The organism is Pectobacterium peruviense (assembly GCF_002847345.1).
In the GTDB taxonomy this organism is placed as follows: Bacteria; Pseudomonadota; Gammaproteobacteria; order Enterobacterales; family Enterobacteriaceae; genus Pectobacterium; species Pectobacterium peruviense.
Genome location: NZ_LXFV01000001.1, coordinates 461372 through 519042, shown reverse-complemented (window position 1 = coordinate 519042; position 57671 = coordinate 461372). Strand labels below are relative to the sequence as shown.

The 57671-nt window shown below is 55.0% G+C and carries 40 protein-coding genes (2 of these 40 running past the window's edge); 25 read left to right on the top strand and 15 right to left on the bottom strand.

Annotated elements, in window-relative coordinates; genetic code table 11:
- The 11 genes in view from sctU to sctW are tightly spaced (at most 13 nt apart) and all read right to left on the bottom strand, a layout consistent with a single transcriptional unit that may run on beyond the window.
- A protein-coding gene (sctU, locus tag A0G03_RS02325; protein WP_048259957.1) for a type III secretion system export apparatus subunit SctU crosses the window boundary here: on the bottom strand, window positions 1-1053 show its 5' portion. Its footprint begins 27 nt before the window's first position; only the first 1053 of its 1080 coding nucleotides appear in the window; its start codon is at window positions 1051-1053; its stop codon lies off the left edge, out of view.
- Window positions 1054-1066: 13 nt separating this feature from the next.
- Window positions 1067-1867 (bottom strand): type III secretion system export apparatus subunit SctT, encoded by an 801-nt coding sequence (gene sctT / locus A0G03_RS02320; protein ID WP_048259958.1) that lies wholly within the window; start codon window positions 1865-1867, stop codon window positions 1067-1069.
- Between the two features lie 6 nt (window positions 1868-1873).
- The gene (gene sctS / locus A0G03_RS02315) at window positions 1874-2134 is read right to left on the bottom strand and encodes a type III secretion system export apparatus subunit SctS (RefSeq protein WP_009112548.1); all 261 of its coding nucleotides are present in this window, start codon (window positions 2132-2134) and stop codon (window positions 1874-1876) included.
- Between the two features lie 7 nt (window positions 2135-2141).
- The gene (sctR, locus tag A0G03_RS02310) at window positions 2142-2795 is read right to left on the bottom strand and encodes a type III secretion system export apparatus subunit SctR (RefSeq protein ID WP_048259959.1); all 654 of its coding nucleotides are present in this window, start codon (window positions 2793-2795) and stop codon (window positions 2142-2144) included.
- Window positions 2792-3985, bottom strand: coding sequence for a type III secretion system cytoplasmic ring protein SctQ (sctQ, locus tag A0G03_RS02305; protein WP_048259960.1), 1194 nt, complete (start codon window positions 3983-3985; stop codon window positions 2792-2794). Before sctQ ends, sctR begins: the two co-directional genes overlap by 4 nt.
- The gene (locus A0G03_RS02300) at window positions 3982-4503 is read right to left on the bottom strand and encodes a type III secretion system HrpP C-terminal domain-containing protein (RefSeq protein ID WP_048259961.1); all 522 of its coding nucleotides are present in this window, start codon (window positions 4501-4503) and stop codon (window positions 3982-3984) included. The genes sctQ and A0G03_RS02300 overlap by 4 nt, the downstream gene beginning before the upstream one ends.
- On the bottom strand, window positions 4500-4937 hold the full coding sequence (locus tag A0G03_RS02295; protein WP_048259962.1) for a hypothetical protein: 438 nt from the start codon (window positions 4935-4937) through the stop codon (window positions 4500-4502). The genes A0G03_RS02300 and A0G03_RS02295 overlap by 4 nt, the downstream gene beginning before the upstream one ends.
- Window positions 4927-6294, bottom strand: a complete 1368-nt coding sequence (gene sctN / locus A0G03_RS02290) for a type III secretion system ATPase SctN (RefSeq protein ID WP_048259963.1) — start codon at window positions 6292-6294, stop codon at window positions 4927-4929. The genes A0G03_RS02295 and sctN overlap by 11 nt, the downstream gene beginning before the upstream one ends.
- Entirely contained in the window at window positions 6294-7229 is a 936-nt protein-coding gene (locus A0G03_RS02285; protein WP_048259964.1) for an FHA domain-containing protein, read from the bottom strand. The genes sctN and A0G03_RS02285 overlap by 1 nt, the downstream gene beginning before the upstream one ends.
- Window positions 7230-7238: 9 nt before the next feature.
- Window positions 7239-9341 carry a type III secretion system export apparatus subunit SctV gene (gene sctV, locus A0G03_RS02280; protein ID WP_048259965.1) on the bottom strand — a complete coding sequence of 701 codons (2103 nt, stop codon included), beginning with the start codon at window positions 9339-9341 and terminating at the stop codon, window positions 7239-7241.
- Window positions 9338-10528: a type III secretion system gatekeeper subunit SctW gene (gene sctW / locus A0G03_RS02275; RefSeq protein ID WP_048260549.1), complete on the bottom strand. Its 1191-nt coding sequence runs from the start codon at window positions 10526-10528 to the stop codon at window positions 9338-9340. The genes sctV and sctW overlap by 4 nt, the downstream gene beginning before the upstream one ends.
- 327 nt (window positions 10529-10855) lie before the next feature.
- Between sctW and A0G03_RS02270 the strand changes: the two genes are divergently transcribed.
- From A0G03_RS02270 to A0G03_RS02255, 4 genes are all read left to right on the top strand, one after another.
- Window positions 10856-11401 (top strand): RNA polymerase sigma factor, encoded by a 546-nt coding sequence (locus A0G03_RS02270; protein WP_048259966.1) that lies wholly within the window; start codon window positions 10856-10858, stop codon window positions 11399-11401.
- 240 nt (window positions 11402-11641) lie between these two features.
- Entirely contained in the window at window positions 11642-13111 is a 1470-nt protein-coding gene (locus A0G03_RS02265) for a PAS domain-containing sensor histidine kinase (RefSeq protein WP_048259967.1), read from the top strand.
- A 36-nt stretch (window positions 13112-13147) separates the two neighbouring features.
- Complete coding sequence (locus A0G03_RS02260; RefSeq protein WP_048259968.1) at window positions 13148-13789, top strand: response regulator transcription factor; 642 nt, start codon at window positions 13148-13150, stop codon at window positions 13787-13789.
- A gap of 353 nt (window positions 13790-14142) precedes the next feature.
- A complete protein-coding gene (locus A0G03_RS02255) occupies window positions 14143-15237 on the top strand; it encodes a sigma 54-interacting transcriptional regulator (RefSeq protein WP_048259969.1) in 1095 nt (364 codons plus the stop codon).
- A gap of 96 nt (window positions 15238-15333) precedes the next feature.
- Here A0G03_RS02255 and A0G03_RS02250 read toward each other — a convergent pair whose 3' ends face one another.
- Complete coding sequence (locus tag A0G03_RS02250; RefSeq protein ID WP_048260551.1) at window positions 15334-16914, bottom strand: EAL domain-containing protein; 1581 nt, start codon at window positions 16912-16914, stop codon at window positions 15334-15336.
- 378 nt (window positions 16915-17292) lie between these two features.
- Between A0G03_RS02250 and A0G03_RS02245 the strand changes: the two genes are divergently transcribed.
- The 17 genes from A0G03_RS02245 (at window position 17293) to A0G03_RS02165 (ending at window position 31696) form a co-directional block, all read left to right on the top strand.
- Window positions 17293-17499 (top strand): type III secretion system major pilin HrpA, encoded by a 207-nt coding sequence (locus A0G03_RS02245; protein ID WP_048259970.1) that lies wholly within the window; start codon window positions 17293-17295, stop codon window positions 17497-17499.
- 67 nt (window positions 17500-17566) lie between these two features.
- Window positions 17567-17938, top strand: coding sequence for an EscI/YscI/HrpB family type III secretion system inner rod protein (locus A0G03_RS02240; protein WP_048259971.1), 372 nt, complete (start codon window positions 17567-17569; stop codon window positions 17936-17938).
- Between the two features lie 6 nt (window positions 17939-17944).
- Window positions 17945-18712, top strand: coding sequence for a type III secretion system inner membrane ring lipoprotein SctJ (gene sctJ, locus A0G03_RS02235; RefSeq protein WP_048259972.1), 768 nt, complete (start codon window positions 17945-17947; stop codon window positions 18710-18712).
- Window positions 18709-19329 (top strand): hypothetical protein, encoded by a 621-nt coding sequence (locus A0G03_RS02230; RefSeq protein WP_048260553.1) that lies wholly within the window; start codon window positions 18709-18711, stop codon window positions 19327-19329. The genes sctJ and A0G03_RS02230 overlap by 4 nt, the downstream gene beginning before the upstream one ends.
- A 36-nt stretch (window positions 19330-19365) precedes the next feature.
- The gene (gene sctL, locus A0G03_RS02225) at window positions 19366-19965 is read left to right on the top strand and encodes a type III secretion system stator protein SctL (RefSeq protein ID WP_048259973.1); all 600 of its coding nucleotides are present in this window, start codon (window positions 19366-19368) and stop codon (window positions 19963-19965) included.
- A 147-nt stretch (window positions 19966-20112) separates the two neighbouring features.
- Window positions 20113-20337, top strand: coding sequence for a type III secretion protein HrpF (locus tag A0G03_RS02220; protein ID WP_048259974.1), 225 nt, complete (start codon window positions 20113-20115; stop codon window positions 20335-20337).
- The gene (locus A0G03_RS02215; RefSeq protein WP_048259975.1) at window positions 20324-20758 is read left to right on the top strand and encodes a type III secretion system chaperone; all 435 of its coding nucleotides are present in this window, start codon (window positions 20324-20326) and stop codon (window positions 20756-20758) included. The genes A0G03_RS02220 and A0G03_RS02215 overlap by 14 nt, the downstream gene beginning before the upstream one ends.
- Entirely contained in the window at window positions 20751-22820 is a 2070-nt protein-coding gene (gene sctC / locus A0G03_RS02210) for a type III secretion system outer membrane ring subunit SctC (RefSeq protein WP_048259976.1), read from the top strand. Before A0G03_RS02215 ends, sctC begins: the two co-directional genes overlap by 8 nt.
- A gap of 27 nt (window positions 22821-22847) precedes the next feature.
- Window positions 22848-23039 (top strand): HrpT family type III secretion system protein, encoded by a 192-nt coding sequence (hrpT, locus tag A0G03_RS02205; protein WP_048259977.1) that lies wholly within the window; start codon window positions 22848-22850, stop codon window positions 23037-23039.
- Window positions 23032-23379: a hypothetical protein gene (locus A0G03_RS02200; protein WP_048259978.1), complete on the top strand. Its 348-nt coding sequence runs from the start codon at window positions 23032-23034 to the stop codon at window positions 23377-23379. The genes hrpT and A0G03_RS02200 overlap by 8 nt, the downstream gene beginning before the upstream one ends.
- Window positions 23380-23524: 145 nt before the next feature.
- Window positions 23525-24640, top strand: coding sequence for a type III secretion protein HrpN (locus A0G03_RS02195; protein ID WP_048259979.1), 1116 nt, complete (start codon window positions 23525-23527; stop codon window positions 24638-24640).
- 465 nt (window positions 24641-25105) lie between these two features.
- Window positions 25106-27133 carry a type VI secretion system Vgr family protein gene (locus A0G03_RS02190; protein WP_048259980.1) on the top strand — a complete coding sequence of 676 codons (2028 nt, stop codon included), beginning with the start codon at window positions 25106-25108 and terminating at the stop codon, window positions 27131-27133.
- Window positions 27130-27927 (top strand): DUF4123 domain-containing protein, encoded by a 798-nt coding sequence (locus A0G03_RS02185; RefSeq protein WP_048259981.1) that lies wholly within the window; start codon window positions 27130-27132, stop codon window positions 27925-27927. The genes A0G03_RS02190 and A0G03_RS02185 overlap by 4 nt, the downstream gene beginning before the upstream one ends.
- A complete protein-coding gene (locus A0G03_RS02180) occupies window positions 27927-29921 on the top strand; it encodes a T6SS phospholipase effector Tle1-like catalytic domain-containing protein (RefSeq protein WP_048259982.1) in 1995 nt (664 codons plus the stop codon). Before A0G03_RS02185 ends, A0G03_RS02180 begins: the two co-directional genes overlap by 1 nt.
- Window positions 29921-30628, top strand: coding sequence for a DUF2931 family protein (locus A0G03_RS02175; protein WP_048259983.1), 708 nt, complete (start codon window positions 29921-29923; stop codon window positions 30626-30628). The genes A0G03_RS02180 and A0G03_RS02175 overlap by 1 nt, the downstream gene beginning before the upstream one ends.
- A 51-nt stretch (window positions 30629-30679) precedes the next feature.
- Window positions 30680-31381, top strand: a complete 702-nt coding sequence (locus tag A0G03_RS02170) for a DUF2931 family protein (protein WP_241771503.1) — start codon at window positions 30680-30682, stop codon at window positions 31379-31381.
- Between the two features lie 48 nt (window positions 31382-31429).
- Window positions 31430-31696 (top strand): type VI secretion system PAAR protein, encoded by a 267-nt coding sequence (locus A0G03_RS02165; RefSeq protein WP_048259985.1) that lies wholly within the window; start codon window positions 31430-31432, stop codon window positions 31694-31696.
- A gap of 88 nt (window positions 31697-31784) precedes the next feature.
- Here the strand turns inward: A0G03_RS02165 and A0G03_RS02160 are convergent, their stop codons facing one another.
- Together A0G03_RS02160 and A0G03_RS02155 are read right to left on the bottom strand one after the other, a co-directional pair.
- Window positions 31785-32108, bottom strand: coding sequence for a hypothetical protein (locus tag A0G03_RS02160; RefSeq protein ID WP_048259986.1), 324 nt, complete (start codon window positions 32106-32108; stop codon window positions 31785-31787).
- A gap of 1 nt (window position 32109) precedes the next feature.
- Window positions 32110-33588: a pectate lyase gene (locus A0G03_RS02155; protein WP_048259987.1), complete on the bottom strand. Its 1479-nt coding sequence runs from the start codon at window positions 33586-33588 to the stop codon at window positions 32110-32112.
- Between the two features lie 176 nt (window positions 33589-33764).
- Between A0G03_RS02155 and A0G03_RS02150 the strand changes: the two genes are divergently transcribed.
- Window positions 33765-38660 carry an AvrE-family type 3 secretion system effector gene (locus tag A0G03_RS02150; RefSeq protein WP_048259988.1) on the top strand — a complete coding sequence of 1632 codons (4896 nt, stop codon included), beginning with the start codon at window positions 33765-33767 and terminating at the stop codon, window positions 38658-38660.
- Window positions 38661-38680: 20 nt separating this feature from the next.
- Complete coding sequence (locus A0G03_RS02145) at window positions 38681-39103, top strand: type III secretion system chaperone (RefSeq protein ID WP_048259989.1); 423 nt, start codon at window positions 38681-38683, stop codon at window positions 39101-39103.
- A gap of 9 nt (window positions 39104-39112) precedes the next feature.
- Here A0G03_RS02145 and A0G03_RS02140 read toward each other — a convergent pair whose 3' ends face one another.
- On the bottom strand, window positions 39113-39778 hold the full coding sequence (locus tag A0G03_RS02140; RefSeq protein ID WP_048259990.1) for a GntR family transcriptional regulator: 666 nt from the start codon (window positions 39776-39778) through the stop codon (window positions 39113-39115).
- 338 nt (window positions 39779-40116) lie between these two features.
- Here A0G03_RS02140 and A0G03_RS02135 point away from each other — a divergent pair, with 338 nt between their 5' ends.
- Both A0G03_RS02135 and A0G03_RS22035 read left to right on the top strand, forming a co-directional pair.
- Window positions 40117-41790, top strand: coding sequence for a ShlB/FhaC/HecB family hemolysin secretion/activation protein (locus A0G03_RS02135; RefSeq protein WP_048259991.1), 1674 nt, complete (start codon window positions 40117-40119; stop codon window positions 41788-41790).
- A 43-nt stretch (window positions 41791-41833) separates the two neighbouring features.
- A protein-coding gene (locus A0G03_RS22035; RefSeq protein WP_277814061.1) for a hemagglutinin repeat-containing protein crosses the window boundary here: on the top strand, window positions 41834-57671 show its 5' portion. The gene runs 1808 nt beyond the window's last position; 15838 of the gene's 17646 nt are visible here — the first part of the coding sequence; the start codon lies at window positions 41834-41836; the stop codon falls past the right edge of the window.

The window sequence follows — 57671 nt, the reverse complement described above, 5'->3', positions numbered from 1 at the left end:
TTGCTCGTCTTCGAGCTGACGCAAGACGCGATACACCTGCGCTACCGCCTGAAGCGTTTCGCGCGGAATATAATGGCCTTCTGGCGTGGTGCGATACAGCGTGCGGGTCAGCCAGATGAAACGAATCACCGGGATATCCGCTTTTTTCGCCTGTGCGATAAGCTCCTGCGCCGCTTTGTTTTCGCCTTTAAACAAGATGCGCGGCAGCGGGGTTTTGCCGGGGCGATAGTAGAGTCCCACCGCATAGTGCGTCGGGTTGACCAGCAGCATATCGGCCTCTTCCACTTTCGGTTTGGGACGCGGCGCGGCGGATTCATTCGCCAGTTCATGCGCCAGCGATTTGCGGTGGCCTTTCATATGCGGATCGCCTTCGGAATCTTTGTGCTCGTTGCGTAAATCTTCGTGGCTCATCCGCTGCTGCTTGAGAAAAAAATATTTTTGCATGCCGAAATCCAGTGCCGATAGCACCAGCAGCGCCGTCAGCGTGGTACGGGTAATGCGTGTCAGCAGCGCTTTCACGCCTTGCCAGAAGCCGTGCAGATCGCCATAGGCTAATTCAACCAACGCCTCTAACTCCGGCACCACCACTTTATAAAAAACCGTCCCGATCACTACCGCCTTCAGGATATTGGTCAACATTTCCACCAGCTTGCGCATCGAAAACATCTGCTTGAACTGGTTGATCGGGTTCAGTCGATTGAGATCGAGCTTCAGCGCTTCGGGCGCGAACAGCGGACCATACTGGAGCCACCCGCCCGCGATGCGTAACAGTACGGCAATTGCCGCAGACAGCAGGCAGAGCGTACCCGCCAGCACGGCCGCGTCATGAAACACTTCTTTCGCCACCTGTGCAAACGGTGTACCAAGCCGTTGCAGCGGTAGTTGCACCAGCGTTTGCAGTTTCCCCATCGTGCTGTCCGCCAGCGACAATACACACTCCAGCAGACCGATGCAGATCAGCAGCTTGGGCACATCCTGACTTTGTCCCACTTCCCCTTTGCGACGCGCGTCTTCCAGTTTTTTCTCTGTGGGTTCTTCCGTTTTCTCACTCATCGGTTCTGCCTTGTTAGCTATTCGATGCGGTAAAAAGCAGCGGGATCAGGTGCTTGAGATCCAGCAACCCCTGAAGTTTGTAGTCGCCTAAATATTGCAGCACCGGCAGATAGATGATGAAAAATGCCATCCCGACCAGACACTTAGCCGGAATCGACAGGACGAACACTTGAAGCTGTGGGCTATACAGGCTAAGTAACGCAATACTGAACTCCAACAGCAGCAGTAGCGCCACCAGCGGCCCCGCGTACACCACCAGGTGAGTAAAGGTGTCGGCCAGCAGGTTGAGATACACCTCAAACCCTTTTTCGCTTGGTGCCGGTAGCCAGGACAGGACCGGCCAGATTTGGTAGCTGTCCCAAATCAGCTGGGTTAGCCCCTTTAGGCCGATACCGATAATCAGCAGCAGAATCAGAGTCTGTTTCAGTAAATGGCCGAGCGGCGTGGCGTCCGAACCCAGCGCGGGGTTGAGCTGGCCGCCCATCAACGCACCGCGCTGGTTATCGAACAGCGCTCCGACAGATTCAAATAGCCAGAACGGCATCGCCAGAATGAGTGCAATCAGCAATCCCACCATGAGTTCTTTGAACAACAGCGCGGGAAGCATCGGCCAGGAGAGCGGCGTCAACAGAAGCTGCTGCTGCACGATGGGAGCGGGCAGCAGCGTCAGGGAAATCACCACCGCGTTGCGCATCATGCCTTTCAACACGTTGAGTGAAAAAACCGGCACCAGAATAAAGCAGGGATACAGCCGGGCGATGCCGAGCGTAATAGCGATGATAAAGTCGTAAACGTGCTGAATGGTGGCGATCATGCGGATTTATACCCCAGTCTGCGCAATCATGTTGAACGCGGTGATGGCTAATTGCATCAGCTCTACACCAATCCAGCGCCCGCAAAGCGCGAGCGTCAGCCCGACGGATATCAGTTTGACGGCAAAGGGCAGCGTCTGATCCTGCAATTGCATCACCGCCTGTAGCAGTGAAATCAATACGCCAACAATCACCGCCACCAGCAGCGGCGGTGCAGAGAGCAGTACGACCATCACCATGGCCTGACGGAAAAGCGTGATTATTTCCATCGCGACCTCACAGGTAGCTGTAGAACAGGCCGTCCAGCAGCCGCGTCCAGCCGTTGACCAGCACAAACAGCAGCAGCTTTAACGGCAGCGAGAGCGTCATCGGGGCGACCATCTGCATCCCCAGCGCCAACAGCACATTGGAGACAATGAGGTCGATGACGATGAACGGGATATAGATCAGGAAGCCGATTTTGAACCCAGCCTGTAGCTCCGACAGCACGAAAGCCGGAATCACTAGCAGCAAGTTTTGCGTATTCACCTTCTCGGATAGCGAGGCTGGCCACATTTGCAGGCTGTTCTCATGTAGATGGGTGAGGATATCCGGGTCAACATTGCGCGACATAAAGGTTTGCAGCGGCTCGAGCCCGTAGGTCACGCTGGCCTGAAGCGAGGTGATATCGGTCATATCCAGCGGCTTTTCCTGCACGCGTTTGCTGATGTCCTGAAATACGGGAGCCATGACAAATATCGTCGCCGCAAGTGCGATGCCGTACAGCGCCATATTCGGCGGCACCTGCTGTACCCCGATGGCATTGCGGGTAATCAGCAGCACAATCGCAATCTTCAAAAAGCAGGTACAGACAATCATCATCAGCGGAATCAGAGAGAGTGCGCCCAGAAAGAGCGCAAACATCAACGGGTCGAACGCGCCGGACGTCATGGTGCCAGCTCCTGTGTTGGCCGCTTATGCGTTGGTGCGGAAAAGCGCTGGGTAATCTGTAGCCCCAATCGGCCTTCCACATCGACCAGATCGCCGCTCGCCAGCGCAATATCTCCGTGATACAGCCAGGCTTGCCCCGGCACCACATCGCGCAGCGTCAGTACGCTACCGTTGGCAAGGTGTTGCAATTCCGCCAGCGTCATCGTCAGGCTGCCGCAGCGAAGTTGTAAGGTAATCGGTAGCGGTGGTAAATTTTCAGTGACGTTGTCACTCATGAGCGTAAATTCAAGCGCCGATGACTCTGAGTGGGGAGCGGTTAGCATTGTGTCGATAGCTGACGAGGGCATTGAGACAGTCTCCATGTCGGTAACGGTAAAGGTGTAGGGCGCCTGTTCTGCGAGTTGCAGCGTGCCGTGCAGACGTAGCGTGCCAGATGACAGCGTTCCCTCGCCGGACGGTGTAAACCACGGGCGGTTAGGGAGAACAATGTCGCCGGTCTGGAGCTGGTGCAGCGCGGTAAACGGCAACACGACGTCAGCCAGCGTGAGCGGGATAGCGATAGTCATTCCTGCGGGTAGCGCATGGCACTGGTGATGCCAGTCAACGCGGGAAAACAGTGTTAGCCAGACGGCGTCAGCAGCCTGCATCCAACTGCGCACGACCATCCCGTTCCAGTTCACGCTGAACCAAGCGCAGAGTGCGGCACCATTGCTGCATTGTTTGGTGCTGTGTTGTCGGGTGCCGTGCTGCTGTGCTGAATCACGTGCTTCCGAGGTCGCTCCCGTTGGATAAATTTCTCCCACCAGCGACCGCAGCACGGGGTTCAGCGACTGGTTGTAGAGCGTCCAGTACCACGCCTGTGCTGCGCCGTCGTTTTCGGTGAGGGGTAACAGTGGGCAGTCGGACAGCAGGCTGAGCACAGGAAACGGATCGGTCAGTGAGAAATTGCCGATATCGCTACGCCAGTCGCTTGCCTGTGCGGCAGAGGTTTCCTCTATCCGCTCACACTCATGCGCCAGTTGGAGGTGCAGGCGACCAGCACTCCCATCGCGAACAAAAGGCAGCGATAGTCCGGCGGCCAGCGTCGATCTGATGCGGGCGTACTGCGTGCGCATGGTCGGCAGCGTCAACGGCCTGACGTGCGGCGAGTTGAAGTAGGGGGAATTGAAGTCGGGTGAATTCTGGCTCATCGCTCATACTCTCTGGCGTCAAAACGCAGGTTGATCGGGCAATCCAGCGCCGTGGCGATTGAGCGACGGCAGGCTTCACGCCGATCTTTTAACTGGTGGTAACTTTCCCGGCTAAAGCGAAGCGAGATGTCCCAGCCGCGTGGCACCAGATTGGCTAAACGGGCATCGATGTCGCCCAACTGCGGCAGTTGCAGGCTGAAGGAAAACGGTGGCGCGCAAATGTTGTCCATCGCCTCAATCAGCTCGCATTGCAGTGACTGCCATTGTGACGGTGTCACGTTTTGTGGGTTTTCTGGTGCCTCGCTATGTAGCGGCAGCGGCGGACTGATGGAGTTGCCTGATGGCAATGCGATAGGCGTTTCCTGATAGAACGCGTCTTCAAAGCCGTCTGAAAACGTGAAGGCTTCCCAGAAATCTGTATGTTGCGGATCGTCTGCGCGCGAGGATTTGCCGTGTAGTGCGGTCTGTGCATTCTGTGTTGCCTTGGACTCGGATGACGCAATCTGTCGGTTATTCATACGTGCTCCTGAGGTAACGTAAGCAGATATTCCAGTTTCTCCACCGCCTTTTGGCATTGGCGGGTCGCGTTGCGGGCGTCATCAACCTGACGCTGCTGATCGTCGTGCTGCTGCTGTGTGGCCTGAACCTGCTGCGCTTCAGTCGCTATCTCGCCGAGTAAGCGCTGTTCGGCGGCAAGGTGTTTTTTCAGGTGTTCCAGCGTTTGGCGTTGTCCCTGGGTTTCTCGGGCAAACGCGTCACGCTGCGTGTGGCTGGCCTGCTGCAGCGCCTCGACCTGCTGTTGGTGATGGCGTTGCTGTTCCGCAATCCTGATAAGCTGCTGTTCCTCCTGCCGCTGCTGGCGCTCGCTGCGGCTTAAGCGCTGGCGGCGTATCGGCATTAGCAGGTTCAACACGCTTTGTAACTCGGCATCGCGTTCGGTGTTATGGGGCATAGCGGCTGACTCCGGCGAGCTGTTGTTGAATCACGCCATAAGGCATCGGTTCACGCATCGACTGGCGCAGAAACTGTGTGATCTCGGAATGGGCGTTGACTGCCGAATCGGTCAGCACGTCATGACCGGGCTGGTATTCGCCGAGGCGGATCAGCATCTCAACCTGCTTGTAAGCCGCCATCAGACGCCTTACGCCTCCCGCATTGCGGGTGTGATCGGTATCCACAACGTTACTCATGGTGCGGCTCAGGCTGGCGAGCACGTCGATAGCCGGATAATGCCCCTGTTCCGCCAGACGTCGGGCGAGCACGATGTGTCCGTCAATCAATGAACGAACTTCGTCTGCGACGGGATCGTTCATGGAATCCTGTTCGATCAGCACGGAATAGAGCGCGGTGATGGCACCGTCCTCCGTTTGTCCGGCACGTTCGACCAGACGCGGCAGCAGCGTATAGACCGACGGCGGTAGCCCGCCTCGCCCCTGCGGTTCCCCGAGCGCCAGACCGATTTCACGCTGGGCACGAGCAAAACGCGTCAGGGAATCAAGAATCAGCAGCACCTGACGGCCTTCGGCGCGGTAGGCTTCGGCGATGGCGGTGGCAGTGAAGGCTGCGCGGGCGCGCTCCATGCTGCTGCGGTCGGAAGTTGAACACACCAACACGGTGCGGCTGCGCAGCTCGTCGTCCAGTTCGTGGTCGAGAAACTCGCGTAGTTCGCGCCCACGTTCGCCAATCAGCCCGAAAACGATGGCGTCGCACGGCGTATTACGCGCCAGTTCAGCCAGTAGCGTGGTTTTACCGCATCCCGCACCGGCGAAAATGCCGACGCGCTGACCCTGACCGATGGTCAGCAGGCCATCGACGGCACGTAATCCGGTGGGAAGCGGTTGGATGATGCGCGGTCGGGAGGTCGGCGGCGGGGCATCGCCCAGCACCGGCTGCGTGCGGCCCGTAGCCTGACCTGGTTCGACAAAGGCGCTCTCGCCGCCGTCTTCCAATGCCCGACCAAATCCGTCCAACACGCTGCCCAGCAAGCGTTCCGACACCTGAATGCGGTGTGGTTGATACAGCGGCGTCACGGTCGCACCTTGTGCGATGCCGTCCAGCGCACCGAGTGCGGAGAGAAAGGTATTGTCCAGGCTGAATCCCACGATTTCGGCCATCATCTGGCTGTCATCCTGACGCGCCACCCAGCACAGATCGCCAATACGTGCCTGCGGCAGGCTGCACTCCAGCAAAATACCGCTGACGGCCATGACGCGGCCTTTTTTCTCCACCGGCGCGTAACCTGCCAGATGCTGGCGCTGCTCGGCGACCCACTGATCGAGCAGCGGAAAAGAAGAAGGTTGTGTCTGCATCACCAGTTCACCGTTATCTGTTGTCTGCCGCTGAATTCAATCTGGTGTTCATCAATTCTCACCAGACGCAGGTTGTCGATCTCATCGCCGATGAAAAAGCGCTGTCCATCCGCTGTGACGACATTGGCGCGTGACCCGCTGGTGACCTGAACGATCTGAAACGGCAATTGCTCCGTTTTCAGCTGTGTCCGGTTATCAACGGATAGCGCGGTTCTATAACGTTGGTGGAGTTGGGCGAGCATCCGTTCCAGCTTTTTTTGATCGTCTGGCGTTAATTGCCCGGTGAGCGTGAGGCGATCCTGATACGCCGCCACTTTCACGGCCGCGCTCAGCTCCCGTTCCTGCAACATAATGCGCAGCGTGCTTTCTAACTGTGGCAGCGTGCCAAGTGGCTTGCGGGTATCCTGCGGCGGCGGGGCGGCAGGCATCGCGACACTCTCCTGTAGCTGCCAACTGCCCACCATCACCAGCAGCAATGCGCCAAGCAACAAGTAGCTGGCTTTGGCCCACAGCGGCAGGCGTGGCGCGGGTGCAGTAGTAGGCATTGGCACTGTGGTATGAACCGGTGGGTCGTCAGCCGGGATATCCGTAGGGGGAACATCCTCTTCCGCAGCCAGAGGCGTTTCATTGTCATCAGGCCAGGGGGTATCGGCGGCTACGATGCAGAGCCAAATTTGCCCCAGCGCAAATGGCGTACCGGGCGGCAGCGCGTTGAGGTATTCGACAGAGTGGCCTTCCGCATTACACAAGGAGCCATCCTGTGCGCTGAGCGCCCAGCCGTCCGCGGTTTTCTCCAGTTGTCCGTGATAAGGCGCAATACCGGGATCGTAGAGCACGAGATCGGCATCATCGGCTGCACCGATGCGCCAGGCGTTTCCGCAAAGCGGCAGCGCCGCACCACGATGTAAACCAGTCAGCACGCGTAACTCAAACATGATGTCTTCCTATGCGCTAAAGGGATCGGGGGAATCGTAAAGATCAAGGCGTCCAATGACGTTGATCGACAGAGTGGATTCCAGTTCGGTGAAGGACAGTACGGGGACGTGGTGAAATTCGTCCTGTAGCAGCGTGCGTAGCGGGCTGCGTAAATCCTGCGCTACCAGCACCAGACTGCTTTGTGACGAGAGCGGTGGAAACGCCTGCCGCAATTGGCTGAGCAACGTTGAGGCGTAGTCCTGCGTCAGGGCGAAGAAAGTTTCGTTCTGCGTCTGGCGTAGCGCATCACGCAGCAGTTCTTCGCTTTCCGGCGTCAGTAGCCAGACGGCGAGGTTGTTTTCATCGCTGTACTGGTGGCAAATTTGTGATTTGAGTGCCAGACGCACGTAGTCGGTCAGTGCCAGCGTGTCCCGTTCGTGTTGGCCGACTTCAATCAGCGCTTCGGCGATAGGGCGCACCGACCGCAGCGGTACACGTTCGGAAGCCAGCCGTTGCAGTACGCTGGCAAAACGTGAAAGCGGCATGATGCGCTGTAGCTCCTGCGCCAACTCCGGCTGTTCACTCTCCAGCCAGGCCAGAATAGATTTGGTTTCCTGCAAGCCGATGAACTGTGAACCCGTGCGGTGAATGGCCTGTTCCATGCGAGCCAGAATCAGTTCATCTGATGTCCAACGCGGCACGTCGTCCGGCTGCTCAGCGACATGCGCTATCGGCAGCCATAGCCACTGGCTTTCATCCCGTAGCGTGTGGCCCGGCGTGGCGATCGTCGCGTCAGCCTGTTCGATGGCACCACTGGCAACCGCCAACTGGTCGGTGACAAACGTGGCTTTAACATAGGGAATTTCATAGACGCAAAACTGGAATTCATCTTCCGCCAGACGGTCGCTGAATTCGATATCAAAGGACGGCAGCGTAAAGCCAAAACGGTAGACCAGCCGGTTACGTAGACGACGGATATTTTGCACCAGCGCCGTCGCTGTCGGCTGCCCTTGCCAGACGGGATGAAATAGCAGCAGGTAGGCGCGTGTGGGGTTGAAACGCCGCAGATCCTGATAGCCGTTCTGTTCGGCAGGCATGTTATCCGCTTCCAACTGGCTGGCATCTAACTGCCCCTGTTGCTTGATGCGCCAGAGCTGAAACAGACCACTGCCGAGCGAGGACAAGCTGATGGCGACAAACACTAGCGTTGGCATCCCCGGCAGCAGCGCAAAGCCAAACATGCCGATAGACGAAATGATCCACGCCTTGGGCTGGCTGGTGAGCTGTTCAGCGATTTCTCGACCAATATTGGCATCCACTTTTTGCCCGTCGGCCGAGACGCGAGTAATGATCATCCCGGCGGTCAATGAAATCAGCAGTGCCGGAATCTGGGCGATCAGCCCATCTCCGATGGTTAATACCGAGTAGACGTGCATGGCATCGGACGCGGCCATATTGTGTTGCAACACGCCGATGGCAAAGCCGCCGATCATGTTGATGAACACGATAACCAGCGACGCAATCGCATCGCCTTTAACGAATTTCATCGCGCCGTCCATTGCCCCGAACAGCTGGCTTTCTTTCGCCAGATTTTCCCGCCGCTGCCGTGCCTGATGGGCTTCGATTAACCCTGCGCGGAGATCGCTGTCGATGGACATCTGTTTACCGGGCATCGCATCGAGCGTGAAGCGTGCCGCCACCTCGGCCACACGTTCAGAGCCTTTGGTGATGACCAGAAAATTCACTACCGTCAGAATCAGGAAAATAACCAGACCGACCGCCAGATTCCCGCCCACCACGTAGTTACCGAAAGCCTCAACGATATGGCCGCCGTCCTGCTGGAGCAGAATTTGGCGCGTGGTGGAAATGGAGATCGCCAGCCGGAACATGGTGGTCAGCAGCAGTACAGCCGGAAACGTCGAGAAAGCCAGCGGTTTAGGCAGGTACATCGCCAGCACAATCAGCAAGGAGGAGGCACAGATATTAAGCGCGATCAGTACATCGATCAGCCCGGTGGGCAGCGGGATGATCATCATGAAAACGATAGACATGACGATCACCGCGCCCACCACCTCCGAGCGCTGCATCGCGCTCAGCGCAATGCGATTTAGCCAGATAATCAACAGATTCATGGCTGCCCCTTATCCGGCGTGTGCGGGGGCTGTTTTGGCTGCGTCAGATCATCATGCTGAGTACTTTTGACCTGCTGTTTCTCGTATTGGGCGATATCGCCAATCATGCCGCGTATTAGTTGCAGCGCCGTTTGCCGATTTTTGCTGTCTCGCCACAGCGGATGTGGCAGGTCGCTGACGAGCGGCAGCAGGGCGCTGAAAAACATGGCTTGATGCTGCACCTGGGTACCGGCGACTTCCCGACCGAGATTATGCAGATCGCGGGCGTAGGCACCGTTGGCGCTCAGGCCAATCAAACGACGCGTCAATTCCACGGCACCCAGCGTAAATGCGGGCACTTTGTTCGCTAATCGAGTGAGCAGCGTCTGGCTGGATGACAGCGTGTGGCTCAGGTGACGGGAATCGTTGAGATTGCTCAGCATCTTACTGAGAACGGCTTTTGAAATAGACGGCGTCAGTGAGGCAATATCCGCCGCTAATGCGCGCTGCAACGTGCGCAGCCCAATGGAAAATGTCGCAGCATCAAAGCGTTCCAACAGGGAATCCAGCAGCGCACTGGCCGACTGCTGATGCACGATTTTCTGGTAGTACAGCTCGCGCATCGCCTGTTTTTGTTCCGGCTGCGTACTGAACAGTGCAATGGCCGTTGCCGTATTCAGGCCAGCCCGAACTTCCGGTCCTTTCTCTTGATGCAACTGCTGTAGCGCATTGTCTGCCGCTGTTGCCAGCTCAGGCTGCTGCGCGGATTGCTGTTGGATGTGGCGCAGCAGAATATCCCCGCGTGCCGGATCGTTGCCTGCGGCCTCCAGCACTGCGTCAAGAGATGGAGAACCTTGCCGCATCAACAGATCGCGCATGCGGCTTAGCTGCTGATCGAGGGTACTTTGCGACGGATTTTCCAACATTTTGAACAGTTCCGTCAGTTTCTCGATCCGTTCGACGTTGGCAGTGGCGCGCGCTTCTGGCTGCTGGGCGATTTGACGCCGATTCAGCGATTTACTCCTGCGTTCGGCCTGCTCGCCAAACGCCATGGCCACTTCCTCCATTGAGGTCGAAAGCGGAGAACCGGGTGAAGCGTGTAGCGAACTTGTTTGCTGTATCGCAACCTGTGGCACGGGATCGTCATCCACGACGACAGGGCGCGGCAGGGCGCTGCTAGTGGGGAGAACCGTCGGTATTTTGATCATGATGTCATCCTGAATGAATCGGCTACGTGTCGTGGTGTGAACGTGCAGTGATACGCATGTATTGCTGTGTGGACGCAGAAAAGGATGGGTTCCCCGATGTGAAGTCATCGGAGCAGGCTGAATTTGATGGCGGATTGGATTAAATGCCGTTTTACTGATTGCAATAACTTGCAATTTCACGCCGTTGGCGTTGGCAACAAGTGGCGCGATAAAAAGCAAAGTAAAAAATAACTGATTAAAAATCAGTTGGATAAAAATTATTCCGGGCTGGCACAAGGCTTGCTCTTCCGTTTTTGCCAATAGGGCACAACAACGGAGAGTCAGCAAATGGAAATGTCTACCCTGAAACACACCGAACAGACCCCTTCGCTTTACCCGGCGCTAGCTGTCGATTGGGAACAGGTGTTTCGTCAACACGGAAAGAAATTGCATAACTTTATCCGCAAACGCGTCAGCAACCATGATGACGTTGAGGATTTACAGCAAATGACCTACCTGGAAGTGCTCAAACATCAGGATAAATTTGCGGGGGCATCGCGGCCGGAGACGTGGGTGTTCGGCATTGCTCTTAATCTGGTGCGCAACTATTTCAAACAGGCACGACAGCGCGCTCAGGAAATGGGCGATGAGATGCTGGAACATATCGCGATAGAACTCGACCCCGGCGCCATTACCGAAAGCCAGCGAGCCCTGAAACGCGCGATGGATGCCATCGTCTCATTGCCGGAGGATACCCGTCAGATGCTAATGCAACTGCTGGACACCGATGCCAGCTATCAGGATCTCGCATTGCAGTTGGGGATCCCCATCGGTACGGTGCGGTCACGACTGTCTCGTGCCCGCGGTGTGATCCGTCAGGCCGTTGAATCCTGACGCTATCCCACGGGACGAAAGGACGTGTCTGCCGCCGCCGTTTTTCACTGCTTGATGTGGTGACCGCCTGATTCAATAGGGCGGTTGCCGCTCAGGACGCAGGCCGCACACCGTGGTATCAGGTCGCATTTAGCCGTTGCAGGGTTTCCTGTCCATCTTCTGGAATGTTGAGACGCCGTATTGCGCGACCTGCACGGCGGGTGGCTGCACCAATGTCTTAATTCAAATAAGGAGATGGCAATGATGTTTACCCAACCTTTTCGTTCCGATGAACAAACCAAGGCCCCCGAACTGGAGCTGGTGGATTTTGCGTTTAGCCGTATCAAGGACGCGATTTATATCGTCAATTCAGATCAGCGTTTTTGTTATGTCAATGAGGCTGCCAGTCAGACGCTGGGCTACAGCATCGCGGAATTCATGCATCTGAGCGTTGCCGATATCGATCCCTGCTGGGCCGCCGAGCACCGTTCGCCTGACTGGTTGCAGGAGTATGAATCTGGCGTGGGCACGACGTTTGAAACCCGGCACCTCACACGTTACGGCATGACGATTCCGGTCGAGGTCAATCTAACGCATTTCCAACATAAAGGACGCAGCTACAGCATGTGTGTAGTCAGAGATATCAGGGAACGTAAACACATCGAACAGTTGGCTTACGCGAGGGATCAGGAATTTCGCGCGCTGGTAGAAAATTCACCGGATTTGATTATTCGCTTCGATCCCGGCCTGAATTGCCTGTATGCCAATCCTGCCAGTTTGAAACATTTGGAATTTACCGTAGAGCAGCTTCGGGGGCGAATGATTACGGAGCTGATGCCCGGAGCGGGGTGCGCCATCCGCATGGAGCAGTTGGTGAAGCAGGTTCTTGATACCCGCAGCAGTGCGGAAGGCGAAGTGATGGAAGAGCTAGGGAAAGGCGATCAGCGTCATCAGAATATTCACCATATTCGCTGCGTGCCGGAGTTCGACCAGCGTGGCGCACTGGTTTCCATTCTGACCGTGGGGCGAGACATTACCGCTATTCGCTATGCGGAGAAGAAGCTGGCCGATTCACATATGCAACTGCGCTTGCTGGCACGTCAGCGTGAGATTTCACGCGAGGAAGAGCGTAAGCATATCGCACAGGAAATTCACGACGAGCTAGGGCAGCACCTGACCACGATTCGCATGAGCCTGTCGCTGATGCGCATGTGCTTTGCGAAGGAAAATCCAGAGATGCAGGCGCATCTGCAAAAGCTGATGCAGCTGGCTGACCAAACGATTCAGGTGGTGCGCAACGTCTCGACGCGACTCAGGCCGAATGTATTAAACATGGGGCTAACGCCCGCGCTGGAATGGCTGTGTGACGAATTTAATCGACACTATAGCGCAACCTGCCTGCTGAGAACGCCGGGGGAAACGTTGGCACTGAACGATGAAAGCACTACCGCGGCATTTCGCGTCGCTCAGGAGTCGTTGACTAACGTGGCGCGCTATGCGGCTGCCACACAGGTGATCATTACGCTGGAAAACCAGCAGGACTGCGTCGTGCTGTGCATCAAGGATAACGGTAAAGGGTTTGATTCCCACGCGAAAAATAAAAACGCCTTTGGCCTGATGAGTATGAAGGAGCGAGGTCGCATGCTGGGGGGCGAAGTCATCATTGAAAGTGCGCCCGGCAAAGGTACGCAGGTGCAGTTAACGTTTCCTAAAAATGGCTATATCCGTTAATCACGGGACAAGAATAACAAAAGGAAGAAATGAGCGATGGGCAAACAAATACGTTTAATGATCGCCGACGATCACGTCATCATGCGTGAAGGACTCAAGCAGATCTTCGCGCTGGATGACTCGCTGAGCGTCGTCGCTGAAGCAGGAAATGGTGCACAGGTGCTGGCGCAGTTGCGCAGCGTGGCGCCCGATTTGCTGCTGCTGGATATGTCGATGCCCGGTATCAGCGGTGAAGCGCTGATTTCACGCGTGGTGGCGCAATATCCGCGTCTACCGATTCTGGTGCTCAGCATGTACAGCGAGGCGCAGATTGCACAGCATGCCCTGAAAAGCGGTGCCAGAGGCTACATCACCAAAGATAAAGACCCAGAAGCGCTGCTGGCGGCTATCCGGCGTGTGGCGCAGGGAGCACGCTATATCGATCACACTATTGCTGAGCAACTGGTATTTTCCAATTACACGGAGGGCGGCAGAGCCGAGCACGATATCCTGACGGCCAGAGAGCACCAAATCATGATTATGTTTGCGCAGGGTATGGGGATTAACACTATCGCCAATGAGCTGGCCATCAGCAACAAAACGGTCAGTACCCATAAAGCGCGACTGATGGAAAAAATGCAGTTCAGTACCAATGTAGAGATCGTGAAATACGTCTTTAGTAAAAAGCTCATTCCCTAGCAATGGGATCGCGAAGCGATAACAGATAAAAGGGATTCAACGGTCGGTGAATCCCTTTTGCTGAAGCTAACAATTTCCTGACAATATCTTTTCGTTTTCCTGCGAATTATCTGAAAGAGTAACGGGCTGTTTTTACTCATTTTGGCCGATTTTTTGTAGGCATTTCCCTACAAATCCCTCTGGAATTCCTACCTGATGTTCAGCGATGCCTGATGGTTTCATTATTCAATGACGGTAATGCTTGTCAATGTTCCACCAGTGATGAATCGGTGTGCGCTACGCGAAGAAATGCGGTGGTACGCCCCATGTTATGGAAAGCAGTGAGTTAGCCCGTTTGGGCTCAGGAGTAGTTAATGAATAATCATTACCGTCAGGACAGACAGCACTATTCATCATCAGGGAATTCATCATTAGGAAATTCATCATTAGGGCATTCATCATCAGAGAACTCGGCATTAGAAAATCCTCCATTAACAAACCGATCACTAGAATATTCCTCGTCACCGTCGAGCTATTCCACGCATACGGCTGAAGATATTCACTCATCGCTGTCGCCAATCATCAATGTTATTGCTCCTCTCAATGTCGATATCGTTCTTGAAGGCGAAACGGGGACAGGGAAAGATACGTTGGCAAACCGGATCCATCGAATTTCTCAATGCAGCGGCCCTTTGGTGGCGGTGAACTGTGCCGCCGTGCCGGAAAATCTGGCTGAAAGTGAGCTGTTTGGCGTGGTATCGGGCGCGTATACCGGGGCTAACCGCTCCCGCGCCGGTTATCTGGAAAGTGCGGATAAGGGGATCCTATTTCTGGATGAGATCGACAGTATGCCCATGACGCTACAAGCCAAGATGCTACGCGTGCTGGAAAGCCGTGGTGTTAAGCGGCTGGGGAGCACCCAGTTCACTCCCGTGGATATGCGCGTGATTGTGGCGACGCAAACGCCGCTGCTGCAACTGGTAGAGAAAGGATTGTTTCGACGCGATCTTTATTTCCGTCTGGATACGGTAAAAATTCAGTTGCCGACCCTGCGTTCCCGCAGCGATCTCATTCTGCCGCTGTTTCAGCGTTTTAGTCAGGAAGCGGCGGTACGCCTGCGAATGACATTGCCACCGATGACGGCGGAAATTTACGAGCAACTGCTGACCCACAGTTGGCCGGGCAATATCCGCGAACTGAAAGCTGCCGCGGATCGCTGGGCGCTGGGGCTACCACCGCTGGCTGAAATTCAGCCGCTGTTGCACCCGCGCCCTTTGCAACTAAAAGACCGATTAAAGCGGATTGAAAAATTTCTGATTCAGGATGCGCTGCGTCGCCACGACCACTGTATTGACGATGTGATTGTGGAATTGGGGATCCCCAAACGAACGCTCTATCATCGCCTGAAAGTGCTTAACGTGACGGTGCGAGAAATGTGCGCAGGGGGCGGGGAAACGTGTCAGGCATGATAAACGCATGACGACTGTGTAAACCGATCGTTTCAACACCCGGATACCGTGGACGATGATGGTAGGTCTACCTTTGACGGTAGACCTGCTTTCAGGTTACGCCGTTTCTATCGGTGGACACTGATAGTGACGAATATCCGGTAGATCGCCTAATGCGACCGCTTTACTGAAATACCATCCTTGTATCATCGCTGAAGGACACTGCTGCAGGATGTAAGCGGCCTGTTCGCGTGTTTCTACCCCTTCGATAATCACAGGGACGTCCAGTTTTTTGACCAAGGTGAAGAGCAGGTCCGCCATGGCAGCATTGACCGAGTCCGTGCCGATGGCACCGACGAAAACCTTGTCAATCTTGATCATATCGAACGATAAGTGGCTCAGATAATCCAGATTGGAATACCCCGTGCCGAAATCATCAAGTGCGACCTTATAGCCTGCGCGTCGCAATGCTTCAAGACCGTTGGCCAGCGTCTGATGGGATGTGCTCGATCGTTCGGTCAGTTCTAACATGACACGCGCTCTGTCTATCCCCAGTTCGTCACACATATTCTGGAGGAAGTGGTGATAGTCAGGTGAAACAATATCGGTTACCGACAGATTAATGCTGAGGAGGAAGGGGGTTTCCTGCGTGAGATACGGCTGCATATCATGCAATGCCTGACGCGTAATGATTCGAGTCAGATCCGTTAAATAGCCCATTTCTTCTGCGATATTGATGAAATATTCCGGCGATACGTTGTCGCCGTGCTCGTTTTTCCAACGCGCCAACGCTTCTACGCCAATAATGGCACGCTGTGGCAGGCTGATCAGCGGCTGATAATGTACCTGAAACCGTTGGTGTTTGATCGCGCGTTTTAGCTGTGATGGCAAAGCCTGATGCCGATCGTAGTAGAGCTGATAGGAGAAGGTAGAGCCAGCACCAATCAGCGACCCGAGAAACAGAAGGGAGAGGATGACATACCAAGGATGATGCAGAATACCCGCAGAATCCAACTGAGCCAGTACGCAGATATCCCGATTTGACACACAGGAAAACGTTTGGCGTTTTCCCATGGTCAGCCACGCGTTATTTTGTTGCCGTGTCTGCTTAAACGCAGGCAGGTCTATGTCGCCAAATTTTTGATAGACGTGGTCCAGATTACGCGTGAGTAGCATCGCGCTATGCTGGGCGGGCGGCTGAGTTAAACGGCGAAATGCGGCGGCGGCGGTGATGGTGACTACACCGTTGAGGCTTGCCATATCCGCGGTAATACGTGGATCAACCACATCTTTCATTGCGGTCCACAGTTGTACACCATCGGGCGTCGTCAGGTTTGGCGGCAGCAAATAAATCGGAGGGTTGAGTATTCCCCAGCCAGCAGAGCAGATGAGATAGTTATTTTTGATACGCCCGATATCGCGTAGATAAACGGAGTAAAAAGAGAGCAGGCGCAATTCTTTTAGATCGGCATTGGAGCAAGGCGCGTTATTCAGCGTCAGCACCCGGTTGATGGTTTCCCGACCTTCATTCGCGACGGCAGTTCCCTGATTGAGTACCTCCTCGCTATAGTTCAGCAGCTCTGTTTGCTCCAGCCTGGCGACAATGGCTTGCCCAAGCACTAGGGCCAGCAGTGCGCTGCTAAGTGAAATTGAAACCAGTCTGAACCACAATCCAGTATTCGTCGTTAAGGCGAGCATAGCGATCATCCGGCAGTATGACGGAAATAAAAGCGGCATAGATTCAGATATCGCATCCTTGCCAACGGTACAGCGTTTATCAGCCATTACAGAGACAGAAGAATGGCGTAAACGATCCTACAAATCAAAACCACGCGTGCGCTTTCGGCAGGCGCAATCATGGTCTTTGCTATTTTAAAGGAAAATGATCGCCAGCTAACGGTCGGAAAGATTGATAAAACTGGGCTAGTTCTTCCCCTCGAATACAATTTACTGAAAGAATTACCTCTCAGCGGGAACTCCGTCAGCCCGATCTCTACTTAATGAATGAACAAGATGACTGTATGTACAGCATGACAGTTCACTACCGTAAACATTCATCATATTTGGAGATATATCATGGCTTTAGGACTTTCTCAGGTTGCATCTCAGGCGGCTTCTCAAACTCTGGATACCGCGATGGCGGGTTCTCTGACTCGTGCAGCTGGCGCTCAGGCACAGAAAATTGCGCTGGATACGGAAAACTCCATTCTGGATGGTCAGATGGATTCTGCTTCCAAATCAATGAACTCCGGGCAGAAAGCGGCGAAAGCTATCCAGTTCTGATCGTGAGTCAACGAGCCGGGGCTATGCTCCGGCTTTATTTTATCCCGTCCGCGATGGAATCCACACCATGAAAATCAACCACGCTACGACGCTGGCTCAACCGGGGGATGCTCCGCTGGCGGGCAACGGCACGTCTTTTTCCTTTTCCGCCAACGATCAGGATGTTTCCTGGTTTAGTGCGGCGTTGTCGTCGGCACCGATGACGGCAGAAAGCGGTAATAGTCAGTGGCTGGGCGCGCTGGCGGAAAAATCTCAGGGACTGAATGGCGTCTTCAAATCTGCCGAACGCGACATCAGCCAGTCGATGCGCTCCAATAATCCCAAGGACGTGCTGGATGCGACCCGAACGCTGTCGTCGTTCTATCTGGAGAGCCTGCTGAGCGCCAAGCTGGTGGCGAAAAGTGTGCAAAGTCTGGAAAAACTCACCAACTTACAGTAGCGGCCTATGAAAATCGATAAGCGAGTGTTTCTCCTGCTGATCGGATTATTGGCTGGCTGCGGCGAGCCGATTGAGCTGAATCGCGGGCTGTCGGAGAACGATGCCAACGAGGCGATTTCAATGCTTGGTCGCTATCAGATCGGTGCCGAGAAACGGGTAGACAAAACCGGCGTTACGCTGGTGATTGATGCAAAAAATATGGAGCGCGCCGTCAACATTCTGAATGCGGCGGGCTTACCGAAGCAGTCGCGCACCAATCTGGGGGAAGTCTTTCAGAAAAGTGGCGTGATCTCGACGCCGTTGGAAGAGCGGGCTCGCTATATCTATGCCCTGTCGCAGGAGGTGGAAGCCACGCTGGCGCAGATCGATGGCGTGCTGGTAGCACGGGTGCATGTGGTGTTGCCCGAGCGTATCGCGCCTGGGGAGCCGGTTCAGCCCGCCTCAGCGGCGGTGTTTATTAAATATCGTGCCGAACTGGAACCGGATGGGATGGAGCAGCGTATCCGTCGGATGGTCGCTAGCAGTATTCCCGGTCTGTCTGGTAAGGATGATAAAGAGCTGGCGATCGTTTTTGTTCCGGCTGAACCGTATCAGGACACGATCCCCGTTGTTACGCTGGGGCCGTTCACGCTGACGCCAGATGAGATGAAGCGCTGGCAGTGGAGCGCCGGGCTGTTTGGCCTGATGCTGGCTGGGCTATTAGGCTGGCGCGTTGGCACGCCTTACCTGAGACAATGGCAGCAGAAAAAAGCGAGGGCGTCGTCGTCACCATGACAACACAAGCGCAAAGCAGAGGGCGCGAACCGGATGGCATCACACCACTTGCGTGGGTGACCTGGTGGGTAGAGGACTGTCTGTTACAAGCGGATCCCAGTTGGTGGACGGATGGCGTTATGTTGCCTGATTCACCACAGCGCCGCGACTGGTTGCATGTGAATGCTGTACAGCTTAATCGCTATTTTTCTCTGCCGCTGGTGCTGCCGCCGGATCCGTTGGCCTCGCTGATACAAATGGGAGCGCTAGATACGGCGCAGCGGGAAACGGTGTTACGCCTGATGGCACGGGTGTGTCAGCCTTTACGTGAACCGAATCACGCTGATGCAGAGGCCATATGGTGTGAGCGGTTGGCAAAGGCGCTGCGGCCGGGTTTATGGCTACCGACATCGGCCGCATTTTCTGTTCAATCAACGTCAGTGCCCTCGACATCGCGCTATCAAGACGCCTTGATGCTGTTGCGCGTTCGCTATGGTGAAACGTGCTGGCCGCGTCTGCGATTGCTCTTTCCCCGTGATTGGGGTGCTCACTGCCAGGCTCCGGCCATGTCATTACCTGCCGCCCGGCTGAATGCACTGTGCGATGCCTTAATCTGGAAGGCGTCAGCATCCGTATAACCGGCTAATTTTTATTCATTTTGCTAAGGACGAAGCATGCTGAAGACAAAGACGTTTGTGACATTACCCGGCGTAAGTCGGGATGAAACGGTGATTATTCCGGCGGAGCGGGTCGCAGCACATCGGCGTAGTCGGACACTCTGGGAAGAGGCTAATGCGCAGGCGGATACGATCGTGGCACAGGCGAACGAACGTGCCCAAACGCTCTGTGAGCAGGCGGTCGAAAACGCAGAAGCTGCGTTCTGGCAGCAGGCAAATACGCTCCTGCAAGGCGTTCGACAAGACAGGCTGCACCTTGAGCAAACCATCGTTACGCAAGCCGGACAACTGCTGCGCGATGCGTTGGCACACTTGCTGGATAAGACGCCTGCGCCGTCGCGTCACCATGCCTTACTGCGGCAACTGCTGAAGCAACAGCAAGGGGAGAGTAGGGGAACGCTGTACTGCCATCCCGGCCAGCTTGCCGATGTACAAAACTGGTTAGACGCGCATCCGCATTTGGCGTGGCGTCTCGCCAGCGATGAGGCTCTGGATAACGATGCCATGAAGCTGATTACGGCGCATGGCGTGATGTCGCTGAGCTGGCGGCAGGCGACACAGCAGCTCATTCCTCCCGATCATTCCGCCGCGATGTGAAATCACCTTCGAACGGTGGGAACTGCACGCTGGGGTTAACCACTCACTATCAGGTCAATGACTAAAACCTTAGGTTAGCGACCCAAACATCAGGTTGACGACCGAAACCTGTCTTGTGAAGAAAATACCCTATGAGGAGAGAGTGCTATGTCCCTTAACCCCATGCAACGTCGCCTTGACGCGCACCTGGTCGATTCTCAGCAACAACTTGATGATATTGCGCTGAATGTTGCCGAAGGAGGTGCCAGCCAAGCGGATAGCTACGCTTTTTTTGAAGCCAGTATGGATTATTCCAATGCCAGTTGGGCTGTCGGGCAACTGTTGAGCGTCAAACACGGTTTGGCAAAGGCCATCATCAATGACTTCAACTGAGTTAGCCATGATGTTGGAACGCTGGCTAAACGGTGGAACATCGATGTTGAAGCTGGAGATTGATGGCGGCGCGGTGGCGATGGTGCGGCAGTCATCGGGCGTGGCGTGCAGTGCGGCTATTCCGCTGCACACGGTGCCGGATGAGCCGATGCTGACACGCGCATTACAGTTGGCTGATGCCGCCCGAGCGCAGTTTCAGGAGGATACGGCGGTACTTTCGCTCTCACCGCAGGATGAGCAGTTCTGGCTATGGATGCGGCCCGATGCCGACGACGTCATGCAGTTATGCCGCAGCCTGGAAACCTTACTTAATCAACGGGACGCCTGGCTGGGCCTGCTCACATCGCGAGAAAAAGCGCCTATTTCCGCCCCACTTAATCTGAGCACGCTGGCTTTTTTGCAAGGAGAACGACATGCGTAAGGGATTGATGCGTAATGGATCGTATAGCATTTTGCTGGTGGCCTATCGCTGGTTTTGCTGGGCGGTCGTGCTGACTGGGATTATCCCTGTGAACGGGGTGATTTCGCTGGCGCACGCCGCCACGCCAGCCGACTGGAATAAAGGGGCGTATGCGTATTCTGCCGAGCAAACGCCGCTGTCGGCGATCTTGACGGATTTCGCTAACAGCCACGGCGTGGATTTGGTGATGGGCAATATTGCGGACAATGAGGTGACGGCGAAAATTCGGGCGGATAACCCCACGCTGTTTCTCGATAGGTTGGCGCTGGAGCATCGTTTCCAGTGGTTCGTGTATAACAATGCGCTGTATGTCAGCCCGCAGGACGAACAGGCATCGGTGCGTCTGGAGATCTCGCCGGATGCTGCGCCTGACATCAAACAGGCACTCAGCGGTATCGGGCTGCTCGATTCACGCTTCGGCTGGGGGGAGTTACCTGAAGAGGGCGTGGTGCTGGTTACTGGACCGCAGGCGTATATCGATCTGATCCGTAATTTTAGCCAGCAGCGGGAAAAGCAGGACGAACGGCGTAAGGTGATGATTTTCCCGCTGCGCTATGCCTCCGTATCTGACCGGACGCTGCAATACCGCGATCAAAAAGTTACGATTCCCGGCGTCGCGACCATTCTCAATGAGCTGATGGACGGTCAACGTGCGGCACCGGCGGGGGCATCCGGCCCGACGCCCGTGCAGCCAGATACGGGGATGGACGCCATGCGTGACAGTACGCGTTCGTTGATGACGCGGCTGGCAACCCGCAATAGTCCCGGGCGCAGCGGTGAGGCTTCTGGCCGCGCGACACTAAGCGGCAAGATTTCCGCTGATGTGCGCAATAACGCATTGTTGATTCGGGATGATGAGAAGCGTCGTGCGGAGTACCAACAGCTCGTCGAGCATATTGATGTACCGCAAAATCTGGTCAACATTGATGCCATTATTTTGGATGTGGATCGTACCGCGCTGTCGCGATTGGAAGCGAACTGGCAGGCGCAGCTTGGCAACGTGAGTGCGGGCAGCACCATGATGATGGGACGAAGCACGCTGTTCGTCAGTGATTTCAAGCGCTTCTTCGCCGATATTCAGGCGCTGGAGGGCGAAGGGACTGCCTCCATCGTCGCCAATCCTTCCGTACTAACGCTGGAGAATCAGCCCGCAATTGTCGATTTCAGCCGGACGGCGTTCATCACGGCGACGGGTGAGCGCGTTGCGGACATTCAATCGGTGACGGCAGGCACCAGTCTGCAAGTGACACCGCGGGTGATCGGGGAAGGCGCACAGCGCAGCATTCAACTGGTTATCGATATCGAAGACGGTCAGGTCGAGACAGGGCGAGAGGGGGAAGCCTCTGGCGTGAAGCGCGGCACTGTCAGTACGCAGGCGCTGATTGGGGAGAACCGTGCGCTGGTGTTGGGCGGTTTTCACGTCGAGGAGAGCGGTGATCGCGATCGCCGTATTCCGATCCTCGGCGATATTCCGCTGCTGGGAAAATTGTTTACCTCGACGCGTCATGAAGTCTCTCGCCGTGAGCGCCTTTTTATTCTTACGCCGCATCTCGTCGGCGATCAAACCGATCCTACGCGCTACGTGTCCTCCGTCAATCGCCAGCAGTTGAACGGTGCCATGAACCGCGTAGCGCAACGCAATGGTAAAACGGATCTCTATAGCCTGATTGAAGGCGCATTCCGCGATCTTGCCAGTCGCCAGCTTCCTGCTGGGTTTCAGGACGACAGCAAAGGTGCGCGATTGGGAGAGGTGTGCCGCTCACAGTCGGGTCTGATTTATGACAGCACGCGCTATCAGTGGTATGGCAACGGCCAGGTACGCCTGAGTGTCGGTGTGGTGCGTAACGGAGGCACACAGCCGCAGCGTTTTGATGAAGCGGCCTGTGCCAGTAGCCGCACGCTGGCGGTGGCCGTGTGGCCGAAAACGACGCTGGCACCGGGGGAATCCAGTGAGGTGTTCCTGGCTTTGCAGCCTGCACTAACGCCCCAGCCTGCTCGACGTAACGTGCTGATATCAAATTAATAATCTTATCCACTACCGGAGATGTTTATGAACTATAAAACGTGGTTAGTGGTGCTCATCGCATTTTTATTGAGTGCCTGCAATTCACCGCGGCAGGTGGCCAACTGTGCTTCGGTCACCTGTCGTCCGCAGCCGGAAACGCGACAGCTCATCATCTGGTGGCAGCCTGACCTGCGCAATGGCCCGGCGGATTACAGCAGGGTAAGCGTGGATGAGTGAGCCAGCGGAAGTATTCGACAATCAGCATGACTTTCTCTCTGCGCTGGAAACCACGCAGACGGCGTGTTGGCGAGTACAACCGGGTGTCAGGCTGTGGTTTACGGCAGTGTCATCGCGTCAGGTTGAACTCATCTTAACGTTAGCACCTGCCCGACATTATCCCGGTATGCTGCGGCAAATTTTACAACGCCGCTTTCTGGACGCTGACGCGCTACCTGCATGCAGCCTGAGCCTGGATGAGCAGTACACTCTGCGGTTACGCCGCTCGTTATCCACGTTGACTGACTCGGTCGTGGCGATCGACGAATTGTGGCGTTTAGCCGGTCTACCTCCGCGCTGAACCGTAAAAAAGTCATGTGTTTTCGTGTGTAAAACGGGAACCGCGCAGGCAAGAAAATCACTTAATGGGGGAGTGTCACAATCACGCGGGCTGACCGCAAACCTATTGGCGCTTTCATACTCCATTTATTCATTGAGGAAACATTATGCTTAATTCTCTTGGTGGCGGTACTTCTTTGCAAATTACGATCAAAGCGGGCGGTAACGGCGGTTTATTTCAATCTCAGTCTTCACAAAATGGCGCATCGCCATCGCAATCGGGGTTTGGTGGCCAGCGTAGCAATATTGCAGAACAGCTGTCCGATATCATGACCACCATGATGTTCATGGGGAGCATGATGGGCGGCGGCATGGGCGGTGGCCTCGGTGGTATGGGGGGCGGTTTGGGCGGTGCGCTCGGCGGTCTAGGAAGTAGCCTGGGCGGATTAGGCGGCGGATTGCTGGGACAAGGCCTTGGTGGCGGTCTGGCCGGTGGTCTCGGGAGCAGCCTTGGCAGCGGATTGGGTGGCGCACTCGGTGGTGGTTTAGGTGGGGCGCTGGGGGCTGGTATGAATGCCATGAATCCTACCGCGATGATGGGCAGCCTGCTGTTTAGTGCGCTGGAGGATCTGCTGGGCGGCGGTATGTCACAGCAACAGGGCGGCCTGTTTGGCAATAAACAGCCTGCATCACCGGAAATTTCGGCGTATACCCAAGGCGTTAACGATGCGTTGTCCGCGATTTTGGGCAACGGCCTGAGTCAGGCACAAGGGCAGAACTCACCGCTGCAACTGGGTAACAACGGTCTGCAAGGCTTGAGCGGCGCAGGGGCGTTCAATCAATTGGGTAGCACGCTGGGGATGAGCGTTGGGCAAAAAGCCGGTTTGCAGGAGCTGAATAACATCAGCACGCACAATGACAGTCCGACCCGTTACTTCGTGGATAAAGAAGATCGGGGGATGGCAAAAGAAATTGGTCAGTTTATGGATCAATATCCTGAAGTCTTCGGTAAGCCGGAATACCAGAAAGATAACTGGCAGACGGCGAAGCAGGATGACAAATCCTGGGCCAAGGCGCTGAGTAAGCCGGATGACGATGGCATGACCAAAGGCAGCATGGATAAATTTATGAAGGCTGTCGGGATGATCAAGAGCGCGGTAGCGGGTGATACCGGCAATACCAACCTGAATGCTCGTGGCAACGGCGGGGCTTCTCTGGGTATTGATGCGGCTATGATCGGTGACCGCATCGTCAATATGGGGCTGCAAAAACTCGCAAGCTAAAACGAAAAACGACTGGGAGCAGGGCGTAAGCTCTGCTTTCTTGTTATTAGTTTTAATGAAATTATTGCAATTCAAATCAATTAGTTTACTCAGGTTTTGTCCTTTCTTTATGCTATTAGCTCTATGAGCATCTTGTTATCCTTTACCTATATTTTCTTAAAAGGAATAGCGCTAAGGATGTCACATGGAACGTTTTTATTATTCTTCACTCCGCTTCAACCCCGTATCTTTTTTGTCTCCGATGGCGTGAACACACCGAATCTCTATTCCCCCTGATTTTCTGCGTTTTTCTCTGAAATCATATTTTTCCCGTGTGATGTTTTTATCAACCTAGGTCGTGGTGTGAGCAGACTCAGACCACAACTCAGGTTTTGCTGTTAATCAGGATAGCGACGTGCCGCGCCGAGGGAACCCAAGGCGTGCGGTCGCCGTGGTAACAGCACAAGAATAATAAGGAGAAGACCGATGGCAAACAGTACCGGATTGCAATTCACCGTAAAGGTCGGCGCGCTGGCGGTAGGCACGTTTGCGGTGGTGGATTTCAGGCTGGATGAGGGGCTGAACCGGCCTTTCAGCCTGTCGCTGAGTCTGGCGAGCGCGTTGCCGGATGTCGATTTTGGCGCGGTGCTGGACCAGCCGTGCGAACTGATGATTTGGTATGAGGGTGAGTTAAAACGCCGGGTCAGCGGGATTATTAGTGGATTCACGCAGGGTGACACCGGATTTCGCCGCACGCGCTATCAGGCAGAAGTCCGGCCTGCCCTGTGGCGACTGGGGCTTCGCACCAACGCCCGTATCTTTCAGGCACAGAAACCGGAAGCGATTATCAGCATATTGCTGGAAGAAGCGGGTATCACCGATTATGCCTTTTCGTTGCGTCATGACCATACGGTGCGGGAATACTGCGTGCAGTACCGGGAAAGCGATTTGGCGTTTCTTACCCGGTTGACCGCAGAGGAAGGCCTGTACTTCTTCCATGAGTTTGAGGAAGGCAAACACCGTGTGGTGTTTGCTGATGATGCCGGGGCGCTGACCAAAGGCCCCGAGCTGTTCTTCAATCTGGCGGTTCAGGGGCTGAGCGAAGGCGACTATGTCCGGCGGTTCCACTACGCGGAGCGGGTGAGTACGGCAGAAGTGGAATTGAAGGACTACAGCTTCAAAACCCCGGCTTACGGGCTGTCACACAAGAAGATGAGCAACGAGCTGGCGCATCAGCGCGAAAGCTATCAGCACTACGATTATCCGGGGCGCTATAAACAAGAACCGAGCGGCAAGGCGTTCAGCGGTTACCGGCTGGATGCGCTACGTTCCGGGGCGGTGACCGGCGCGGGTGAATCGAATGCGGCGATGTTAATGCCAGGCAGCAGTTTCATGTTGACCGAGCACCCCAATCCGGCGCTGAACAGCTGCTGGCAACTGGTGGCTATCACGCACGTCGGGCAGCAACCGCAGGCGCTGGAGGAGGAAAGTGGCGGCGAACCGACCACCTACAGTAACAGCTTCGACGTCATTAGCGCCAACACGACTTGGCGTGCGGAGTTGCCATACAAACCGATGGTCGATGGCCCGCAAATCGCCACCGTCGTCGGCCCGGCGGGAGAAGAGATTTACTGCGACCAGTACGGTCGGGTGAAGCTGCAATTCCCGTGGGATCGCTACGGTGCGAGCAACGACCAGAGCTCCTGCTGGGTGCGTGTTAGTCAGGGCTGGGCGGGCGGTCAGTACGGCATGATCGCTATCCCACGCATCAGCCATGAAGTGATTGTTAGCTTCCTCGAGGGTGACCCAGACCAGCCGATTATCACCGGGCGTACGTTCCACGCGACCAACCGTCCTCCTTACGACTTGCCTGCGCACAAGACGCGCACCGTGCTGCGTACGGAAACCCATCAGGGAGAAGGATTTAATGAGCTGCGCTTTGAAGATCAGGCAGGGCAGGAAGAGATTTATATTCACGGTCAGAAAGATCTCAATGCGCTGATTGAGAACGATGTTGTCTGGCATATTAAACATGATTCACATACGGATATTGATAATGAGCGAGTCACCCGCGTAAAAGCCAACGATCACCTGACGGTCGAGAGCGAGAAACGTGACCATGTTAAAGGGGATTACTCACTGAACGTCGATACCTCTATGCACCAGAAACTGGGACAGGCTTTGCTGGTCGAGGCAGGGCAAGAAGTGCATGTGAAGGCGGGCGCTAAGGTGGTTCTTGAAGCGGGGGCGGAGCTGACGCTGAAAGTCGGGGGAAGTTTCATCAAGATCGATCCCAGCGGCGTTAGCGTGGTGGGCCCGGCTATCAAAATTAACTCTGGGGGCAGTGCTGGGAGCGGTTCTGGTTGGGCAGGACAGAGTCCCATTCTGCCGGGTGGTGTTGCCGTTCCTCCTGCACCACCCGCGACATTGCCTGCCCCTGCCATTCATAAAAGCATGGAATCGATGTCACCGCTTGTCAAACCTTGCCCCCTCGCTAAGGGAGGCAACGCATGAGTCTGAATACGTGGCAAGCCCAGCATAGCGGCACTCTCTTTGCTATTGTCGACGGCGCGGTAGATCGCTCGGCAGTAGCTCGTTTCTATGAACTCAGCCAAGGTGAAGCTTTCCCCCTCTTTGCGGGGACCGAGTTTGAAGAACAAGCCGCACTTGGACCCTGGCTGCTGTCTAATCCTTCACCTGTATTCGTGGCGAATTCTCCAGCACTGAGTGGATTCTATCTGGTCAGTGAACAGTCTCTTGAAGTCGTTCGCAACCATTGGCAAAGCCTGATATTGGCTATCCGTGAAGGAGAGGCTGTCTGGTTTCGTTTCTCTGAACCTCGTATCTTTCTTCCGATGTTCTGCGCCATGAGCCTAGAAGAGCGGGATGCCGTGCTTGGCCCCTGTAATGGACTCTGGATCAACGACAATGGGTTTACGCGTAATCCTGATATTCCCTTCCATCCCCGGTTAAAAAGCCCCTGGTTTCACATCCGCTCACACCATATGGCGGCGTTGTATGACGAAAAGCGTCACGCCTATATTCTTCGTCGGCGTCTATGGCAGACCATGACGAGCATGATGGAACGTCATCCCGATCCGGCAGGGACTATTTTGTCCGTTCTCAGGCAAGCCAATGCGGAGAGGCTTCAAGACGATGTGCTCGATGGCGTGGTGGCTGGAGCCTTGACCTTGCAGACCGGACTTCCTTTGGAGAGTATTCGAGCGCCGCTGATGCTGACCGAGGCTGAATTCGCGCAGGTCAACCACTGGATGGTGCAGCATAACGCGTTAATAGGAGCTAACTAATGGCAGCCGATCCCCACTGTATACCCTGCGAACGTTACGATACCTGGATAGAGATTGAGGTTCGTGATGAACACAATCGTCCGTTCAAGGGGCTGAAAGCGACACTGACCGATGATACCGGTAAATCCGAAACGGTCACCCTCAAAGAAGGACCTGTAGTCGTACGTGGTTTTGCCGTAGGCCCGATAGCCGTCAAGCTGGAGACGCAGCCCTGGCTCAAAGCAGCGCAATCGCGTGAAATATTGAAGGACGGGCAAAGTGCCGTCCCTGCCTATGTGGCAGAGAAAGCTGGGTATGATGAAACGCCACGTGAACATATTAAGGCGACCACCGGAGACCTGTGCTTGACCGCACCGGAACAACCCTTGCCAGAGGCGCATCAGGAAGGGAAAGCGGGTAGCGTGCGTTTCTTTACCAAGCATTCTTACGTTATCGAAGTAAAAGGTTATCAGATCAACGTGCTGCGCATCGGCGTGTTCTTCGATGGTACGGGGAATAACACGTATAATGCCGAGTCTGGTCTTAAAAAAGTGGAGCAATGGCTGGCTGAAACTTGCTCCGATCCGGCGCAGCGGGAGAAAGAGCTGCGTGGCTGCCAGATGGGACGGCTTCCGGTGAGTGACAGTGCGGCGAACGATATTACTAATGTGGGGAAACTCTACGATCAATATATTTTTGGGGCTAAGACACTGAGCGCCCATAGCTATATCAGCGGCATTGGGACTCTCGATCCCGTTGCTGGGAAAGATGGCCTGGAATATCGATCGGACAATATGCTGACAAAAGGGTTGGATCTGGATTTTGGCGGTGAAAATACCTCTATCGTTGGCAAAGTTAATCAGGCCTGTGAGCAGGGAATTGTTGCCGCTGTCATGCGTGATTTAGAAAATACATTACCTAATATCGACTGCATTAACCGAATTGTTTTTGATGTGTTTGGTTTTAGCCGCGGGGCGGCGGCGGCACGACATTTTGTCAATGTCATCGACCAAAAAGCCGATCATCCGCTGGTGCAAGCGATCGCCAATACGCCCGCTATCCGCCTTAAGACTGGGTTTGACTGGGCCAATAGGGAGGATGTGCGTATCACGTTTGTCGGAATTTTTGATACGGTCGCCTCGTCCTACCACCCCAGTTTGAACATTCGTTTACATGCGGATAGCGTCGAGCGTCTGGTGCATTTAACGGCACTGGATGAGGTGCGAAAACACTTCCCCTTAACGCGCGTCACGCCTACGGCAATAGGCACCAGCATTCCGCCACACTTCACCGAACTGGCGCTTCCGGGCGCGCATTCGGATCTTGGCGGCGGGTATTACAGCCGCTGGAGCCTGCCTAATCCGAACAGCGATCCGGCGCTAACCGAGTGCCTTGAACTAGAACGCTTTATGAGTGAAGAAGCGACCTCCACGCCGGATGATGAAAGCCAGGCTTATCGGCAGGCACACGTCTATGCCGAGGAGAAGATTGCTTTAGGCTGGGTTGAACGTCTTCACCCACATTTGCTGCGCGCCGCTATTCCTCCTGTAGGGGCGATCAGTTTGACCCCCTATTCGTTTATCCGACGACGTGGCAAAGATGATTCGTGGACGAAAAAGGCCGTGTATGTGGAGGTGGTAATGAGTCGCGTGGTGGAGGGGGAATATTCGCGCATTCCGCTGCATATGATGGTAGAAGCGGGGTTAGCCGCCGGGGTGCCGTTTAAAGTGTGGGATCCAACAATAAATGGGCATAGGCTTGAGTCTGGAGCCGTCAAATTACCAGTGGTCAATCTGACTAAACTAGATGAGATGTGGGCATTTGCGGCCACAGAGCAGGGTGTGGTGAAAAATCTGAGTCAGCAACTTTCTGCGGAGGTTTATCGGGCGCTGCGCTGCGATTATGTCCATCGTAGCGCCAGCAACCAGGGCATTGCTAGTCCGGCTAATACCAGCAAATTTGAAACCACCGTGGGTAAAGAGCGGCGGCACATAATAGGGAATGAGGAAGCATAATGTTCAGGTATTTGATTATGGTCGTGGGCCTCAGCATCTCGCTGGTCGCCTGCTCAAGCCCGAATTTAAGAACTCCGGTTAGCTGGAGTTATGGTTCAGGTAGCAATATTGACAGTTTTTGTACGACGAAAGCCACTTTCTATCATAACGGTAAAATCGTATTCAGTTATCCCGGTGGTGGATGTAACGCCGGCGCACCGTACAAAGATATCATTGACAAAAAATATTACTGGGCGGGGGGCGGGGGGTTACCTACCGATGGTGTTCCCGTTCCTGACAGGGCTTCGATAGAGATAGTGTCCTTCTACGATCGCAAGCGGTATCGCATCAAGGTCAATTTACCAGCAGATTTAGCCCAGCAAATGCAGCAGCGCTATCAGGTTGAGGAGCACACTGACCAACGTAGCTGGCTCTATTTTGGCCTAGCACCCGGTGGTTATTATGAAGTGCTATTGAAAGGCAATAAGTTGCTTGTCAAACCAGACCTGTTGCTTGCCCGTGGCATCGCCGAAGAGGTGACGGACAATTGGTATGATAAAAAATTCCCGATCGGTGTGAGCCAATACACTGTGACGCTCCAAGACTTTGACAAAGAATACGGCGCACTGTTTAAGCAACATCCTATCCCATTGGGCATGGACTGGGCGCCGATCATGGATGCCTACCGCGCCAACCAGCCTAAAACGGACCAGCAGCCGGTGAAGTAATTGTGTCACTGTGAGTAAAGAGCGGCGGCACATAATAGGGAATGAGGAGGCATGATGTTTAAACAATTTATTGTGTTGCTGGGGCTTTGTTTTTCATTGACTGCCTGTGCTACAGCACCCACAAAATCGGCTTCTTCATGGCGATATGGTTCAGGTAGCAATATTGACAGTTTTTGCACGACGAAAGCCACTTTCTATTATAACGGGAAAATCGTATCCAGTTATCCCGGTGGTGGATGTAACGCAGGCGCACCATACAAAGATATCATTGATAGAAAATATTACTGGGCTGGGGGAGGGGGGGTGCCTACCGATGGCGTCCCCGTGCCTGACAAAGCTTCGATAGAGATGGTGTCTTTCTACGATCGCAAGCGGTATCGCATCAAGGTCGATTTACCGGCAGATTTATCTCGGCAAATGCAGCAACGCTATCAGATTGGCAAGCGTATTGACCAACGAGATCGGATCTATTTTGGGCTGGCTCCCGGCGGCTATTATGAGGTGGTATTGATGGGGCGTGGGCTTGGGGCCAGCCCAGATCTGTTGCTTGCTCGTGGTATCGCTGAGGAAGTTACAGATGATTGGTATGATAAAAAAGTCTCAGTGGCTGAACAATACGGCATTGATGATTTTGACAAAGAATACGGAGAACTGTTTAAGCAACATCCGATCCCACAGGGAATGGACTGGGCACCGATCATGGATGCCTACCGTGCTAAGCAGCCTAAAACGGACCAGCAGCCTATTAAATAAACTGACTTATCTCGGTGTTTTAATAAACGCATTAATAAAGGACTAAATATGGGTAACGCAGTTAAATTAGGCGATAGCGATACGGGGCACGGTAACTATCCGCCGACGCCCGTCGCGGCGGGCTCATCAACGGTTAAGGTTGATGGTATGCCGTTGGCTCGACAAGGCGATCCTCTGGTTCCTCACGGTCATGACCGGAGTATTAGCGGTGGTTCATCCAGCGTGCTCATTGATGGAAAGCCTGCTGCTCGCACTGGTGATGCGGTTAGCTGTGGCGGCGTGGTGATTGGCGGGGGAACGGTAAGCATTGGGTGAGGGCCTGCTATCTGTCGACGCAAATCCTAATAAAGCCAGCACAGGTTTCCCAGGCTGGCTTTTTCCCCAGTATTGTATGGCACAAGTATTACATTTGGCGCACTGCAATACAGCGATCGGCGATCAGACGAGCGACCCAGAACGAGGTCTGCGCCACGTCGCTATGTAGTCCATTTTCCTTATGGATATCAGCCTTATGCAGGAAGTCCTGTTCCAGAGAATCCACAAAGTTATCGAACTCGAACTCACCCCGTCGCCGTGTTCCTGACTGACTCAGTACCGTGTTCAACTGTGCTCTCACCAGATGAATAGCCTGGGTGAATGATTCACGCTGAGCGGGCGTAATGTATCCGCCTTGCCTGGCGAGATCCGCCCAGCGAGTCGGCGTGGGCGATGTCATCGTGTTTGGCATCTTAATTTACCTGTAAGTTGGCAGAGTCGGGCACTTTGTAGTGATTGTTGACGTTCGTCAGGTTGATATTGTTGCCTTTGACGTTCAACCCTTCACTGTCGCTTTTCACGAACGAGAACTTGCCGTTTTCTGCATCAATGTTACTCAGGTTCAAATTCCAGTCGCCCTGTTGTCCGCCGTTCGTGCGCACGAACGTACCGAAATCTTTCGCTTTGAAGTTATCGATAGTCAGGTTGGCATCCGCGTTCAATTGGAAAATTTTATCGGAAGCGCCCTGAGCACTGCTGTTGGTGATTTCAACGTTGGCAGGTTTGCCGTTGTTTGATTTCACTGTCAGCGCATCTTCACCGACGTTGGTCCAGTGCACGTTATCAATTTTGGCATCACCGCGAACGTGTACACCGTCCGCTGCATTATCCCCAAACACCACGTTTTTCAGCGTTGCGCCTTGAGCCAGTTCAAATATCGGCTTTTGGCCTTCAGCCTGGCCGCCGTCACCTAATTTGCTACCAGCAGTAAAGGTTTTGCCGCCGCCGTCAAAAACCTCACCGGGACCGACTTTGATGGTGTCATTTACCACCGTGACATCACCGCTGGCGGTTGGGAAGGATACTGGGCCAGCACCTGCTGTTGACGCCGTGGGTGAGGCGGCCGAACCGCCATCAACGCCGGTTGGCGCAGCCGTTAGTGGGGCGGGCGCTGCTCCGCCGCTACCGCCGACCGATGAAGATGGTGCTGAAGGTGCAGCCGGTGAGCCACCGCCAGACGGTGCGGCAGGTGAACCACCGCCTCCACCACCAGATGACGCTTGCGGCGCGCCCGTTGACGGCGATCCGCCACCTTGTGATCGGCCGCTACCTTGCGGCTGACCAAATTCACCTTTCTGTGAATCCATCAAGTTACCAATCAATTCCAGCAGTGCTTTTAACAGATCGTTGCCACTCAGTTGGCCACCGCCGTCCTCTGTTGGGCTGATGGCATTATCTAATGCGCTGCCTGCCGAATCTTGCAGTAGAGAACGGCTCAGATCTTCTGGATTTTGTGCGGCACCGGTGCCTCCGGCGCCGCCAGTACCGGATGAGCCCGTTAACGGTGAGGTACCGCTGTTGCCACCTGCTGCGCCCGACGAACCGGAAGAGAGCGGGTTCCCTGCTTCCTGCCCGTTTTTACCGGGGATCAGCGCTTCCAACAGTTTCATCAGCATATCGGCAGGGCTGCCGTTTTGCCCTAACGCTGAACTCCCCGCATTGCCTGAGCCAGTCTGACCCTGCGAACTGCCGTCTGTTGATGAGGGCGTATTGCTTTGCGAATTGGGTAGAAGGGCACTCAACAATGTGCTCAGCGCTTCCATCAGTTGGCTATCTTGCTGCCCGGAACGTGGTGACGCCCCGCCGTTGCTGCCTGAAAGTGGGGAATTCAGTCCTGTCGATGACAGACCTGCGCCGGGTTGTATGCTGAGCGTAATTGTCATATCAGCCATAACATCTCCTTGAAAGTGAATCGTGATGGGTTATTAACAGGCTTACGTCTGTTGCGTATTAAGTGAGGGGCGGTGTGATGTGGTTCCCCGAGCGAGGAAGAGAAAGATGATGGGAACCGGAAGGAGAAAACGACCACTTAACTGGCACGTTCACTTCATCACTCTTGGAACTTGTTATGCAGAAAATCCAGCATGTTCAGCCCAGTCTGTCCATTTCGGAAATTGCACCTGCTGCGCTAGCTAAAACATCGTTATCGCAGGGCAGTAGCACCAGTGCGAGCCAGAAGGGGGCGCAATCCCTGATTCAGCAAGGTTTGCATGATAAAAACAAACCGCCTGAATTGGAGCAGGGAAGCAGCAGTCAGGTGAAGAGTCAGGGTTCGCGCTCGACGACTTTGCGCGAGCTATTTGCATCGGAAGGCATGAGTCAGAGTTTACCGCGCGCGCAGCGTGATTCGCTGGCGTCAGGTGGGCCTATCCAGAGCTTGCCGCGTTTTGCTTCCACCGCAGATGCCGATATCAAAATAAACGGCAGCGGCAACCAGACGCCTGCGGCTAAAGCCGATATCGCGCTGGACAGCCACGGTAAGCTTCAGTTCGGCAAGGGCTTACCGGAAGCGCTGACTACGCTGTTGCAGCAGACCATAGGGAAAAACAGCCAACCGTTCGTTGCCCATCATGAAAATCAAGATGGGCGAGTGGGCGAACAACAGCATGCGTTAGCCGACAAATCAGGACGGCTATTCGTTATCCAAAGTGATGAAAATCAGCATGTTGCACTCCACAGCAGCGGTCGCGGCGCGATGCCGTCGGGTAAGTTGGGTGTGGATAACGTACAGCTGGAATCCACGTCACAGCATATCTCCCTGCAAACAAAATCAGGTGAATCCACGAGCGTACCGCTATCTGGACGGATGAACCACGAGCTATTGACGGGCGTCCACCGGCAGCCCGACTCTGCTTCAGGCGCGGGCGAGCAATTGCGTCTGCATGACGGCAAGCTGTTTTCATTGAATACTGAATTTGGCGTTTGGCAGAAAAACAGCGACGTCCCCCATAGCCAATTATCGCGGCAAGGAGATGGTCAGCTGTACGCGGTTAAAGATGATCACACGTTGAGTAACTTGTCATCGGGGACGGCGTCATCAGCCTTCAGCGATAAAATCACGGCGTTCTCCGCTAACCAAAACGGACAATCGGTCGTGCTGACCGAGCAGGATCATCTGACACAATTGCATCTGATGAGCGCGCTGGATGCCGCACCGCAGCCGGTGGATCTCAAATTGGAAAATGGTGAACCGGTGTATGCAAAAGCGGTGGGATTAACCGCTGAACATCTGCTGGTTGCCGATAATGATGGCAAGCTTTATCACGCACCGCGGCCTGAGGCGGGCGAACAACACGCCAATTTAACGCCAGTCAGCACGTCTGAACTGAATGCGGCGTTGGGGACGGACCACCGTATTACCGGATTTGCCCACGATGAACACGGGCAGACGCAGGCACTCGCCACCGATCGTCAGGGACAAAAACATGTCGCGCCTCTGGGGCAGAATGGGGTGTCGCCAACGCCGGGGTGGAACCTGAGCGACAGTCTGGTGGTGGATAATAAGCTGGGTCTGACGACGGAGGCACCCGCAGCGAAAGACACCTTAGATCTGGGACGACTGGGGCAAATAGGGCTACAAGATGGCAAAGTCCATTTCTACAACGGCAATACTAAAAATTGGGAAGCATCCAGCGTTGAAGCCAGCCAATTAAAGCGCGGACTGGACAATCAGGCTTACACGCTGAAAGACGGCGAAATCACGCCACTGTCCATCAATCAGAAATCAGAGTCGTTTACGCACGGTGACAACACTGTTTTTGCGCTGTCGCAGGTGCGTATGACGCCGTCTGCGGGCACGGCGCTTCCGGGGATCGATAAGGATGATGGTGTATCGGCGATGGCGGTGGTCAACCGCAATAAATTTATTGCCGTCGATAAACAGGGCGATCTGCATTTTCACCAGATCAAGCCAGGAACGGATAAGCCCACCGCGCCGCCGCTGGCACTGCCTAAGAATGGGTTGTCCGGCGAGATACAGGACATCACGCTGGATCATCAGCAGACGTTGTTCGCTCTGAATAAAGAAGGGCAGCTCTTTCAGCTACCGAAAGACGACTGGCAGAATGCCGCGAACCATGACAAGGCACAATGGCAGCCGGTGAAGACGCCAGCAGAGGGCAAAGCGAATTCGCTGGGTACGGATGCGCAGCATCATTTGCAGGTTGCGCATGACGATCATGAACTTCACACCCAACAAGGGAGCGCGTGGAAAACGACAGTGCCAAAAGGAGAAGCGCTATTACCCTCGGAAGCGCGTGCCGCAGAAACGGTGTTTGGCCGACTGGATGTGGCGACAAAAGGGACGAAGATACCGCTGACCGGTGTATCGCTTAAAGCCGATGTTCAGGTTCTAGGGAAAACGGGTGAAGAGTCACAGCAGGTTAAAAGCAAGCTGTCAGATTTGCTCAGAGCCCATGTTGTCTCGTTCTCCATGGAAGTACCACGACCGCTGAAAACCTTTGCCGACCATGTTCAGCATCAAATTAGCGGCCGAGAAGGACTGAAACCCGTTTACGACATGCAGACCGAATTACTGAAAAAATTGGACGCCACGACGAGCCAGCCGCAGGGAACGGCGATGGATCTGGCGAGTAAGCTCGACAAGCTGGATCTGGGAGAGCAAGGGAAACCGTTAGTAAACCTGTTAAAACAGTTCCAGACCGAACTGGAAAACAGCTCGGCCAAAGCAGCCTTGCTTATCGGCAGGCAGCAGGGCGTGGTAAGCGATAACGGTGTGATGAACCCGGAAGGCAAGCCAGCCAGCGTGCACGGCAGAGAAAAAGATCTGGCTCCGGTGCTGCTGGCAGCGATGGAGAGCCACCCGTCATCGAAAACGAGTACCGCCGGTACGCTGATAAAAGCCTTTGTAGACAGTAAAACGCCGATAGCTCAAAAGCCAAATAGCGAGGCGCTTGGGCAACAGCGTGACACCAGCGATGCCCTGTCGTTGGCAAAAACGCGGCTGGTGCTGGATACCCTGGTGTTGGGCGATTTGCACAAACTGGCCGACCGCGCTGGGGCGTTATCAGGCACCTCGCCGAATGAGGCGGCGTTGGCATCGATGATGAAGGAGCTTAATGCGCTACGGCAGGGGGATTATGGTGACAATCCGGTGAAGAAAATGACTGACATGGGGTTCACCAATCACAAATCGCTGGAGGCGGATTACGATTCGGTTAAAACCTTTATGAAGGCGTTCAGGAAAGAAGAGAATGCCGTCAGCGTGACCTCGAAAACCGTGATGCAGGCGGTCAGCCAGACAGACATGATCGATAAAATGAAGGCGACCGTTTTGTCGTTGGACAGCAACGAAAGCATCGCGTTTAACCGGACTTATGGCGGCGGCGCATCTATGTCGTTTGTCGTCAGCGGCACGCCTCTGCCTTTCCCTCCGGTGCCGGGCGGCGGTGTCAGCGGCGAAAGAAATTACAACCTGAGTTTTTCCCGTGGCGAAAACGGCATTAATGTCGCCTTCGAGCGTTCGGGCGGGATTACCGGGAAAGTGAGCTACTCCGGTGGATATGACGTCAGCGAGTACCTGACCGGAAAAACCTCGGCGCAGATGACGCAAAACATTAACAGCAAACACAGCTTTGCACCGGATGTCCGCGCGTCATTCGGCGTCTCCGCCAGCCTGCAAATGGCGCAGCAAAACGCCCTGAACTTTACCCTCAGTGAAGAAGAACTGCCCGGTTTTATTGACGGTCTGTCGAGCGGCACGATCAATCCGCTTGCTCTGCTGGATAAAGGCGAGCAGCACAGCGTGAAGGCGGGTAAAACGGCCAGCTTCAATCTGGATAGCAATGCGGCACTGGAACTGCGTGGTGGGATAAACCTGACAGAAAAAGGCGCGGCACCCACCAGCGCCACATTACGCGGATCTGTCGGCCTGACGGCGAACGCCAACGTGCTGTCGGGCACCAGCTCGTCCAGCGTCGCGCAAGGAGAGAAATCTACCACCTACACCGAATCCGACAACCGCCTGCGGTTCATGAATCAAGCGGCGATGGGTGCCAATGCCACGATCAGTGCTGGAGCCGCCAGAAACACGCCGGAGGGCACCGTCCCGTTCTTCACCTCAGCCAGCATTGGGGTGAATGTGGCGGCAGATTCGCGCACTAACCAATCGATTAGTCTGGGTATGAAGAAAGCCGAGCCGTTGGAGAAAAAGGATATTGACGCGCTGACCAAGACGCTGAACTCCGCATTCAACGATCCTGCCAGCCAGTTGTTGATCGACGGTGTGAAAAAAATCGCGGAACCGGACGATCAGTTGGCCATTTTGAATGAGCACTTCGCCGATAAAACGGCCAAAACTGACGATCAGCATCAGGGGCTACTGAGTTTGCAAAAATTGAACGTGCGACAGGATGTCGCGCAGCGTGATGGGGCAACGCTGGATAGCGTTAAGCACACGACGTCCTACACCAATCTCAGCAAATTGACGGAAAACGGGCTGTTTCAGGTTATCGGCAACCATTTATTTTCTTCGCTTCCGCCAAGTAATGCCGACCGTATCAATCAACTGATCGCGAACAACCCGGCGCTAAAGGATATCGTAAGCCGCTTGCAGGATAGCGACAGAGCCTCGGTAACGGTTGGGCTGGAACTGAAAGACGATGTGCGGGAGAAGATAGAAAAGGGCATCCAGAACAAGACGCACGGTAAGGATGATGTCATTGCGCTGTTTAAGGATAGCAATAATTTACGTCTCGCCAGTATCGATGTTTCGCAGACGGTGAAGAAGAGCGAAGGGTTCAATACCCCGGCAGTCATCATCAACGCCTCAAGCAGTGCGGGTGTCAGCATGAATAAACTGCTGGGTAGCGTCAGCTTCAGCTACGGACAGGATCAAACCGTACCGCAAAGCTACAAACTGAGCGGCGAGATTGCAAAAGCCAATCCTGCCACGGCCAATGCTTTGCAGCAGTTACAGCAAGAAGGGCTGCAACTGAAAAGCTAATTGTGATTAAGGAGAACAACATGACACCAACACAACAGCATATTGCCCGCTTATTACGCCATTATGGTGCACTCAGCCGGGCTCAACTGGGCTTGCAGGACGGCATCTGCGCACTGCGCGAACCAGATGGGCAGGAGGCGGTGGTTTTGGAAGTACCCGCCAGCAGCAGCGTACTGCTATTGCACAGTGATGTGATGCGATTTCAGGGGGAGGTCAGTACGGCGGTGTATCAGCTCATGCTGATGCTTAACTTTGAAATGGCGGCGATGAAAGGTTGCTGGCTGGCCTTGGATGAGAATTCGACGCTGCGTTTGTGCACTCAGCACACCGCAACGTCGCTGGACGAACCGGGCTTTACCGCGCTGCTGCCCGCGTTTATCAGCCAGGCAAAAGAGATCCGATTGCTGATTCGCGGCTTATTACCGCGACTCATGGCAGCTTAACGCCGCACGCTATTGATCTATGGCAATAAAGTCCAGCATTGTTTCGCTGCCGTCCAGAATGTCAGATTGGATGGCCTGTCGGGCGGCGCTGGCATCGTGTTGTTGTAGAGCTGCAAGAACGTCTTCGTGATGTTCGATCGCCATCTGCACGGAAAAATGCGCATAGGCCTGCGCAATCAGCGGGCCCGTGCGCATCCATAAACTGCCGATAAATTGCGTCAACAGTGGCATACGCGCTGCCTGTGCCAGAAACAGGTGAAATTCACTATTTAACCGCAGCGCTTCGCGTAGATTGTTCTCATCAATCGCCAGACGATTTTGGCGAATATTCTCTTCAATCTGTTCCAGCATCTTCGGCGTAATGTGTGCGGCGGCCAGTTCGGCGCCCGTGCCTTCCAGCGCCAGCCGTAATGTGCGGATCTCTATAAACTGGGCTTCAGTCAGTTGGGGCACGCGGATATCGCGCGGTGTCTTGAGCACCAGCGCCTGCTCTTTCGCCAGTTGCAAGATCGCATCTCGTACCGGCGTTACGCTGGTGCCAACCTGTGCGGCAAGCTCCCGTATTCTCAGGCGATCGTCCGGTTTGAGTTGACCGGTAATTAACGCTTCACGCAGCATGGTGTAAACGCTGGATCCCAGATAGCTGTGATTGATCTGCCCAATTGGATAATTCACTGTTCCCCCAGAGAGAAGTGCTGCGCAACGTGATGAGACTGAAATAGGGATTGATGCCGCAATCGATTCGCGGTGATGAGGCGCTAATATACAATATGATGCATCAACGAGGCTATGGGGGAGGTGACTCTCTGGCAGAAAATCGTCAAGAAAGGGTCATGAAATACGCAGTATTGTATTAGGAGGTGTAACCAACCTAAAATTATGACTTAGGGAGATATTTTATCGCGTCTTAACGCAAACCGATTGTCATAAAATTATATATTACCTGACATATTGAGCTTGGTAATTAACGGTTCTACTATGCCGAAAAAATTATTATCATCAGGGATGAAACCATGCGTGGTTTTTTTAGGCTGATTGTTATCATGCCTGCGTTATTTTCTTCTATGTCATTTTCTGTATTTTCCGCGCCGCTTAATCCGGCGGACAGAATTGATATTCAGCAACGGCAGGCCGAGGTGATCGATCAATCTCGGCAGCAGCGCGATGATTTATTACAGTTAAATCAGCCACAAAAGACGATAAAACCTAATGAAGGAAGCGATGCGGGACACTGCTTTTTCATTAAGGATATTCATTATCGCAACAGTTCTTTGCTACGTGAAAAAGATAAAAATACGTTAAGCAGAGATTATATTAATCGTTGTGTAAATGTTAATAATATAAATCAGCTGATCCATGATGTCAGTAATTGGTATATCGAGCGGGGTTATATTACCAGTCGCGCCTTTATTTCCGAGCAAGATCTCTCAAGCGGAATATTACAGATTGATATTCTGGAAGGGCGCCTCGAATTCATTAATATTAATAATGAATCGACACGAGCATTAAAGCAGGTCTTTCCGGGGTTAGAGGGCGAAATTCTCAATCTCCGCGATATCGAGCAGGGCATGGAACAGCTCAACCGCATGCCGACGCAGCAAGTGAGTATCGAAATTCAGCCCAGTAGCCAGCCTGGCTATTCCATCGTGAACCTCACCAGTAAAAAGCAGATTCCGCTAACGGCAAACATCAGTTTCGATAATAGTGGGCAGAAAAGCACTGGGGAACAGCAGCTAAGCGGCGGCCTGTGGGCGGATAATGTGCTGGGGCTAGCCGACCAGTGGTTTATCAACGGTGGACACAGCAGTGAATTTCGCGATAGCCGCAATGCCGAAAGCTTACAGGCGGGGGTGTCATTACCCTACGGCTACTGGACGCTCAGCTACGACTATTCTCAAAGTCGTTACCGCAACGATTTCACTAACCGAGATTTTCTCTGGCATTCAACGGGCGACAGCCAGACGCACCGCGCCACGCTGTCACGTGTGGTGTTTCGCAATGGCGACATGAAAACCAGCCTCTCGGCGGGCATGTCACACCGTATCGGGCAGAACTACCTGAATGATGTTCTGCTGCAATCCAGCAGTCGCAAACTCAGCAGCGCCATTATCGGCATTAATCACAGCCAGAAACTGTGGGGTGGGCTGGCGACACTCAATCCGGCTTACAGCCGCGGAACGCGTTGGTTTGGCGCAGAAAGTGATGAAGGTAAATCTGACGATGCGTTGCGCGCCGAATTCAATAAGGTGACGTTGGCGGCCAGTTATTACTACCCGATTGCTGACAACCTCCATTACCTCACCAACCTCTATGGTCAGTATTCACCACAGCGTCTATATGGCAGCGAGCAGGTAACGTTGGGCGGGGAAACCTCCGTGCGTGGTTTTAAAGAGCACTACATTTCCGGTAATCGTGGTGGCTACTGGCGCAACGAAGTCAACTGGCGGGCGACGCAGTTGCCGCTGTTGGGCAGTATCACGCTGACGGCGGCGGTGGACGGTGGGCATCTTTTCTCACAACAGGCAGACAGCGAATCGTCGGGTACGTTGTGGGGCGCGGCAGTAGGAATGGGCGCTGCTAATCAATATCTCTCACAGCAAATTACGGTTGGTTGGCCGTTGGCACACCCTGACTGGCTAAAACCGGATCATGCTGTTGCCTATTATCGCGTTGCACTTTCTTTTTAATTATTAATTTTTAACTGTTTATTGTTAAGACAGGGGATCAGGGATGAAACCAATAAAAACCACACAGCGCCTGCTGGCGTATACGCTGATCCACTTCATTGCATTTCAGCCGCTATTGCCAGCAATGGCCGCAGGCGTGCAGGTCGCAACGGGTAATACTGCGCTGGATCAGGCTGGCAACGGCGTGCCGGTCATCAACATCGCCACGCCAAACAGTGCGGGGATCTCCCACAACCAGTACCACGATTTTAACGTCGACAAGCCTGGTCTGATCCTGAATAACGGCACAGAACAGCTCAATCCGACCCAGCTCGGTGGGCTGATCCAGAACAACCCCAATCTGAAGGGGAAAGCCGCCGACGCCATTATCAACGAAGTAGTGTCGACCAACCGCAGTACGCTGGCGGGCTACCTGGAAGTGGGTGGTAAACAGGCTAGCGTCATCGTTGCCAACCCGAACGGGATCACTTGCGACGGCTGCGGTTTTATCAACACCCCGCAGGTGACGTTGACCACTGGGAAACCCCAGTTGGATGCGCAGGGCAATCTGCAACGTATCGACGTGACACGCGGCGATATCACGCTGACTGGGCAGGGGCTGGATGCGAGCAAGAGCGACTACCTTAGCCTGATTTCCCGTACCGCGCAGATTAATGCCGGGCTGAATGCCAATGACACGCAGATTGTGCTGGGTGCCAATCAGGTTGACGCGACGGGCAAGGTGACGGCGCAGGCGGCGGATGGCGGTGCGGTTAATGGTGTAAAAGTCGCGTTGGATACTGGCGCACTCGGTGGGATGTACACCAATCGCATCAAGCTGGTTTCCAGTGATAAAGGCGTGGGTGTAAACGTCGGCAATCTCAGTGCACGCAGCGGTGATATCACGCTGTCTGCCAACGGTAAACTCAGCCTCGGTGATGCGGTAGCGCAGGGAAACATTCAGGCTGATGCTGACGCGCTAGTATTGCAGGGCAAGCAGCAGGCGGGGAGCGCCCTGACGCTGAAAGCCAGACAGGACATCGCGCTGCAGGACGCCACGCTGCGTGCTGGGCAGGATATCGATCTCCAATCCGGCGGTGAGCTGACTGCGCAGAACAGTCTTATCAGCGCAGGCGTGGATGCACAAGGTACCGTCAAATCCGCCAATCAATTATCCCTAAAAAGTGACGGCGTCACACTCTCTAATGCGCAGCTTGCGGCGGGTAAGATCACGATCGATGCAGGGAAATCGCTGAAGCAGGATGCCAAAAGCGGGATTAAGACGAATACCTTACTTGATGTGCGTGGGGACGTGGTGTCGCTGGCGGGAATGGCGGACGCAGACACGATTCGCCTTGAGACAAAAAACCTCAACGGTGCAGGCAGCGCGCAACTTCAGGCGAAAAATAACGCTACGGTACGCGTCACGCAGCAGGGCGACTGGCAGGGGAATCTGACCGCAGGTAACGCGCTGACCGTTGACGGCGGGAAGATAGTACAGCGTGGTACGCTGGCGGGGAAAACGATCTCGCTGACCGTCGATTCGCTGGATAATCAGGGTGATATCGCTTCGCTTCAGGGGCTGACGTTCAGCGGTACTCACCTGACTAACAGCGGGACGCTGGCCGCAGCAGAGCGCCTGACGGTCAATGCGAACCGACTGGATAATACTGGCTTACTCAGTGCGCGTGACGATATCAGGCTTGAGCTGCAAACGGCGCTTGCCAATCAGGGTAAGATCCTGACGGATAACCAGCTATTTCTGCTGGCCGACAGCATCAGCAACGATGGGACGCTACAAGCAACCGCGCTGACCGCGCAAAGTCGTCAGTTTACCAATCAGGGCGAAGTGACGGCTAATGAACTCGATCTGACCAGTCAGACGACAGAAAACCACGGCACCATCAATGCGCAGCAGATATTGGCGCTGCATGGCGGCAGTGTAGTAAATGACGGCACGCTCAGCGCAGGAGAAAAACTAGCGCTGACGCTGGGGAAAACGCTGGATAACCGTGGTCTGATGCAGGCCGGTACTGCCTTACACGTAACCGCCGACCACGTTAGCAACGACGGCACGCTCACCGCCCCTGAATTACAGTTGCACACCGAAACCCTGGCCAATCAGGGAGCGCTTCAGGCCGATAACGCGCTGCACCTCGATGCTACGCATCAGTTGACGCAATCTGCCAGCGGTACGCTGCTGGCGGGCACCGAACTGACGCTGAACGCCGGACAGGCAGAAACCGACGGCGCGATTCAGGCGCAGCAGTTCCTGATGAATGCCGAACGCTGGCTCAATACAGGTAAAACCAGTATTACCGGCGACGGAAAGATAAAGGCTGCGCAGTTGGACAACCGCGGCAGTTTGCTGACGGCAGGGAACTGGGCGATTGTCAGCGATGCCATGAGTAATAACGGCGCGTTGCAGGGCAATACGCTGACTCTTCAAGCCAATACGCTCACGAACCGCGGGCAGGTACAGGCGCCGGGGGCAGTAACCCTGACTATCGCTGATGCGTTAACCAACCACGGCGACTGGTTAAGCGGTGATGCGTTGCGTATTGAGGCTGCGAACGTCCAGAACGGGGGCACGCTACAGGCGTTAAACCTTACGACAGTCGGTGGCGCGCTTAACAACAGCGGCAATATCAGCGGTATCAATAGCCTGTCATTCTTCTTAAACGGCAATCTGGATAACACCGGCACGCTACAGGGCAACCAACTTCACGCGGAAGCCGCTCGTCTTAGTAATCAGGGATCGTTTTACGGCACCGACGTGCTGACGCTGGCCGTCACCGAAAATTTGGATAACAGCGGCACGCTGCAGGGCAATCAGCTTCACGCAGAGGCTGGCAGCCTTACCAATCAGGGCACGCTTCACGGTACGGATGCACTGACGCTCGCGATAGCCAGCAACCTGTCTAATCAGGGGATGCTGCTGAGCGAAGGTGACAGCACGGTGACGGCGCAGCAGCTTGATAATACGGGGTTATTACAGGCAAAAAACGCTGCACTTCAGGTGGGTTCGCTGGATAACGCTGGAAAAATCTTCGGTATCGCTTCACTGGCGCTGACAGCCACCAACGGGCTGATCAATCAGCAGAGTGGCAAATTACTCACACAGGGTGCGGCGGTGCTCACCGCGGCGGATGTCGTCAATGCCGGAGAATGGCAGGCACAGCGACTGACTCTGACGGCGAATAATTTAACCAATGACGGTGAGATTCAGGGGGATGACGCTTTATCCCTGACGCTACCAGCCGCTGAAGGCAAGGGCACGTTAATCAACCGTGGCGCATTGACGACGGGCGGTGACGCCACGCTGTTTTCGCGTCTGATAGATAATCAGGGCTCGCTATCTAGTCTGGGTCACACGGCATTGACCGGGATGTCGTTGATTAACGACGGCCGTTTGGTGGCAGCGACAGGGCTGTCGCTGTACGGCGACTATCGGGGCAGCGGACTGCTGAACACGGCAGGTACGCTGACGCTCCAGGGCGACACGCTGGTTAACGACGGGCACTGGGAAAGTCGGGCTCTGTCTCTGCAAGGGTTGTCGTTCACCAATCAGGGCTCGGTGTTAGGGAATGACGTGACGCTGTCGGCGAACCGTCTGATGAATCGCGGTAGCGTTGTGGGCGGTGATTCTCTGAGGATCACGTTGTTTGACCGTCTGGATAACGTCGGTGAGTTGCGCAGCGATAATCTGTCTCTTACGGCATCAGGCATGAACAATCGCGGCGACATTCAGGGTATCAATACTCTGCAACTGAATGTGTCGGGATTAGTGGATAACGCGGGCGTCATCAGCGGCAACCAGTCGGTGGCAGTGACGGCAGGTGACGTCAAACAGCTCGGCACCCTGGAAGGGAAAACCGTCACGCTGGACGCCGCCTCGCTGGTCAATCAGGGAAAAATACTGGGCGTGGATGCGCTGACGCTCGCCATCGCAGGCAATGTCACGAACAGTGGCAATGTGTTGACGCAGGGCAATGGGATGGTGACTGCGCAACAACTGGACAATAGCGGGCTGCTGCAGGCCGACAGTCTCACGTTGGAAGCGGATGAGGTGACCAATGCTGGGCAATTGCTCGGTATTCAGGCGCTGTCGATAACGGCACGCCATGGGCTGACCAATCAGGAAAACGGCAAATTGCTCACGCAGGGAGCGGCGGTTCTGCAGGCCGCTCAGGCGGAGAACCACGGTGAATGGCTGGCGGATAACCTGACGTTGCAGGCCGAACGTTTCACTAACACGGGACGGATCCAGGCCGATCGCGATCTCGGCATTATCGTGGAGCCAACGCGTGCTCTTCGTCAGCCGTCTTTTCTGACGATGGCGTTAACGCTGGCGGCAGATGCACAGCAACTCAGCCTGAGCGCTTCACCTCAGTGGGCGGGGGAAAACAGCGGTGTTCTGGATAATCGCGGCACGCTGGTGTCAGGCGGGGACGTACACCTGAGCGCCACGCAAATAGCCAACCAGGGCTCGCTCTCCAGCAACGGTGCAGCAACCTTGACTGGTGAGTCGATTGATAATACCGGTGCTGTGATGGCAATGAAATCGCTGTCGCTGACGGGGAATTATCAGGGAAGCGGGTCGCTCAATACGGACGGTTTGTTGGCCTTGTCCGGTACGATGCTTGCGAATACCGGGCACTGGCGGGCGAATGCCATTCAGACGAAGGGACTCACGCTGGATAATCAGGGCACGTTGCTGGGGCAACGGATCGATATCACGGCAGATAACGTGTTCAACGGCGGCGAAATAGCAGGGATTGACGCGTTGCAATTGACGCTTGCCGATCGCCTGACGAATCAGGGCGAACTCTACGGAGCGACGCTACGGTTGTCAGCGACCGACCTGTTTAATCAGGGGGAACTCTCCGGTGACGACCTGCATCTGACTCTGCAAGATGATTTGCACAATCGTGGCCTGATTAGCGGTAGTGAGCGGGTGCAGCTTGGGGCGGGTCAGGTCGATCAACGGGGTTCGCTGGAAAGTCGCGATCTGCAGGTGCAGGCAAACGCACTCGACAATCAGGGCACGATGCTGGGCGTGGATGTGTTGACGTTTGCTATCCGTGATACCGCACGTAATCAGGGCAAGTTGCTGAGTCAGGGCTCCAGCACGCTCACGGCTAATCGGCTGGAAAACAGCGGACACTGGCAGGCGGACACGCTGGCGCTGACGGCAGACGAGATCGATAATGCCGGACAATTGCTGGGGCTGTCTGCGCTGTCGTTGACGGCGAAGGGCCGTCTGGACAATACGCAAAACGGCAAGCTGCTCACGCAGGGCATCGCGGTATTGCAGGCGACTAACGTAGAAAATGACGGTGAATGGCAGGCGGATAACCTGACGCTTGACGCGCAAAACCTGATCAACCGTGGGCACATTCAGGGCGATAAATCGCTTAAGGCGACGCTGGTAAACGGTGATGTAGACAATAAGGGTACACTGTGGAGTGAAAACGCCACGCTTGCCGCCCGAACACTGACTAATGAAGGCAACATCACCGGCGTTAACGGTCTTCAACTGACGCTGGATAACACCTTAACTAACCAGGGTGCGCTGAACAGCAACCAGCTAAGCGCACAGGCCAACAAACTGGTCAATAGCGGAAAAATCAACGGCCTTGACCGTCTTGAACTGACCGCCGTCGATAGCCTGGATAATCAGGGGGCGTTGTACGGTACGGTGTTGACGCTCAATGCGAACGACCTGACCAACAGCGGCGATATCACGGGCGTTGACAGCCTGATTCTGAGTCTGAAGGGTACGCTGGACAACGCGCGTGATATCAGCAGCAATGCGCTGACCCTTGATGCTAACGATGTGTTCAACCACGGCATGATTACGGGCGTTAACGGGTTAACGTTCCTGCTCGGCAATCATCTCGACAATCAGGGCGCGCTGAACAGCCATGCGCTGTCCATCACCGCCAACGATCTCACTAACGATGGCCAGATCAACGGCACGCGCAGCTTGCAGTTAACGCTGGGTGGTGACTTGACCAATACCGGTGACCTTACTAGCCAGCATATCGATATAACCGCGGAGGACGTGCTCAACCACGGGCAGGTGCTGGGTTCGGACGATCTGCAATTGGATCTGCGTAATAATCTGGATAATCACGCTGTCATCAGTGGTAGCAATACGTTGGGTATCATCGCGAAAAGCCTCGATCAGCAGGGTACGCTGGAAGCCCGCGCGCTGACCGTGGACGCCCAGACGCTGGATAACCGCGGAAAAATGCTGGGCGTGGATGCGCTGACGCTGGCGATTGCGGGGATGGCACGCAATCAGGGCAAATGGCTGAGTCAGGGCAGCAGCACGCTGACGGCGGATCAGGTTAATAACCACGGGCAGTGGCAGGCGGGTGATATCACGCTTCAGGCCAATGATCTGACCAACAGTGGGCAGATTTTCGGCATCAATGCCTTGTCGCTGACGACAATTCGCGGCCTGACTAACCAACAAAACGGTACGCTCCTGTCACAAGGCATTGCCGCCTTACGCGCCGCCAGTGTGATAAACGACGGTGAGGTACAGGCTGATCGCCTGACGTTTGAAGCACAAGAGCTGAGCAACCGTGGGCGTATTCAGGGGGATCGCGAGTTAGCGGTCATGCTGGATAGTAACAACCCTGCCGGCCGTTTAACCAATTTGGGCACCTTGATGTCCGGTGGCGATAACCAACTGCAAGCCAGCCTGTTCGACAATCAGGGCACGATCTCCAGCGTAGGCAAGATGGACGTGCAGAGTGCGGATATTCGCAACGCGGGCAATTTGATTGCCGACGGCGCACTGTCGCTCAGTGGTGACTATCAGGGCGCGGGTCTGTTGCACACGGCCGACACACTCACGCTACACGGTAATCAACTGAACAACAACGGACGCTGGGAAAGCCGAGCGCTGGCGCTGAACGGCGGGGCGCTGAACAATCAGGGTACGCTAGTCGGTGAACGCGGTATCACGCTGGAATTGCGTGAAGGCTTGACGGTCGGCGACACCGGCAAACTGCTTACCAACGGTGCCCTGCAGGCGCAGGCGGGGATGGTCGTGAACGACGGTTTCTGGCAGGGCAACACGCTGACGCTGACGGCAGATAACGTCGAAAATGCCGGGCAACTGCTGGGGCTGTCTGCGCTGTCGTTGACGGCGAAAAACCGTTTGGGCAATACGCAAAATGGCAAGCTGCTCACGCAGGGACTCGCGGTATTGCAGGCGACCAACGTAGAAAATGACGGTGAATGGCAGGCGGATAGCCTGACGCTGGACGCACAAAACCTGATCAACCGTGGACACATTCAGGGCGATAAATCGCTTAAGGCGACGCTGGTAAACGGTGATGTAGACAATAAGGGCACACTGTGGAGTGAAAATGCTGAGCTTGCCGCACGGACACTGACCAACGAGGGCAATATCACTGGTGTTAACGGTCTGCAACTGGTGCTGGATAATGCGTTAACCAATCATGGCACGCTGAACAGCTATCAACTGACTGCACAGACCGACAGACTGGTCAATAGCGGGAAAATCAACGGACTTGACCGTCTTGAATTGACCGCCGTCGATAGCCTGGATAATCAGGGGGCGTTGTACGGTGCAGCGTTGGCGCTGAATGCGAATGACCTGACCAACAGCGGCGCTATCACGGGCGTGGACAGCCTGACCCTGGATCTGACTGGGACACTGAACAATGTGCGTGACATCAGCAGCAATGCGCTGACCCTTGATGCTAACGATGTATTCAACCACGGCACCCTGACGGGCGTTAACGGGTTAACGTTCCTGCTCGGCAATCATCTCGACAATCAGGGCGCGCTGAACAGCCATGCGCTGTCCATCACCGCCAACGATCTCACTAACGATGGCCAGATCAACGGCACGCGCAGCCTGCAGTTAACGCTGGGTGGTGACTTGACCAACACCGGTGACCTTACTAGCCAGCGTATCGATATAACCGCGGAGGACGTGCTCAACCACGGGCAGATGCTGGGTTCGGACGATCTACAACTGAACTTGCGCAATAAGCTGGATAATCGCGGTGTTATCAGCGGCAGCAATACGTTGGGTGTAATCGCGAAAAGCCTCGATCAGCAGGGTACGCTGGAAGCCCGCGCGCTGACCGTGGACGCCCAGACGCTGGATAACCGCGGAAAAATGCTGGGTGTGGATGCACTGACGCTGGCGATTGCGGGGATGGCACGCAATCAGGGCAAATGGCTGAGTCAGGGCCGCAGCACGCTGACGGCGGATCAGGTCGACAACCACGGGCAGTGGCAGGCGGGCGATATCACGCTTCAGGCCAATGATCTGACCAACAGTGGGCAGATTTTCGGCATCAATGCCTTGTCGCTGACGACAACCCACAGCCTGACTAACCAACAAAACGGTACGCTCCTGTCACAGGGCATTGCCGCCTTACGCGCTGCAAGTGTGATAAACGACGGTGACGTGCAGGCAGAACGCCTGACGTTTGAGGCACAACAGCTGACCAACCGCGGACGGATGCAGGGCGATCGTGGATTCGCTATCACGCTGGATAGCAACAACCCTGCCAGCGTGTTAACCAATCAGGGCACGCTGCTCTCCGGCGGTGACGGCTGGCTGAGCGCCAGCCAGTTCGACAATCAGGGTACGGTCTCCAGTGTAGGCAAGATGGACGTGCAGAGTACGGATATTCGCAACGCGGGCAATCTGATTGCTGACGGCGCACTGTTGCTCCGTGGCGACTATCAGGGCGCAGGTCTGCTGCACACGGCCGACACACTGACGCTACACGGTAATCAACTGAACAACAGCGGACGCTGGGAAAGCCGAGTGCTGGCGCTGAACGGCGGGGCGCTGAACAATCAGGGTACGCTAGTCGGTGAACGCGGCATCACGCTGGAATTGCGCGAAGGCTTGACGGTAGGTCGCGATGGTCAACTGCTGACCAGTGGCGCCTTGCTGGCGAAGGCAGGTGAGGTTATTAACGACGGATTCTGGCAGGGGAAAACACTGGAACTGTCCGCGAACGACCTGATTAATGGTGGTTCGCTGCTCGGTCAGGATGGCCTTCGCCTCGATTTACTGCGCACCTATCAGGGAACCGATTTATCCCACCTACTGAGTGACGGGAATGCGGTTATCAATGCTGAGCGTGTTACGCAAAGCGGAGAGATAGCGGCGGGAACGCTGAGCCTGACCACAGGTACGTTGGAGAACGGCGGGCGCGTGCTGGGCAGCAATGGCCTGACGGTCACAAACCGTGATGCGCTACTTAACCGCGCCGGTGGTGAACTGCTGACCAACGGCGCAGGCCGTGTTGACAGCGGATCGCTGATCAACGCGGGCACGCTACAGGCTAACGACCTGCAACTGCGGGCTGGTGAAATCGATAATCAGGGACGTATTCAGGGCACCGACGCACTGCGTTTGCTCGACGTGCTGCGCTATGTCGGCGATAAAAGCAGTCAACTGCTCAGCAAAGGCGTATCTACCCTTAATGCTAAACAGGCAGAAAACGCCGGTTTATGGCAGGCGGGTACGCTGACGTTGAATGGCGAATCGCTCGATAACAGTGGCACCGTAGCGGGGCTGAACGGTTTGTCGCTCAACGGCGACGCGCTAACAAATAAGGGTGAACTGTTCTCGCAGGGAACGGTGACGTTAACGGGCAAGACGCTGGAAAACAGCGGTACGCTGACGGGTGTCGGCGGCTTTACGCTGCAATTGACCGATCGCGTCGACAATCTGGCGGCGGGACGTTTACTCAGCGGCGGCGTGGGCGAACTCACGACTGGCGTGTTGAGCAATCAGGGGCTGTGGCAAGCGGACGAATTGCGTCTGACAACCAGTGACCTCGATCAACAGGGAAATCTGCTGGGCGTGCAGCGTGGTACGTTGCAACTGACCGGATCATATCAGGGCGCGCAGGGTAGCCAACTTGTCAGCGGCGGCGATCTCAGCCTGACGGCGCATGACATCACTAACCGTGGACAGGTTCAGGGCCGCACGCTGACGCTGGGTGCCGATGAGATCACGAATCACGGCACTCTGCGTGGCGATAGCGCGCTTAACGCGACAGTCTCAAATCAGTTCAGTAATGCGCCACAGGCGCGTTTAAGCAGCGACGGCACGCTTAACGTGCAGGCGGTCGCGCTGAATAATCAGGGCGAGATAAAAGCCGTCAACACCACGCTGACGGGCAATACCGTCACCAACGGCGGCACGGTGCAGGGCACCGCTGCGCTACAGTTGGACACGACAGACCGCATCGTCAACCAACAGGTCGGACAGCTGTTATCCGACGGCACCACGACGCTGAAATCAGCGGCGGTAGAAAACCACGGCTGGCTGCAGGGGCGTGGGCTGGACGTGAATACCGCACAGTTTACCCAGCAGGGCAGCCTGATGGCGCAGGATAAACTGACGCTGAAAATCCCGCAGTGGGTGAATAACGGGCTGGTGCAGGCGGGTGAACTGGAAATCATCGCCGACGAACTGGACAACCACGGCACGCTGCTGGGCTTGACACAGCTGGCGCTGCAGACGCAGCGGCTGATCAACCGTCAGGGCGCGAAGCTCTACAGCGCGCAGGATTTGCGCCTGAAAACTAATACATTGCAACAGGACGGGCAACTGGTCGCGCTGGGTAACCTGACTGCCGATATCACCGGGCCGCTGACCTTCACCCAGAGCATGGCAGCGGGGCAAAAATTAGCGCTAAACGTCGCGGGTGACCTCGATCAGCGCGGGACGTTACAGGGTAAATCCGTCCAATTGACCAGTACTGGTACGCTTACCAATCAGGGCAACATTCAGGCGGGCGGCGGTGAGTCGCGTATCAGCGCGAAAGACATCGTACAACTGGAAACGGGCAGCGTTCAGGCTGGCGGGAATCTGACGCTGGTCAGTGATAACACGCTGAATAATAAAGGGCTGATTGGCACTACGAGCGATCTGCTGATTCAGGCGGGCGGCACGCTCCATAACAGCAGCATGCTCTATGCGGGCGGCAATATGCGCTTGCTGTCCGATTCCCTCACCAACGTCTTTGGCACCATTCTGGCAGGTAATAACCTGCTCATTCAGCGTGACGACCAAGGCACGGCCAGCACCTCGTTGTTAAACAGTTCAGGTACTATCGAAACGCAGTCCGGCGATATCACGATTAATACTGGTACGTTGACTAACCAGCGTGAAGGGTTGGTGGTGACGGAGAGTGAATTGGCTGGGGACTCGGTGCCGGATTGGGTAGGTAAAACGACGGCTAATATCCCGATCGAATGGTTTAAACCTGAGGATTATGGGGTCGTAAGTTTCATCTCTGTTTATAGAGGTGATGGATATTCTAGTGATGAATCAATAGTATATGGTATGAAGCCATCATCTTCGTTATATGTTCCCTACGAACATGCTTATATTAAAAATATTATAATAGCAAATAAGGAAATTAATATATCTGTACTAGGTTATGATGGCCGAATCTATTCTGGAAATAATATTTCTATAAATTCAACTCTCCTAATTAATGATGCCTCTCAGATCGTTTCAGGAAAAAAAATAGAGTTAATTGGAAATAGTATAAGTAATCAGTCATATCAAACAGGGGTTACAAAAAAATATTTAACATATCAGTATGAAAATGCTAAGTACAAACCAGCACAGTATTATATAAATGGTGTGCTTTCAAAAGTTAAATATACACCATCTAGTTTTGATTACATGTTGGCCAATTTTTCCCCATATCTTACTTATATCTTGAAAAACACCCCAACCTACGAAAAAACTGTTGGCGAAAGCTATAACGCGTTAATTCAGGCAGGCGGCACCATTACTGCCAACTTTAAACAGGATATCAGTAATACCACGCTGCAACCGGGCAGCGGTGGGTTTATGCCTGCCTCCACCAAACCGGTGCTGGATAGCATCACCGCGCTGTCGCCATTGCAGAAACAGACCACGCGTCAGTTGGTCAGCCAGGATTCGTCGTTTAACGCGGGTGCGGTTGACGTCACAAAAGCAGGTAGTGGACAGGCGACGTTGGCGGGTAATGCCATAGGCGTAGCGGCGACGGGTAAAGCCGTGGTGCTGACGCAGCAGTCTGGCACTTCGCTGCAAACGACGGCGCAGGCAGAGAACATTACACCGTTGACGCAGGGGCAGCAGTCCGCAGAGCCGCTGACGCTGAATACCAGCGACGCGGTGGTGTTACAACCTGCTACTTCCGGTCATATCAGCAACCCTGATTCGGTCGCGCTGACGCAGCAGGCTGGCACCGCGCTGCAAACGGCGGCGCAGGCTGAGAACATTACGACAATGACGCCTGGGCAGCAGGCCGCAGGGCCGCTGACGCTGAAAACCGATGATGCGCTAGTGTTAACCGATCCCAACGCCAGCCCTGTCGTCCATTCTGATGCGGTTGCGCTCACGTCGACAGGCCAACGTCCTGATGCCGGACAGAGTCTGACGCCCGTTACCGTGGACAATTCGACGACAGGTGTCACGATAGCGGGCACGGTAGGGGCACCTGTAACGTTGGCGAAACCGGGCGCGGTGGTTGTGGAAACACCGAAGCAGACGGTGAGTGCAGACAACTTTCCGGGTGGGGGTACGCCCTCTGTGCCACAGCCTCTTTCTGCTGCTGAGCTGCTGAGCGCCATCGGTAATGGACTCCAAAACCTGAGTACCAATCCGCTCGCCGAGTACCCACTGCCGACAGGTAATAACGGGCTGCTGGTTGTCGATCCTAATGCGGACAGCCGCTACCTGATCCACACCAACCCGAAACTGGAACAGTTAGGTCAGGTCGACAATGCGTTGTTCAGCGATCTGCAAACGCTGTTGGGGCAACAACCGTCAACGGTGGTGCCAGTCGAAACGCGCTCACAGTGGACGCAGGCCGACAAGGTGTTGGGGTCGTCCTATCTACTGGATAAACTGAATCTGGATGCGGATCACGACTACCGTTTTCTGGGGGATGCGGAGTTTGATACCCGCTACATCAGTCAGGCGGTGCTGAAACAGAGCGGGCAGCGTCACCTGAATGGCGCTGGTTCCGATCTGGCACAGATGCAGATGCTGCTCGATAACGCCGCGGCGGCGCAGAAAGGCATGAACCTGCAACTGGGTGTGAGTTTGACGCCGGATCAGGTAGCCAACCTCAGTCAGAGTATGGTCTGGTGGGAAAATATCGAGGTCAACGGTCAGACTGTGCTGGCACCGAAGCTGTATCTGGCGCAGGCGGATAAAAATAACCTGCAGGGCAGCGCGATTGTCGCGAACAAGGTTGAGCTGAACGCGGGCGGCGGCGTCACCAACAGCGGCACGATCAAGGCGGTTGAAGTGTTGGCGATTGCCAGCGGCGACAAGATTGATAACCATGAGGGCGGCCTGATCAAGTCAGACGGCGGCCTGAATCTGGTGGCATTGAACAACATCACCAACAGCGGCAGCCGGATTGAAGGTAACACGCTGCAACTCGCCAGCATTAACGGCGACATCATCAACCAGACCGCGTCGCGCGATTTTCAGACCGCGCAGCCGAATGCTTCACGCAGCGGCACGGGATCGCTCACGTTCACCGAATTGGGTAAAACCGCCGAAATTGTAGCAGGTAACAGCCTGACCCTCAGCGCGGGCAAGGATATCCGCAACGTGGCGGCCACGTTGAATGCCGGGCAGGATATGGCGCTGAACGCCAAAGGCAATGTGGCGATTGAGGCGCTGACGCTGACCAATAATCGCGTGGATATCGGGTGGGGTAGCAGCAATACCGCGCTGAACACGACCGTGCAAGGTAGCGCCGTCAATGCGGGCGGTGCGCTGAAAGCGGTAGCGGGTCTGGATATTCAGATCGATGCCAGCCAGCTTTCCGGCGGCTCGGCGCTGTCGCTGGCGGCGGGTAATGATATTCGCCTCACCGCGCAGGACACGCTAAAAGAGACGCTGTATCAGGGCGGTAGCACGGCGCAGCGTCGCACGCAGGAGGTGGCAAACAGCCAGTTACTGAGCGGCGGCGACCTGGCTCTGGTGGCGGGACGAGATGTCTTGTCTGAGGCGGCCAGCCTGAATGCCAAAGGCAATGCGACACTGGCGGCTGGACGCGATCTCAATCTGCTGTCTCAAGAGGAAGAAACCTACAGCGGCAGCTGGTGGAACCGTCATGCCGACTGGCAGCAAAACATCACTCAGCAGAGCACCGAGTTAACAACGGGCAAGGGCTTGAACTTGCAGGCGGGCAGAGACATCAATCTGCAAGCGGCACAGGGCGTGGCCAGCGGCGCGGTGACGGCACAGGCGGGCAACGACATCAATCTGCTGTCGGCAACCGAAACGCAGCACACCTTCTTTGAAGAAACAAAAATCAAGAAAAAGGCCTTTTCGAAGACGGTGACGCATACGTTGCGGGAAACGTTGCAAACCGATGAGAAGGGCAGCCTGCTGTCGGGTGACAGTGTCACGATGGCCGCTAATCAGAATATCAATCTGCAAGGTTCCTCGGTGGTCGGCGACAAGCAGGTCACGCTGCTGGCGAATAATGACGTTAACACCGCTGCCAGCGTAGAGAACTACCAGAACTATGAAGAGCACAGCAAGAAAAAAAGCGGCTTGTTCAGCGGCGGCGGCATCGGCTTCACCATCGGATCGACGTCGACTAGCCAAAAACTGCGCGATCAGGCCGCAACGCAGAGTCAGAGCATCAGCACGCTTGGCAGTACGACAGACTCAGTGACGGTGAAGGCTGGGAACGATGTCACCCTCAGCGGCACCGATATAGTGGCGGGGAAAGACATCCTCCTGCAAGGCAACAACGTCACGATCGATCCGGGTTATGACACGCGCAAGCAGCAACAGGAGTTTGAGCAGAAAAGTGCAGGCCTGACTATTGCGCTCTCCGGCGTAGTTGGGGCTGCGCTCAACAGCGCGGTGCAGAGCATTCAGGCGGCAAAAAGCGAAAGTGATGGTCGACTGGCGCTGCTTCAGGGGATGAAGGCGGGGCTGGCTGGGTATCAGGCCTATCAGGGCAGTCAGTCCGAGTTGAACAACAAAGGGGAAGCCTCTTTCGTCGGCGTCAGTATTTCTCTCGGGGCGCAGAACTCACGATCCAGCCAGACTAGTGAACAGAAGCAGAGCTTTGGTTCGACGCTGAATGCGACGCGAGATATCGGTATTGACGCGCGCACGGGAGATATCACGGTTGCGGGTAGCCAGCTTAAGGCGGGCGGCGATGTCATGATGAACGCGGCGCAAGATATCCACCTGATCTCTGCCCGTAATAGTGAAGCGCTGAGTGGCAAAAACAGCAGCAGCGGCGGCAATATCGGTGTCAGTCTGGGATTGAGCAACGGTAGCGCGGGGCTTAGCATTTTTGCTAACGTTAATGCGGCGAAAGGGCGGGAAACCGGCACGGGCAATACTTGGTCAGAAACCACGGTGGATGCAGGTAACCATGTCACGCTGAAAAGCGATCGCGACACGCGACTGATTGGCGCGCAGGTGAACGCTGAGCGCATTGATGTTGACGCAGGGCGTAATCTGCTGTTGCAAAGCCAGCAGGATAGTGACCGCTATGATTCCAAACAGGTTAGCGGATCGGCAGGCGGCAGCTTTACCTGGGGCGGCGGTGGCGGCAGCGGCTACATCAGCCTCAGCAAGGACAAGATGCACAGCAATTATGATAGTGTGCAGCAGCAGACGGGGTTCTTTGCTGGTAAAGACGGATTTGGTATAAAAACTGGTGAACATACCCAGCTTGACGCCGCCGTGATTGGTTCTACCGCCAGCGCCGAGAAAAACCGGCTGGAAACGGGGACGCTCGGCTGGAGCGGGCTTAACAATAAAGCCGAATTCAAGGTGGAGCACAGCGGCGCAGGTTTCAGCGCCAGCCCATCGATGGGCGGTAGCA

Excerpts from the sequence above, each read along its gene's own strand:
- sctT (WP_048259958.1), bottom strand. The coding sequence starts at position 1,867 with ATGATCGCCACCATTCAGCACGTTTACGACTTTATCATCGCTATTACG.
- sctS (WP_009112548.1), bottom strand. The coding sequence starts at position 2,134 with ATGGAAATAATCACGCTTTTCCGTCAGGCCATGGTGATGGTCGTACTG.
- sctR (WP_048259959.1), bottom strand. The coding sequence starts at position 2,795 with ATGACGTCCGGCGCGTTCGACCCGTTGATGTTTGCGCTCTTTCTGGGC.
- sctQ (WP_048259960.1), bottom strand. The coding sequence starts at position 3,985 with ATGAGCCAGAATTCACCCGACTTCAATTCCCCCTACTTCAACTCGCCG.
- A0G03_RS02300 (WP_048259961.1), bottom strand. The coding sequence starts at position 4,503 with ATGAATAACCGACAGATTGCGTCATCCGAGTCCAAGGCAACACAGAAT.
- A0G03_RS02295 (WP_048259962.1), bottom strand. The coding sequence starts at position 4,937 with ATGCCCCATAACACCGAACGCGATGCCGAGTTACAAAGCGTGTTGAAC.
- sctN (WP_048259963.1), bottom strand. The coding sequence starts at position 6,294 with ATGCAGACACAACCTTCTTCTTTTCCGCTGCTCGATCAGTGGGTCGCC.
- A0G03_RS02285 (WP_048259964.1), bottom strand. The coding sequence starts at position 7,229 with ATGTTTGAGTTACGCGTGCTGACTGGTTTACATCGTGGTGCGGCGCTG.
- sctV (WP_048259965.1), bottom strand. The coding sequence starts at position 9,341 with ATGAATCTGTTGATTATCTGGCTAAATCGCATTGCGCTGAGCGCGATG.
- sctW (WP_048260549.1), bottom strand. The coding sequence starts at position 10,528 with ATGATCAAAATACCGACGGTTCTCCCCACTAGCAGCGCCCTGCCGCGC.
- A0G03_RS02270 (WP_048259966.1), top strand. The coding sequence starts at position 10,856 with ATGGAAATGTCTACCCTGAAACACACCGAACAGACCCCTTCGCTTTAC.
- A0G03_RS02265 (WP_048259967.1), top strand. The coding sequence starts at position 11,642 with ATGATGTTTACCCAACCTTTTCGTTCCGATGAACAAACCAAGGCCCCC.
- A0G03_RS02260 (WP_048259968.1), top strand. The coding sequence starts at position 13,148 with ATGGGCAAACAAATACGTTTAATGATCGCCGACGATCACGTCATCATG.
- A0G03_RS02255 (WP_048259969.1), top strand. The coding sequence starts at position 14,143 with ATGAATAATCATTACCGTCAGGACAGACAGCACTATTCATCATCAGGG.
- A0G03_RS02250 (WP_048260551.1), bottom strand. The coding sequence starts at position 16,914 with ATGCTCGCCTTAACGACGAATACTGGATTGTGGTTCAGACTGGTTTCA.
- A0G03_RS02245 (WP_048259970.1), top strand. The coding sequence starts at position 17,293 with ATGGCTTTAGGACTTTCTCAGGTTGCATCTCAGGCGGCTTCTCAAACT.
- A0G03_RS02240 (WP_048259971.1), top strand. The coding sequence starts at position 17,567 with ATGAAAATCAACCACGCTACGACGCTGGCTCAACCGGGGGATGCTCCG.
- sctJ (WP_048259972.1), top strand. The coding sequence starts at position 17,945 with ATGAAAATCGATAAGCGAGTGTTTCTCCTGCTGATCGGATTATTGGCT.
- A0G03_RS02230 (WP_048260553.1), top strand. The coding sequence starts at position 18,709 with ATGACAACACAAGCGCAAAGCAGAGGGCGCGAACCGGATGGCATCACA.
- sctL (WP_048259973.1), top strand. The coding sequence starts at position 19,366 with ATGCTGAAGACAAAGACGTTTGTGACATTACCCGGCGTAAGTCGGGAT.
- A0G03_RS02220 (WP_048259974.1), top strand. The coding sequence starts at position 20,113 with ATGTCCCTTAACCCCATGCAACGTCGCCTTGACGCGCACCTGGTCGAT.
- A0G03_RS02215 (WP_048259975.1), top strand. The coding sequence starts at position 20,324 with ATGACTTCAACTGAGTTAGCCATGATGTTGGAACGCTGGCTAAACGGT.
- sctC (WP_048259976.1), top strand. The coding sequence starts at position 20,751 with ATGCGTAAGGGATTGATGCGTAATGGATCGTATAGCATTTTGCTGGTG.
- hrpT (WP_048259977.1), top strand. The coding sequence starts at position 22,848 with ATGAACTATAAAACGTGGTTAGTGGTGCTCATCGCATTTTTATTGAGT.
- A0G03_RS02200 (WP_048259978.1), top strand. The coding sequence starts at position 23,032 with ATGAGTGAGCCAGCGGAAGTATTCGACAATCAGCATGACTTTCTCTCT.
- A0G03_RS02195 (WP_048259979.1), top strand. The coding sequence starts at position 23,525 with ATGCTTAATTCTCTTGGTGGCGGTACTTCTTTGCAAATTACGATCAAA.
- A0G03_RS02190 (WP_048259980.1), top strand. The coding sequence starts at position 25,106 with ATGGCAAACAGTACCGGATTGCAATTCACCGTAAAGGTCGGCGCGCTG.
- A0G03_RS02185 (WP_048259981.1), top strand. The coding sequence starts at position 27,130 with ATGAGTCTGAATACGTGGCAAGCCCAGCATAGCGGCACTCTCTTTGCT.
- A0G03_RS02180 (WP_048259982.1), top strand. The coding sequence starts at position 27,927 with ATGGCAGCCGATCCCCACTGTATACCCTGCGAACGTTACGATACCTGG.
- A0G03_RS02175 (WP_048259983.1), top strand. The coding sequence starts at position 29,921 with ATGTTCAGGTATTTGATTATGGTCGTGGGCCTCAGCATCTCGCTGGTC.
- A0G03_RS02170 (WP_241771503.1), top strand. The coding sequence starts at position 30,680 with ATGATGTTTAAACAATTTATTGTGTTGCTGGGGCTTTGTTTTTCATTG.
- A0G03_RS02165 (WP_048259985.1), top strand. The coding sequence starts at position 31,430 with ATGGGTAACGCAGTTAAATTAGGCGATAGCGATACGGGGCACGGTAAC.
- A0G03_RS02160 (WP_048259986.1), bottom strand. The coding sequence starts at position 32,108 with ATGCCAAACACGATGACATCGCCCACGCCGACTCGCTGGGCGGATCTC.
- A0G03_RS02155 (WP_048259987.1), bottom strand. The coding sequence starts at position 33,588 with ATGGCTGATATGACAATTACGCTCAGCATACAACCCGGCGCAGGTCTG.
- A0G03_RS02150 (WP_048259988.1), top strand. The coding sequence starts at position 33,765 with ATGCAGAAAATCCAGCATGTTCAGCCCAGTCTGTCCATTTCGGAAATT.
- A0G03_RS02145 (WP_048259989.1), top strand. The coding sequence starts at position 38,681 with ATGACACCAACACAACAGCATATTGCCCGCTTATTACGCCATTATGGT.
- A0G03_RS02135 (WP_048259991.1), top strand. The coding sequence starts at position 40,117 with ATGCGTGGTTTTTTTAGGCTGATTGTTATCATGCCTGCGTTATTTTCT.